This is a genomic window from Psychrobacter sp. UBA2769 (genome assembly GCF_002352555.1).
In the GTDB taxonomy this organism is placed as follows: Bacteria; Pseudomonadota; Gammaproteobacteria; order Pseudomonadales; family Moraxellaceae; genus Psychrobacter; species Psychrobacter maritimus.
The window spans coordinates 57,672-110,851 of sequence record NZ_DEIR01000019.1; the positions used below are offsets into that span (position 1 = coordinate 57,672).

Annotated in this window: 49 protein-coding genes, 1 pseudogene and 1 CRISPR repeat array (1 of these 51 only partly in view); of the genes and pseudogenes, 38 read left to right on the plus strand and 12 right to left on the minus strand. The window is 41.9% G+C overall.

Features of this window, described 5'->3' with window-relative positions; translation table 11 throughout:
- The 4 genes from B3Q63_RS08905 to B3Q63_RS08920 form a co-directional block, all read left to right on the plus strand.
- A protein-coding gene (locus B3Q63_RS08905) for a hypothetical protein (RefSeq protein WP_011959964.1) crosses the window boundary here: on the plus strand, positions 1 to 97 show its end. The gene continues 119 nt to the left of window position 1, outside the view; 97 of the gene's 216 nt are visible here — the last part of the coding sequence; the start codon falls outside the window, past its left edge; the stop codon is at positions 95 to 97.
- An 11-nt stretch (positions 98 to 108) separates the two neighbouring features.
- Complete coding sequence (locus B3Q63_RS08910; RefSeq protein WP_041773283.1) at positions 109 to 1,299, plus strand: Arm DNA-binding domain-containing protein; 1,191 nt, start codon at positions 109 to 111, stop codon at positions 1,297 to 1,299.
- A 2-nt stretch (positions 1,300 to 1,301) separates the two neighbouring features.
- Positions 1,302 to 1,592, plus strand: a complete 291-nt coding sequence (locus B3Q63_RS08915; protein WP_011959966.1) for a hypothetical protein — start codon at positions 1,302 to 1,304, stop codon at positions 1,590 to 1,592.
- Positions 1,593 to 2,034: 442 nt separating this feature from the next.
- A CRISPR array of direct repeats spans positions 2,035 to 2,362; the repeat unit is 28 nt; unit sequence TTTCTAAGTCACCTATGCGGTGATGAAG.
- Between the two features lie 23 nt (positions 2,363 to 2,385).
- Positions 2,386 to 2,580, plus strand: coding sequence for a heavy-metal-associated domain-containing protein (locus tag B3Q63_RS08920; RefSeq protein WP_025646094.1), 195 nt, complete (start codon positions 2,386 to 2,388; stop codon positions 2,578 to 2,580).
- 192 nt (positions 2,581 to 2,772) lie between these two features.
- Here B3Q63_RS08920 and cadR read toward each other — a convergent pair whose 3' ends face one another.
- Positions 2,773 to 3,183 carry a Cd(II)/Pb(II)-responsive transcriptional regulator gene (gene cadR, locus B3Q63_RS08925; protein WP_068406859.1) on the minus strand — a complete coding sequence of 137 codons (411 nt, stop codon included), beginning with the start codon at positions 3,181 to 3,183 and terminating at the stop codon, positions 2,773 to 2,775.
- Between the two features lie 151 nt (positions 3,184 to 3,334).
- Here cadR and B3Q63_RS08930 point away from each other — a divergent pair, with 151 nt between their 5' ends.
- A complete protein-coding gene (locus B3Q63_RS08930) occupies positions 3,335 to 5,488 on the plus strand; it encodes a heavy metal translocating P-type ATPase (protein ID WP_068406856.1) in 2,154 nt (717 codons plus the stop codon).
- Positions 5,489 to 5,602: 114 nt separating this feature from the next.
- Here the strand turns inward: B3Q63_RS08930 and B3Q63_RS08935 are convergent, their stop codons facing one another.
- On the minus strand, positions 5,603 to 6,583 hold the full coding sequence (locus B3Q63_RS08935) for a GlxA family transcriptional regulator (protein ID WP_159768146.1): 981 nt from the start codon (positions 6,581 to 6,583) through the stop codon (positions 5,603 to 5,605).
- 106 nt (positions 6,584 to 6,689) lie between these two features.
- Here B3Q63_RS08935 and B3Q63_RS08940 point away from each other — a divergent pair, with 106 nt between their 5' ends.
- The 3 genes from B3Q63_RS08940 to B3Q63_RS08950 all read left to right on the plus strand — a co-directional run bounded on the left by B3Q63_RS08940 (position 6,690) and on the right by B3Q63_RS08950 (position 8,580).
- Entirely contained in the window at positions 6,690 to 7,238 is a 549-nt protein-coding gene (locus tag B3Q63_RS08940; RefSeq protein WP_144297046.1) for a cysteine hydrolase family protein, read from the plus strand.
- 64 nt (positions 7,239 to 7,302) lie between these two features.
- Positions 7,303 to 8,217 carry an MBL fold metallo-hydrolase gene (locus B3Q63_RS08945; RefSeq protein ID WP_192993341.1) on the plus strand — a complete coding sequence of 305 codons (915 nt, stop codon included), beginning with the start codon at positions 7,303 to 7,305 and terminating at the stop codon, positions 8,215 to 8,217.
- Between the two features lie 93 nt (positions 8,218 to 8,310).
- Complete coding sequence (locus B3Q63_RS08950) at positions 8,311 to 8,580, plus strand: universal stress protein (RefSeq protein ID WP_144297048.1); 270 nt, start codon at positions 8,311 to 8,313, stop codon at positions 8,578 to 8,580.
- A 172-nt stretch (positions 8,581 to 8,752) separates the two neighbouring features.
- On the opposite strand, the gene arsJ is transcribed toward B3Q63_RS08950, so the two are convergent.
- The 3 genes from arsJ to B3Q63_RS08965 all read right to left on the minus strand — a co-directional run bounded on the left by arsJ (position 8,753) and on the right by B3Q63_RS08965 (position 11,888).
- Complete coding sequence (arsJ, locus tag B3Q63_RS08955; RefSeq protein WP_144297049.1) at positions 8,753 to 9,985, minus strand: organoarsenical effux MFS transporter ArsJ; 1,233 nt, start codon at positions 9,983 to 9,985, stop codon at positions 8,753 to 8,755.
- A gap of 2 nt (positions 9,986 to 9,987) precedes the next feature.
- Positions 9,988 to 10,998: an ArsJ-associated glyceraldehyde-3-phosphate dehydrogenase gene (locus B3Q63_RS08960; RefSeq protein WP_289047811.1), complete on the minus strand. Its 1,011-nt coding sequence runs from the start codon at positions 10,996 to 10,998 to the stop codon at positions 9,988 to 9,990.
- A gap of 80 nt (positions 10,999 to 11,078) precedes the next feature.
- Entirely contained in the window at positions 11,079 to 11,888 is an 810-nt protein-coding gene (locus B3Q63_RS08965) for a metalloregulator ArsR/SmtB family transcription factor (protein ID WP_289047812.1), read from the minus strand.
- Between the two features lie 243 nt (positions 11,889 to 12,131).
- Between B3Q63_RS08965 and B3Q63_RS08970 the strand changes: the two genes are divergently transcribed.
- Positions 12,132 to 13,193, plus strand: coding sequence for an ArsO family NAD(P)H-dependent flavin-containing monooxygenase (locus B3Q63_RS08970; protein ID WP_296175864.1), 1,062 nt, complete (start codon positions 12,132 to 12,134; stop codon positions 13,191 to 13,193).
- A gap of 12 nt (positions 13,194 to 13,205) precedes the next feature.
- On the opposite strand, the gene B3Q63_RS08975 is transcribed toward B3Q63_RS08970, so the two are convergent.
- Positions 13,206 to 13,538 (minus strand): YnfA family protein, encoded by a 333-nt coding sequence (locus tag B3Q63_RS08975; protein ID WP_201564455.1) that lies wholly within the window; start codon positions 13,536 to 13,538, stop codon positions 13,206 to 13,208.
- A gap of 235 nt (positions 13,539 to 13,773) precedes the next feature.
- On the opposite strand from B3Q63_RS08975, the gene B3Q63_RS08980 reads away from it, so the two are divergent.
- Positions 13,774 to 14,475: an IS1-like element ISPssp2 family transposase gene (locus B3Q63_RS08980; protein ID WP_296175937.1), complete on the plus strand. Its 702-nt coding sequence runs from the start codon at positions 13,774 to 13,776 to the stop codon at positions 14,473 to 14,475.
- A 157-nt stretch (positions 14,476 to 14,632) separates the two neighbouring features.
- Here the strand turns inward: B3Q63_RS08980 and B3Q63_RS08985 are convergent, their stop codons facing one another.
- Entirely contained in the window at positions 14,633 to 15,604 is a 972-nt protein-coding gene (locus tag B3Q63_RS08985; protein WP_068406836.1) for a calcium/sodium antiporter, read from the minus strand.
- A gap of 172 nt (positions 15,605 to 15,776) precedes the next feature.
- Between B3Q63_RS08985 and B3Q63_RS08990 the strand changes: the two genes are divergently transcribed.
- The 5 genes from B3Q63_RS08990 (at position 15,777) to B3Q63_RS09010 (ending at position 23,532) form a co-directional block, all read left to right on the plus strand.
- The gene (locus B3Q63_RS08990; protein WP_227514060.1) at positions 15,777 to 15,872 is read left to right on the plus strand and encodes a hypothetical protein; all 96 of its coding nucleotides are present in this window, start codon (positions 15,777 to 15,779) and stop codon (positions 15,870 to 15,872) included.
- Positions 15,866 to 16,390 carry a TIGR00645 family protein gene (locus tag B3Q63_RS08995; protein WP_068037376.1) on the plus strand — a complete coding sequence of 175 codons (525 nt, stop codon included), beginning with the start codon at positions 15,866 to 15,868 and terminating at the stop codon, positions 16,388 to 16,390. Before B3Q63_RS08990 ends, B3Q63_RS08995 begins: the two co-directional genes overlap by 7 nt.
- Before the next feature lie 950 nt (positions 16,391 to 17,340).
- Positions 17,341 to 17,865, plus strand: coding sequence for a hypothetical protein (locus B3Q63_RS09000; RefSeq protein WP_068037374.1), 525 nt, complete (start codon positions 17,341 to 17,343; stop codon positions 17,863 to 17,865).
- Entirely contained in the window at positions 17,852 to 20,215 is a 2,364-nt protein-coding gene (locus tag B3Q63_RS09005; RefSeq protein WP_201564459.1) for a hypothetical protein, read from the plus strand. The genes B3Q63_RS09000 and B3Q63_RS09005 overlap by 14 nt, the downstream gene beginning before the upstream one ends.
- On the plus strand, positions 20,206 to 23,532 hold the full coding sequence (locus tag B3Q63_RS09010; RefSeq protein ID WP_158511270.1) for a site-specific integrase: 3,327 nt from the start codon (positions 20,206 to 20,208) through the stop codon (positions 23,530 to 23,532). The genes B3Q63_RS09005 and B3Q63_RS09010 overlap by 10 nt, the downstream gene beginning before the upstream one ends.
- 122 nt (positions 23,533 to 23,654) lie before the next feature.
- On the opposite strand, the gene B3Q63_RS09015 is transcribed toward B3Q63_RS09010, so the two are convergent.
- From B3Q63_RS09015 to B3Q63_RS09030, 4 genes are all read right to left on the minus strand, one after another.
- Entirely contained in the window at positions 23,655 to 24,524 is an 870-nt protein-coding gene (locus B3Q63_RS09015; protein WP_296175876.1) for an IS982 family transposase, read from the minus strand.
- 182 nt (positions 24,525 to 24,706) lie between these two features.
- Positions 24,707 to 25,591, minus strand: coding sequence for a prolipoprotein diacylglyceryl transferase (gene lgt, locus B3Q63_RS09020; protein ID WP_011959981.1), 885 nt, complete (start codon positions 25,589 to 25,591; stop codon positions 24,707 to 24,709).
- A 183-nt stretch (positions 25,592 to 25,774) separates the two neighbouring features.
- Entirely contained in the window at positions 25,775 to 27,247 is a 1,473-nt protein-coding gene (locus tag B3Q63_RS09025) for an ATP-binding protein (RefSeq protein ID WP_060492334.1), read from the minus strand.
- Positions 27,237 to 27,983 carry a heavy metal response regulator transcription factor gene (locus tag B3Q63_RS09030; RefSeq protein ID WP_296175882.1) on the minus strand — a complete coding sequence of 249 codons (747 nt, stop codon included), beginning with the start codon at positions 27,981 to 27,983 and terminating at the stop codon, positions 27,237 to 27,239. Before B3Q63_RS09030 ends, B3Q63_RS09025 begins: the two co-directional genes overlap by 11 nt.
- Positions 27,984 to 28,308: 325 nt before the next feature.
- Between B3Q63_RS09030 and B3Q63_RS09035 the strand changes: the two genes are divergently transcribed.
- The 12 genes from B3Q63_RS09035 to tatC all read left to right on the plus strand — a co-directional run bounded on the left by B3Q63_RS09035 (position 28,309) and on the right by tatC (position 38,625).
- Complete coding sequence (locus tag B3Q63_RS09035) at positions 28,309 to 28,635, plus strand: hypothetical protein (protein WP_045448097.1); 327 nt, start codon at positions 28,309 to 28,311, stop codon at positions 28,633 to 28,635.
- Positions 28,636 to 28,768: 133 nt separating this feature from the next.
- Positions 28,769 to 29,041: a hypothetical protein gene (locus tag B3Q63_RS09040; RefSeq protein ID WP_011959985.1), complete on the plus strand. Its 273-nt coding sequence runs from the start codon at positions 28,769 to 28,771 to the stop codon at positions 29,039 to 29,041.
- A gap of 61 nt (positions 29,042 to 29,102) precedes the next feature.
- Entirely contained in the window at positions 29,103 to 29,726 is a 624-nt protein-coding gene (locus B3Q63_RS09045) for a c-type cytochrome (protein WP_045448094.1), read from the plus strand.
- 165 nt (positions 29,727 to 29,891) lie between these two features.
- Positions 29,892 to 30,530: a DUF411 domain-containing protein gene (locus B3Q63_RS09050; protein ID WP_011959987.1), complete on the plus strand. Its 639-nt coding sequence runs from the start codon at positions 29,892 to 29,894 to the stop codon at positions 30,528 to 30,530.
- A 94-nt stretch (positions 30,531 to 30,624) separates the two neighbouring features.
- Positions 30,625 to 32,331, plus strand: a complete 1,707-nt coding sequence (locus B3Q63_RS09055) for a copper resistance system multicopper oxidase (protein WP_238050473.1) — start codon at positions 30,625 to 30,627, stop codon at positions 32,329 to 32,331.
- 25 nt (positions 32,332 to 32,356) lie between these two features.
- Complete coding sequence (locus tag B3Q63_RS09060) at positions 32,357 to 33,364, plus strand: copper resistance protein B (protein ID WP_296175897.1); 1,008 nt, start codon at positions 32,357 to 32,359, stop codon at positions 33,362 to 33,364.
- 95 nt (positions 33,365 to 33,459) lie between these two features.
- On the plus strand, positions 33,460 to 33,936 hold the full coding sequence (locus B3Q63_RS09065; protein WP_037059145.1) for a DUF305 domain-containing protein: 477 nt from the start codon (positions 33,460 to 33,462) through the stop codon (positions 33,934 to 33,936).
- Between the two features lie 129 nt (positions 33,937 to 34,065).
- The gene (locus B3Q63_RS09070; protein WP_296175904.1) at positions 34,066 to 34,218 is read left to right on the plus strand and encodes a hypothetical protein; all 153 of its coding nucleotides are present in this window, start codon (positions 34,066 to 34,068) and stop codon (positions 34,216 to 34,218) included.
- A gap of 115 nt (positions 34,219 to 34,333) precedes the next feature.
- Positions 34,334 to 36,952 (plus strand): copper-transporting P-type ATPase, encoded by a 2,619-nt coding sequence (locus tag B3Q63_RS09075; RefSeq protein ID WP_296175906.1) that lies wholly within the window; start codon positions 34,334 to 34,336, stop codon positions 36,950 to 36,952.
- A gap of 80 nt (positions 36,953 to 37,032) precedes the next feature.
- Positions 37,033 to 37,317 carry a Sec-independent protein translocase subunit TatA gene (gene tatA, locus B3Q63_RS09080; protein WP_011959992.1) on the plus strand — a complete coding sequence of 95 codons (285 nt, stop codon included), beginning with the start codon at positions 37,033 to 37,035 and terminating at the stop codon, positions 37,315 to 37,317.
- A gap of 55 nt (positions 37,318 to 37,372) precedes the next feature.
- Complete coding sequence (gene tatB, locus B3Q63_RS09085) at positions 37,373 to 37,759, plus strand: Sec-independent protein translocase protein TatB (protein ID WP_036599454.1); 387 nt, start codon at positions 37,373 to 37,375, stop codon at positions 37,757 to 37,759.
- Positions 37,756 to 38,625, plus strand: coding sequence for a twin-arginine translocase subunit TatC (gene tatC, locus B3Q63_RS09090; RefSeq protein WP_296175916.1), 870 nt, complete (start codon positions 37,756 to 37,758; stop codon positions 38,623 to 38,625). Before tatB ends, tatC begins: the two co-directional genes overlap by 4 nt.
- A gap of 278 nt (positions 38,626 to 38,903) precedes the next feature.
- Here tatC and B3Q63_RS09095 read toward each other — a convergent pair whose 3' ends face one another.
- On the minus strand, positions 38,904 to 39,329 hold the full coding sequence (locus tag B3Q63_RS09095; protein ID WP_201547023.1) for a hypothetical protein: 426 nt from the start codon (positions 39,327 to 39,329) through the stop codon (positions 38,904 to 38,906).
- Between the two features lie 527 nt (positions 39,330 to 39,856).
- On the opposite strand from B3Q63_RS09095, the gene B3Q63_RS09100 reads away from it, so the two are divergent.
- The 11 genes and pseudogenes from B3Q63_RS09100 to B3Q63_RS09150 form a co-directional block, all read left to right on the plus strand.
- The gene (locus tag B3Q63_RS09100; RefSeq protein WP_201547022.1) at positions 39,857 to 41,920 is read left to right on the plus strand and encodes a heme lyase CcmF/NrfE family subunit; all 2,064 of its coding nucleotides are present in this window, start codon (positions 39,857 to 39,859) and stop codon (positions 41,918 to 41,920) included.
- A gap of 4 nt (positions 41,921 to 41,924) precedes the next feature.
- A complete protein-coding gene (locus B3Q63_RS09105; protein WP_089553938.1) occupies positions 41,925 to 42,515 on the plus strand; it encodes a DsbE family thiol:disulfide interchange protein in 591 nt (196 codons plus the stop codon).
- A complete protein-coding gene (locus tag B3Q63_RS09110; protein WP_296175923.1) occupies positions 42,512 to 43,165 on the plus strand; it encodes a cytochrome c-type biogenesis protein in 654 nt (217 codons plus the stop codon). Before B3Q63_RS09105 ends, B3Q63_RS09110 begins: the two co-directional genes overlap by 4 nt.
- Positions 43,162 to 44,442 carry a c-type cytochrome biogenesis protein CcmI gene (gene ccmI, locus B3Q63_RS09115; protein ID WP_201541823.1) on the plus strand — a complete coding sequence of 427 codons (1,281 nt, stop codon included), beginning with the start codon at positions 43,162 to 43,164 and terminating at the stop codon, positions 44,440 to 44,442. The genes B3Q63_RS09110 and ccmI overlap by 4 nt, the downstream gene beginning before the upstream one ends.
- 461 nt (positions 44,443 to 44,903) lie before the next feature.
- Complete coding sequence (locus B3Q63_RS09120) at positions 44,904 to 45,074, plus strand: periplasmic nitrate reductase, NapE protein (protein WP_201541825.1); 171 nt, start codon at positions 44,904 to 44,906, stop codon at positions 45,072 to 45,074.
- A gap of 136 nt (positions 45,075 to 45,210) precedes the next feature.
- Complete coding sequence (torC, locus tag B3Q63_RS09125; RefSeq protein ID WP_238048934.1) at positions 45,211 to 46,458, plus strand: pentaheme c-type cytochrome TorC; 1,248 nt, start codon at positions 45,211 to 45,213, stop codon at positions 46,456 to 46,458.
- A 28-nt stretch (positions 46,459 to 46,486) separates the two neighbouring features.
- On the plus strand, positions 46,487 to 49,009 hold the full coding sequence (gene torA / locus B3Q63_RS09130) for a trimethylamine-N-oxide reductase TorA (protein ID WP_201541826.1): 2,523 nt from the start codon (positions 46,487 to 46,489) through the stop codon (positions 49,007 to 49,009).
- A gap of 236 nt (positions 49,010 to 49,245) precedes the next feature.
- The gene (gene torD, locus B3Q63_RS09135) at positions 49,246 to 49,932 is read left to right on the plus strand and encodes a molecular chaperone TorD (protein ID WP_227678705.1); all 687 of its coding nucleotides are present in this window, start codon (positions 49,246 to 49,248) and stop codon (positions 49,930 to 49,932) included.
- A 106-nt stretch (positions 49,933 to 50,038) separates the two neighbouring features.
- On the plus strand, positions 50,039 to 51,328 hold the full coding sequence (gene glp / locus B3Q63_RS09140; protein ID WP_238060752.1) for a gephyrin-like molybdotransferase Glp: 1,290 nt from the start codon (positions 50,039 to 50,041) through the stop codon (positions 51,326 to 51,328).
- A gap of 291 nt (positions 51,329 to 51,619) precedes the next feature.
- A complete protein-coding gene (gene moaA, locus B3Q63_RS09145) occupies positions 51,620 to 52,744 on the plus strand; it encodes a GTP 3',8-cyclase MoaA (RefSeq protein ID WP_296175932.1) in 1,125 nt (374 codons plus the stop codon).
- Between the two features lie 98 nt (positions 52,745 to 52,842).
- Positions 52,843 to 53,180: pseudogene (locus B3Q63_RS09150) on the plus strand (IS5 family transposase); the annotation flags it as partial.

The following is a 53,180-nucleotide window of genomic DNA, read 5'->3' on the forward strand; positions in this document are numbered from 1 at the left end:
TTTTGGTGGTCGCAAGATTTTATACGTTTGGGAAGAAATTGAAAAAGACATGCGTACTGGTATCACCGGTAGCATCAACGCCATGGCATTGCAATAAGGAGAAATATGATGGCTAGCATTAGAAGCAGAAATAAGAGGCTTATAGTCGATTTTTATTATATGGGCAAACGCTGTCGGGAGACGACAAACCTGATAGATACTCCGGCAAATCGTAAAAAGCTTGAAAGTATTATTTTGAATATGGAAGCCGAAATTAGGTTAGGTATTTTTAATTATGCTAAATACTTTCCGAAAAGTGATAAGGCTGCAGAAATGGTGGCTTTGAACGATCGTAAGGAATGTATTAATACCAACGTTCCTTCCTTCAAGCAGTTCGCAACACTGTGGTTTTCTGAAAAAGAAATTGAGTGGCGCGATACTTACAAGCGCAAAATACAGGAGATTATTGATATGTATTTGCTTCCTGAGTTTGGTACTAAACCCATTCATCTCATAAAAAAGACAGATGTATTAGCCTTCCGTTCATCGCTCGGCAAAGTAACGTACGGAAAAGCTAACAAACATCTGTCAGCGGCACGCATCAATTCTATAATGGTACCTTTAGGTATGATACTAAAAGAAGCCGCTAAACGCTATAAGTTTGATAACCCTTATTATGATATCAAGGCACTCAAACAGCCTAAAACTGATATTCAGCCTCTCACACTGGAGGAGGTTTGGACGTTTATTAATGGCGTGAGGGAGGATTATCGCCATTATTATCTGGTGCGATTTTTTACAGGTATGCGTACTAGTGAGATTGATGGGCTGACATGGGATAACGTTGATTTTAATCGTCGTGAAATTGTCATTAAGCAGGCGTTAGTCAAAGGCAAGATTGTTCCTCCTAAAACACAGGAGTCTTATCGTGCTATTCAGATGTCTCCATGGGTCTATGATGCGCTGAAAGAGCAAAAAGAAATCTCCTATAGGCGTTCGGATTATGTGTTTTGCTCACATACGGGTGAGCCATTGGATTATAACAATGTGAATAAGCGTATTTGGCATCCCACACTTAAAGTTTTACGGTTGAAGAAGCGTAACGCCTATCAAACACGCCATACGGCAGCGACTTTGTGGTTGGCGGCAGGTGAGAGTCCTGAGTGGATAGCCAGTCAAATGGGGCACTCAACGACTAAGATGTTATTTAACACTTATAGTCGCTATGTACCAAATATGACACGGCAGGATGGTAGCGCTTTTGAGGCGCTCGTAAATCGAAGCCAGATGGCTCAATTATCTACTGACAAGGAGACGTAAAAATGAAAATTATTGATTACGATAAGCTATTTGCCGAGTTTAAGCCTAATGGCTATGTCAGTGAGGATGCCCATACTATCGCTAATATGTTGATTTATGATTTGTGTATTCAACCTGGTTATAATCTAGCACGCTTTTTAGAAATCAAGCCTTGCTTTGATAACCATATGGCAATACGTATATGGGTACAGAAGCGCTTGGATGCGAGTCTTGGATATTTGGTTGATGATATGTATGTTCAACTACAAAGCGAGATTTACGAGCTACTACCGCCGTCTGGTTATGGCTACTAACGAGGAGAATATCATGAGTGTTAACTTTGTGTTCGACTCAAGCCTAGATGATGTAGCAAAGCGTTTGTGCTATCAGTATTGGTCATACGTATCACCCAATGACTATATCGCTCATCTAAAGATACTTTGCTACGATTACAATATAAGGTCTGATGAGTTGTTTGCTACGCTTGCAAAATGCCAGGTTTATTTGGGTGATATACATTGCGAGTATTGCGGTCGTCCTTATCAACTCGATGTGCCAGCAGATATCCCCCATGCAAGACAACATAAATCTTGGTTTTGTGATGGATGCATCAGTTTTTCTGGGGGACAGCTTACGGTTAGTAGGTAGGTATTTGATAATACTTGATAACCAGATGGCCTAGGCTGTCTGGTTTTTTATTGTTTGTTATTTTTTTCTATGTCAAAAGCTTAGCGTTTAATCAGTCTTTTTGCGAGACTTCTAAGTCACCTATGCGGTGATGAAGTGGGAATGTCTGTTACTGGCGGCGAGGACAAATTTCTAAGTCACCTATGCGGTGATGAAGTATTAGTAAGTGACTTAACTATATCAATACAATTTCTAAGTCACCTATGCGGTGATGAAGCTGTTTGCATAGCTCGCTTTCTTGTTCAGCATTTTCTAAGTCACCTATGCGGTGATGAAGTATCATTAGCATAGGGTTGTAAGTCTGCTAATTTTCTAAGTCACCTATGCGGTGATGAAGAACAAGACTTTGATTATATAAACGACATTGATTTTCTAAGTCACCTATGCGGTGATGAAATAAAACTTATTTGGAGAAAGGGTATGAAACTATTGATTGCAAATATGAACTGTGGCGGTTGTGCCCGTGGTGTGACAGCAGCTATTCAGAATATCGACTCAAAGGCCAAGGTTAAGATTGATTTAGCAGCCAAAGTGGTCAGTATCGAAACCATCGCCAGTATTGAGCAGATGACAGCTGCTTTAGCAAAAGGCGGTTTCCCTGCACAAGCGCAATGAATCAGCCTTATAAACGCGCAGCCTATCTGTTTGACAGAAAGGACGATGGGCTGAATCACATCTGAAAATATTGACCAGTTGAAAAAAATCTGACATGGGCAACTGCATCTTAGTGATGCGTTTGCCCCGCGCCTTTGGTTATAGGTCTACTTTTAATGATAAAAAGTGGACAGTGTTATCAAAATGAATACTTTATCTATGACACGAGTTATCGGCAAGCGCATGCAATATTCCGCAGGATTCAGCTAGCGCTTCACTTGCGCATTTTTGCCGCAACGCTAGTAGATGTTGCTTTAATTGTATCAGCTCTTCCATACGTGTCTCTACCGCATCGATATGCTCATCCAATAGCACATTGACCTCACCGCAGTTTTCATCAGGTTTATCTCTATATTGAAGCAGGGTTCGTACTTCATCCAAAGTCATATCGAGCGTACGGCAGTGCAGGATAAATTGTAGACGCTCAAAATGCGCTTCATTATACAAACGATAGTTGCCTTGGCTACGCGCAGGTTTTGGTAATAACCTCTCTTTCTCATAATAGCGAATGGTTTCGACCGTCGCACCGGTGCGCGTGGCAAGCTCACCAATTTTGATTAGCATGTGTATCTCCTTAAATAGTATTTTCTATTATCTAAACAATAAAGTAACTATAAGGTTTGCTGATAAAAAATCAAACCTCTTTATCGTTAAAAGTCTTGACCCTAAAGTTACTATAGGGTTCATACTGCCTTTAACAAGAGGAGAAGTGATTATGCAATATCATATTGAAGGTATGGACTGTGCCAGTTGTGTTGGTAAAATCGAGCGGGCGTTAATGCGAATACCTGGTGTCTCTGAGGTTCAGTTAAACTTTGCGACTCAAAAGCTAGAGCTAACCTTGGCGCCTGATACGAATACTGGCGTTAAAGATATCGAGAAAACCATTAAAAGCCTAGGGTTTGGTGTGTCAGCGTTAACGGGTCAACAAAATGAGAGGGGCAATGATGGTAATCAATCAGCGGTGGACAATCAGCGCTGGTGGCAAACCATAAAAGGCAAACAGGTCATTGGTACGGGGCTTTTGATGGGTGCCGCATATGTATTGTCTTTAATTTTCCCTGAATATGGCGCATGGGCTTTTATTGCCGCTGTGGCTATCGGTGTCCTACCATTTGCTCGCAAAGCTTCTGCACTGGCGTTAGCAGGATCGCCTTTTTCAATTGAAATGCTCATGTCTGTTGCGGCTATTGGCGCGCTTATCATAGGTGAAGCTGAAGAAGCGGCTGCCGTGGTCTTTTTATTCTCGGTTGGGGAGCTATTAGAGAGTGTCGCAGCTAATCGTGCGCGCGCAGGAATCAGAGCATTATCGTCGCTTGTGCCAAAGACAGCTATTTTACTGGACGCGCAAGGACAACAACGTCAGGTGGCAGCGACTTCACTACAAGTGAATGATAAGGTGCTTGTGCGTCCTGGTGATAGAGTCTCTGCTGATGGCGTGATTGTTCAAGGTACGTCTAGCCTTGATGAGTCACCTGTGACGGGAGAGTCTGTTCCTGTTGCCAAAACCATAGGCGATGAGGTCTTTGCTGGATCTATCAACGTTGATGGGGTACTACAAATACGCGTAGAAAAAACAGCGGCAGATAATACAATTGCTCGTATTATTGAGCTTGTGGAGCGGGCACAAGCGTCCAAAGCACCGACTGCACGCTTTATTGAAGCCTTTAGCCGCTACTATACGCCTATCGTTATGGCGATTGCGGCTTTAGTGATTATTATCCCACCTCTACTGATGGGAGCAGAATGGGGAGTATGGCTATACCGTGGTTTAGCGCTATTACTGATCGCCTGTCCTTGTGCTCTTGTGCTGTCAACACCTGCCGCTATTGCCTCAGGTTTGGCTGTCGGCACGCGCCATGGACTGCTTATCAAAGGAGGTAATGTCATGGAGTTGGTGGGTCAGGTCAACACTGTCGCTTTTGATAAAACGGGTACTTTGACCGAGGGCAAACCTCGAGTAACCGATATCATTGATTTTAAAACAGTACATGGCGATGCTGAGGGTCGCGATAAACTACTGTCACTGTTTGCAAGTGTCGATGCTACCTCCAGTCATCCGCTTGCTATCGCTATTGTGGATCATGCCAAAGCCGCTAAGGTAGTCATACCTGGATCCTCCAACGCCTTTGCGACCGCAGGTAAAGCGGTTCATGCAACGGTTGCTGGACGCTCTTTGGCCATCGGCTCACCAGTCTACGTCGCTGAGAAAGTGATGTTGCCAGCTGAGCAGCAGATTCAAATTGAGATGCTACAAAATGATGGTAAAACGGTTTCTATTTTGTTTGATGAGCAAACGAGGGAGGCGCTCGGATTGGTCGCTCTACGTGATGAGTTACGAGAGGATGCAAAGCAGGCCATTGCCCAGCTTAACAAGATGAACGTGCGCTCCGTCATGCTCACAGGTGACAACAGTCGTACGGCAAAAGCGCTTGCCAGTCAGTTAGATATAGAGTGGAAAGCTGAGCTGTTACCTGAAGACAAGCTACGTCTACTCAGTGAGATGCAAAGCAATAGTAAAATAGCGATGATTGGTGATGGTATCAATGATGCACCCGCTTTGGCAGCGGCAGACATTGGCATTGCGATGGGCAGTGGCACGGATGTGGCTATCGAAACGGCTGATATTGCCCTATTAAAAAGCCGCGTGATAGACGTTGCTAACCTTATTGCCTTATCCCGCGCCACCATGAGAAATATCCATCAAAATGTCATATTTGCACTTGGGTTAAAGGGCATATTTCTGATAACCACTGTGCTCGGCGTGACAGGGCTTTGGATTGCTGTGCTAGCGGATACTGGTGCTACAGTACTGGTGACGCTGAATGCATTGCGTTTACTGCGTTTTAAAACAAGATCTTCCGATTAATTATCATTAAAGGATAAGGCGGTCGCAACTACATTGGGACCGTTTTATTAAACCTATCTCCTGCCTACAAGCAGTCAATGCACCTACCTTTAATCCAGAAATCGCCTAAACCTATCACTCTTCATCCAGAGTAAATCTGCGCCGATATTCGCTAGGGGTCAAACCAACAATGCGCTTAAATATTTTACGAAATGCACTAACATCACTATAACCCACCTTCCACGCTATTTGCTCAACAGGCATTAAAGAGAACTGTAGAAAGTCTTTTGCACTACCAATGCGTAATCGCTGACAGTATTCTGTTGATGTCATGCCCGTCGCCTTATGGAAACGGCGCAGAAAAGTGCGCTCCTCTAACTGCGCACAACTGGCTAGGGTGGATAAATCAATAACCCGTGCTTCTGTTTTTTGTAGCCAATGCTGCACCTTTAGTATGGCGGCATCACCATGAGTGAGGTTGGGAGAAAACGCACTGTAATAGCATTGTTCACGCCTTGAGGGGTCAATTAACAATGCACGAGCGGCCTCATTCATGACCTGTGAGCCAAGAAAGCGGTCAACCATCCTAAGCCCCAAGTCCGTCCAAGCCATCGCGCCACCAGCGGTCACAATATCACCGTCTTCGATAATAATGCGATCGACATCCAGATCGACATCAGGGAAGCGCTGTTCAAACTCTTCTACATAACCCCAATGCGTCGTTGCTTTGCGTTTGGATAGGAGTCCCGTCTCGCCCAGTAAAAAAGCACCGGCGCAGACGGATGACAGTATCACACCTGTGGAATGCTGATCTCTTAGCCATTCCAGCCATGGTGCCGCTGCTTGCTTTGCAATTGGCGTCTCTAACGTGGGTGGAATGATGATAGCTGCTAACCTTCCTGAGCCATCAGGATTGCTCGAAAAATTGCAGGTAGGACGCAGATTAGAACCCTTAATTTCCCAGTGACTGACCTGTAAAGGCAGATCCGTTGTATCTTGATGTTTGGCAGCGATTTTACTGGCCACCATCAGTAAGTCAGTCAGCCCAAGGATGGCCGCCATTTGTGCTTTCTCATAGACAATCAAGCCTATTTCAATAGCATGTTTTTGATTCATATGTCGTTATTAACCTCTTATGTGTCGATGTAGCCACTCGTTAGTGTAGCACAGAGCTTGTAAAATAGACGCCTATACAGTCACTTTGATAAAAAAAGGAATCATCATGAGCACAAAAGCACTGATCGTTGTCGATATTCAAAATGAGTATTTTCCGCAAGGTAAATTATCACTCGTTGGTATTAATGAAGCCGCTGATAATGCAGCTTTGGTGATTGAGTCTGCTAGAGAAAAAGGCCATACCGTCATTCATGTTCGTCATGAAATGCCTTCTGCTGACGCACCAATCTTTACGCCTGGTACTGATGGTGTAGAAATCAATGAGAAAGTAAAGCCTATAGAAGGTGAAGCCGTTGTTGTGAAGCATTACCCCAATTCGTTTCGTGAGACCTCTCTTAAAGATCTGCTTGATAAAGAAGACATCAAAGACGTTACCGTGATTGGCGCCATGAGCCACATGTGTATTGATGCAACCGTTCGTGCTGCGGTTGACTTTGGCTATACAACGACCACCATCCATGATGCCTGTGCCACGCTTGATCTTGAATTTAATGGCACGACCGTACCCGCAGCTCATGCTCATGCCACCATTATGGCAGCGATTGAGTTTCTATATGGCGAAGTGATTGACACCCAAACTTGGATTGCGCGTTAGTTATAAGTTTTTAAGCAAACCATTATTAACTCATAATATAGACTCATCAATAAGGCATCAAATTATGAAAATATCGAAATCTCTGACCGGCACCACACTATTAAGTGGTGTCATGTTGTTAACCGCATGTACCACCTTTGCCAGTCCAGCGTCCAATTCTAACGCGGTAAAACAGACGGCGACCAATACCGTTCAATTTCAGCAAATCCGTAATGCCACGATTAAGCTTGATTATGACGGTACCACGTTTTTAGTGGATCCTATGCTCGCGGCTAAAAACGCTTATCCAGGGTTTGCAGATACGTTAAATAGCCAAATACGCTATCCAATGGTAGATTTGCCGGTATCTGTTGCAGAGGTGCTAAAGGCTGACGCCATTATTTTAACCCATCTACATGCGGATCATTGGGACGATGCTGCACGCAACCTGGTCCCTCGTAATATGCCAATTTTTACCCAAAATGAAGCCGATGCGGCAATCGTGCGTAAAGATGGCTTTACCGATGTCAGAGTGTTGACAGAGCAAGGTGTGGTGTTTAAAGGCACTAGAATCAATAAAACCATCGGACAGCATGGCACTGATGAGATGTACAAAGTTCCAGCGCTTGCTCAGGCACTTGGTAAAACGATGGGTATTGTGTTCCAAAAGCCAAACTACAAGACCGTCTATGTAGTAGGGGATACCATTTGGAATAAAGACGTAGAGAATGCGCTGACTCGCTACAAGCCTGATGCGGTCATCCTTAATACAGGCTATGCAAAGCTGTCTACCTTTGTCGATGACTCTATTATTATGGGTAAAGACGATGTATACCGTGCGTATCAATTCTCACCTAATGCTCAGATAATTAATGTGCACATGGATACGGTCAATCATGGCGCACTGTCGAAGGCAGAGCTGCGCCGTTTTATCGAAGAAAAACACTTAGACAAACAGCGTGCGCTTGTTCCTAATGATGGTCAAACCTATAAATTCTAGTTCTTTAGAAGTCAATTTTTAGAAGCTTCCCTGTGTGGCAATGCTCAAAGTGTGTTGCCACATATAATAAACACTGCATAACTGAGACAGTTTATGAATATGCCAGGTAATGAGGATGCGACCTCCAAAAAAAGCCTATCACTAGCAACTGAGCAGCTAACAGCAGCAGGCTTTACAGTAGACGCACATCATGTGTCTGCCTCCGATGCTGTTGATGGATTATTGGCTTTTCAAAAGCAAAATGCGGTCGATATTATTGTCATTGGCGCTTACGGACATTCTAAATTCCAACAGTTATTTGTTGGCAGTACTACGACAAAAATCATTGCTAAGACGCTATCACCAGTAATTTTGGTTCGCTAACTTCTTAGTGTAGCCAATTCATTAGAAAACGAATACAGTAGGGCTAGGATAAAAACTTTACCACTGCTGCATATACCAGCGCAGCAAGTGGCAAGAGTTTTATCCCAGCTCTATATCATCATAAGTGTGTTTTGATTTTAAATAGACAACAGATTCATTGATAAAAATATAATTAGTATACCGCCGCTTTGTACGTATTAGGCAGTTTTAGTGATAGTAACGCGGCGATTGCCACAAACGCACTCGATATCCAAAGACACGCCTCTAAACCAAATTCTTGGTAGACCCAACCTGACAGCACCGTACCAATCAATCTGCCCATCGCGTTTGCCATATAGTAAAACCCCACATCCAATGACACGCCATCACTATCAGCATAGCTGACGATCAGATAGCTGTGTAACGAGGAATTGACGGCGAAAACCACGCCAAATATCAGCAAGCCAAGAATAACCGATGCTTGAATATAAAAATCAAAGTATAAGGCCAGCGCGATGGCAGCAGGAATAAACGTCAGATAGCTTGCCCACAAAAAGGCTGCGCGACCCGTTGGTAACACGCCTTTTTTCTTACCTGTAAAGTAAGGTGCAACCGACTGGACGATGCCATAACCGATGACCCAGCTGGCCATAAAACTGCCGACCCACCAGTGACTCCAGTCAAAAGTCGCTGCCAAAAACACCGGGAGGGCCACCACAAACCATACGTCTCTTGCCCCAAACAAAAACAGCCGAGCCGCAGAGAGGATATTGATAGCAGGACTTTTAGAAAAAATGTCTTTAAATTTGGGTTTGTTGGTGGCTTTGCCGATGTCTTCTTTTAAGACTATTAAACTAAACACCCAGACGATGGCCAAAAGTGATGCCATCAGTATCATAGCGCCTTTGAATCCAATCAAGGTCAGTAGCAAACCACCGATAAAAAAGCCAACACCTTTTAGTGCGTTTTTAGATCCTGTGAGGATCGCTACCCATTGATACAGCTTACTCTCAGCATTTTTGGGCACCAGCAGTTTGATTGCGCTTTTGGCACTCATTTTATTCAAGTCTTTGGCGATACCTGATAAGGCTTGGGCGATCATCACATAAACCACGGTGAGCATATCAGCAGGTACAGCGAGCATGGCAAGGGCGACAATTTGTATGGCCAATCCAATATTCATGGTTTTGTTGAGCCCAAGACTGGTGCCAAGCCAACCACCAACCAGATTGGTGATAACCCCAAAAATCTCATAAAACAAAAATAGCATCGCAATGCTTAGTGGACTATAGCCTAACTGATAAAAATGCAGCACAACGAGCATTCGCAATGCGCCATCCGTTAAGGTAAATGCCCAATAGTTGCCAGTGATGACTAAGTATTGCTTCACTTGCGACGATAAATCCGTAACGGATAGCAGTCCCATGATTAACCCTTATCTGCTAGACCAACCATTTGGACCAATTCAGCCGTTCTATTGGCGTAACCCCACTCATTGTCGTACCAAACGTAGAGCTTTACTTGGGTATCGTTGACGACCATCGTCGATAGCGCATCAACGATACTTGAACGTGGATCGGTTTTATAATCAATCGATACCAGTGGACGTGTCTCAAAGCCCAATATGTCTTTTAGCTCAGTTTCAGATGCTTGTTTAAGTAGTTCATTGACTTCCTCAACCGTGGTGCCACGCGCCATTTCAAACACACAGTCGGTCAGCGAAGCATTAGCCAAAGGCACACGAATGGCATGACCGTTTAGCTTACCTTTTAATTCAGGGAAGATATGCGTAATGGCAGTCGCAGAGCCTGTCGTGGTTGGGATAAGGCTCATACCGCAAGCACGTGCCCGGCGTAAGTCTTTATGCGGTGCATCTAGTATCGTTTGGGTATTGGTAATGTCATGAATGGTGGTCATCGAGCCATGCTTGATGCCTATTTTCTCGTGCATCACTTTAACCACAGGCGCTAGGCAGTTGGTGGTACAAGAGGCAGCAGTCACAATGGGATAGATGTCTTTATCATATAAATGCTCGTTTACACCCATGACGATATTTAACACACCTTCTTCTTTGACGGGGGCTGTGACAACGACACGTTTGACCCCTTGATCTAGATAGGCTTGTAGTAAAGCCTTGGTTTTTATCTTGCCTGAGGCTTCGATGACCACATCGCACAGTGACCAGTCGGTGTCTTTGGTCGCTTTGTTTTGCGTACAAGGAATGGCTTTGCCATTGATAATCATGGACGTGCCTTCGTAGGTAGCGTCGTGATGCCAGCGACCATGCACAGAATCAAACGTCATTAAATGCGCGAGCGTCTTAGCGTCACCCGCCGGATCATTGATGTGGACAATCTCGATGTCGTCCCAATCAAATGCCGCGCGCATGGTCAAACGTCCCATACGTCCAAAACCATTGATACCTACTTTGATTGTCATAAAATTGTCCTTAGTACTGTTTAAAATCATCAGAAGAAATGGTGTAAAACGTTCAGTGTTATTTAAGTATGGATGATGGATTATTTACAAAAACTGGCTCTGTCGGGGCGGTTTTGCATCGCATCCAAGCGCCCAATCTCATGCTCAATTAAGTGAGTATTGTTTTCTGTGGTTTTTGCAACCACAGTCTTTGCCCATACAGGCAACTCAGGATTGATACGATAAAATACCCACTGACCGTTTTTTCGATCAGTGATGACGTTTGCCTTTTTTAACACAGCAAGATTGCGTGAGATTTTGGGCTGACTGTCCTCTTCCAAGGCTTCCATCAATTCGCACACACACAGCTCACCATGATATTCGATCAGCATCAACGCTTTGAGTCGAACGTCATCCGTCAAGCTTTTGTAAAAGGTAATCGGATCAAAGTCAGATGATGCCGTGTCTTCTTTATTGACGGCAGTCTTTGTGAGGTTATGTTTTTCTACAGACAGAAACATCGTTAAGCGACTGTTTAATTCACTTAAGGTAGTAGTAAAGGGATGACTGCCAGCACGTGTTTTTGGGTCAGGGATATCCCATGCCAGTTGCTTGGCCGTATTGGGGTAGCTTCGGCATTCGGTACTGGCCTTTTCGCACAGAGTAATGACGTAGTCAAAAAACTGACCTTCAAATTCGTCGACGTGCTTGGATCTTAAGCCACTGGCGTCGAAGTCAAACCTTTCTAGGGCTTGGATGGTTCGTTCATCTACTTCGCCTTTCTCTATGCCTGCGCTATAAACATCATAGATATCACCGGCTTTATACTTTAATAATATCTCAGCCATTTGTGATCTGGCTGAATTACTGGTACAGAGAAACAATACCTTTTTCTTATTTGAATGTTCCATAACCTAACCCTATTAAAAGACTATACATATGAANNTTCATATGTATAGTCTTTTAATAGTTATTATTGGCTTTAGTTAGTGAAATGATATTTTGGAGCGATGCAAGATTATTTGCATGATAAGCTGAATCAAGATGTCGATAAAAATTTCGTCAAAACATGTATTCAATTAAGATCTGAAGAGTAAAAAGCAAGCCTCAGTATGAGCAATTGATTTTTCTGGTAGCAGACACTAAGGAGCATTATGTCAATTAAAGTATTCGACACCATCATTATCGGCGGTGGTCAAGCCGGTTTAGCCGTTGGCTACTATCTGAGACGTGCGAAACTTGACTTCATCATTCTTGACAATCAAGACCAAAGTGGCGGCGCGTGGCAGCATACTTGGCCATCGTTACGCCTATTTTCTCCTGCTCTTATGAGCTCCTTGCCAGGTCGCTTGATGCCAAAAGCAAAAGATGGAGAGTATCCCCATAGAGACGAGGTCATCCATTACCTTGCTGACTACGAAGAACATTATAAGTTACCAATCTACCGACCTTATCAAGTCCAAAGCGTACAGCGTGATGATGAAAACAATTGCTTACGGGTGACTGATGGAAGTTTTACATGGTTGGCAAAAACCGTCGTGAGCGCAACGGGAACCTGGAGCAATCCTATAATTCCTTCTATCAAAGGTCAGCAAGCGTATCTTGGGGAGCAATGCCACTCCGCGCATTATGAAGGCCCAGACGCCTACAGAAATAAGCGCGTATTGGTAGTAGGTGGTGGTAATTCAGGTGCACAAATCTATGCGGAGCTGGCTGAAGTGGCTAACGCCAGCTGGGTAACACGTGAGCCCCCATTGTTTTTAGCCGATGATGTCGATGGACGTGTCCTGTTTGAAAGAGCAACAGCACGTATTACTGGCAGCAATAATGGTGATCCTGAGGGCGGTATCGGTGATATCGTCATGGTGCCTCCCGTCAAGGCGGCACGTGACAAAGGGGTTTTACATTCAGTACCTATGTTTAACCAATTTACTGAACAAGGCGTCATTTGGGCTGATGGTAGTGAAGAAACGATAGATGCCGTTATTTGGTGTACTGGGTTTGAACCAAATCTTGACCATCTAGCACCTTTAAATGTCTTAGAAGCTGATGGAGAAGTGCAAGTTAAAGATGGGCAAGCGGTCAAGGAGCCTCGGTTATGGTTATTTGGTTATGGTGACTGGGCAAGCCCAGGTTCTGCCACTCTGATTGGTGCTGGACGCAGTGCTAGAGAGAATGTTCCCACTCTATTGGAGTTTTTAGCACGTGATGGTTAAAACAACCGTATCCTATGTATTGCGCGGTGCAAACATAATAATAGCCATACCTAGAAGTGCCACTGCTGTACCTAATATGTCCCATGTCGTTGGTCGAATACCATCAACAGCCCATAACCATAGAATTGCCATTGTTACATACACTCCACCGTAGGCGGCATAAACTCTGCCAACGGCGGTTGGATGTAAAGTCAGCAACCATACAAAAGCGACCAAACTAAGCGCACTAGGGACAAGTAGCCATATTGACTTACCTTCTCTCAGCCATAAGTATGGCAAATAGCAACCTACAATCTCTGCTAATGCCGTAATGGCAAAAAGCCCAACTGTTTTTAATTCAGACAAAAAACTTACCCCTTTAGTCATTCATAATCTAGCGCTAAAGTTTATCATCACACCGTAAAAAAACATCCTCAAAAAATACACTGTTATGTATACCCCAAAGGAACCAGCTATTTCACCCTTTAAACCTATTAACAGACTACTCAAAATAGACTGTTAATATGGAACTATCTATAACAGGCTTTTGAATTATGGGACTGGTCGCCGCGCTTTTGCCCTATCATTAGCCTATAGTGTGATGTGCATTTCACTATACATCAAATGCCCAGCCTGTCTAAGTGACAATATAAAGAAAAATGGCTTCAAAAGCTATGGTAAACAAAACTATAAATGCAAAGACTGCAAACGGCAGTTTATTGGAGACCATGCCTTAACGTACCAAGGATGTCACTCCCAAAAAGATAGCAAAATACGATATCTTATGGTTCGAGGCAGTGGCATAAAAGACATCGCTTGCGTTGAGAGAATCAGCAAAGGCAAAGTACTAGCCACCCTAAAAAAGTGTCACTACCCAATAACCCCCAAGCAAAGGCAATACGACTGTCTTGAAATTGATGAGCTTTGGACATTCGTAGGTAAAAAAACCAACAAACAATGGCTAATTTATGCCTATCACCGTGACACAGGTGAAATTGTTGCCTATGTGTGGGGAAAACGAGACCTTAACACTGTCAAAAAGCTTAAAGCTAAGCTGAAAGCCCTAGGCGTAAGTTGTGCTAGAATCGCTAGTGATACCTGGGATAGCTTTGTTACTGGTTTTAAGGGCTTTACCCAAGTCATTGGCAAGTTTTTCACGGTCGGCATTGAAGGTAATAATTGCACTATCAGACATCGAGTAAGGCGAGCATTTAGGCGAAGTTGTAACTTTTCTAAAAAACTGGAAAATCACTTTAAAGCCTTTGATTTAGCTTTCTTTTACATCAATCATGGGTATGTTTAATTTAGCCTACTTTTTGAACCACCACCAAGTAAATCAGCCTCCGATAAAGTCGGGGCGGTTCAATTTGAAGATGCCTAGGTAATTACATGAAAGTCTATGACGAATTATTAGAAACTGTAAACTGTCGAATCAAACGTATGTGATTATTAGTAACTTGCTACATACTGACCGTCTGAATTAACCAGACAGTATAGCCGACGAAAAATAGTACTAAGGTGGTGCCAGAAGTACGACCGAATGCACGCTTGGTTTTAAATGCAAATAGGCACATCGCAAACAGTAGTAAGGTTAAGAGACCCATCGCTAATATATCACGCGACAGAATAATGCTACTCGGAGTAATAGGCGCAATGAGTGCTGCTACACCTACGACTCCTAAAGTATTAAAAACGTTAGAGCCTATAATATTACCCAAAGCCATATCATGCTCGCCTTTACGTGCGGCCGACAAGCTCGCAACTAATTCAGGCAGTGACGTACCGATAGCGACGATAGTGAGACCAATGATAAGCTCACTCAAGCCCCATAAAGTAGCAAGTTCGATAGCGCCCCAAACGATAGCGCGCGAGCTTAGTATTAATACGAGCAAACCAAGAAACAACCTACCTAAACCTTGCGCCATACTGTGTTCAGCTTTTGCAGTTTCTTCTACAGTATCGCCTTCATGTTCGTGGTTGCCTTCACGCAGGCTCAAGATGATTTGTATGCCTAAGACAACGACTAGAAGTACTATTAATACTATACCGTCGGTATTACTTAAGACGCCATCGCTTAATTGCCAAGCAGCTACTGCCGTCACCAACAGTAGTAAGGGCATATCACGATTGATAATACTTTTTCGGATAATAATTGGACTTATCAATACCGTTGCGCCTAATACTAAGGCGATATTAACAATGTTAGAACCATAAGCATTACCCAATGCTAGCTCAGGGCTACCTTCTAAAGCAGCTAACATGGACACTATCATCTCTGGTGCTGAAGTACCTAAACCTAGAATGATGACACCAATCAAAAAACTGGGTACATTCAACTTATTAGCTAAAGCGACGGCACCATCAATAAAAACATCAGCACTCCATACCAAAATTGCTAGTCCTACGACTACTGCAAGTATTGCCAACCACATCAGTGTCTTTCCTTATAAAAGTTAGAGTAATCGTTAAGAAAAATGGGCATAAAAAATTGAGCAATAGAAGGCTCAGTTTTATAGTAGCATAAGCAACCAGCGCAATTATGAGGAAAGGTATTATTATTTTCTATATTTTGAAGTCCTTAACCTCCCATTCAGCCTTGAAAGCATGATTAATGCATTTGCGATTACCAATAATGTGATTGTCATCATATTAAGCCTTGTAATTAATACCATCGAAAACCTTAAGAGATCCCTATGCTAAAGAAAACTGAGCAAAGATTAGAGAAAATCATATTTAATAGCCGTTGGCTACTAGCCCCATTTTATTTGGGATTAGTACTCGGTATTATTTTATTATTTATCAAATTTTTCCAAGAAATGTGGCATATGATCACCCATGTGCTCAGTGCGTCTGAAGCCGATGTGATCGTTGGTGCGTTAGCTCTTATCGACATGTCATTGGTCGCAAGTTTGTTACTCATCATTATATTCAGTGGTTATGAAATCTTTGTCTCAAAAATTGATACAGGGGATCATGAGGATCGTCCTGAATGGATGGGAAAAATTAATTTCTCTGGCCTAAAACTTAAAGTCATCGGTGCTATTGTTGCCATTTCTGCTATCGATCTTCTTAAATCATTTATGGATATACCCAAAGAGATGAGCGAGAGTGATGCTGATAGGTTGATGTGGAAAGTGATTATTCATATGACGTTTGTACTTTCAGGCCTGTTGTTTGCCTTGATGGACAAGATTGTTGGTGATACTAAAAAACATTAAAAAAAGTTCAATAGAAATCTATTTATTAATTTACGCGAATATGCGCTAAGGATCTTAGATGGCATGAGCCAGTTTATTGACCTTATTCGATGACATCAGTGTGATAAGTGATTTGTGCATTAAAATCCTGATGGTAATCTAATCAAGATCTATGAACGTCTAACAGAAATAGAGCTTTTAACAAAACTTAAAAATAAGCAGCCAACCTTTTTAGTAGCAGGCACTGAGGGCCCCCTGTGGTCAGGGATATCTGACTAACTTAGAATTCTCGAGTATATTGATTTTTCTTTGGTCATACTGTTTTTTTACGATAGAGAGTAAGCTTTATAAGACTAGCTCATAACTCGTACTGCGCCCTTAAGCAGTAGACTTCTCTAATATGCTTTTTTCTACCAAATCCTTAATAGCTTTCAATTCAGTATTCGCCGAACACTTCGTCATTATCCCCCCCCTTTTTTTTTGATCATGAGTTTGCCTTAAACACTAATCAACAGTACATTGACCATATTTACTTGCCTTGGATTCAATAGTTGCTGACGGTGGGTCTGCCAAAAGCTGGCTTTACTGATGATTTTATCCGTGGTTTTCTGTGCGCATAATAGTGTTTACTCTAAAGCTTGTAAAAACCAAATCAACCATTCAGTAACATCTGCATTCCCTTTTTGAGTACGCTCTAATATTTTGTAGTAATCATTACGATGTTTAAGTATTTGAGCCGACACGCTATAAAAACGTTGCATGCTAACATCACTTTACGCTACCAGCCCTGTTCCTCGTGAGTAAGGGGATTAACTAGAATACAAGTCATTCTCATCCACTTTAGCATCAAAATCAGAATTAATTATATGCGACACCAATTGACGCTTATCTCTCAGAGCAGCTTTTTTAATATCCTTTAAGGTTGTAAGGTATTTAACAAGGGTAGAGGTCAAATTATAGAGGAATATAAAATGGATAATGTCACTATTGCTAAGTTACAAAAGACTTCAGTCGTGATTGTTAATGACATCGTCAAATTGTTTGAAATCTATAATCAGTTCATTCGTCCGCAAATTAAATCTTCGAACACATTTATAGCTTATCAAAATCTGACGCTAGCCAAGCCTATACTATTTATAAAAACCGGCGAAGTAATACAATTAGTGAATAACTTTGAAGTTTTTTATCTGTTAAAAACTGTAGATCTTAACCAAGAGTTGTGCGCAGAGAAAGTATCCATAGTAAAAATTAATGAAGCGCAATTCGAGGTTAAATATGCATTTTATGAATTGATTGACATTATATGTAGATATCAAAAATATTTAGATATCAGGTTAATTTATATTCATTTAAATAGATTTCTCACTGCTGATATAAACCAGCAGCTTTTTAGCTCAAAAAAATTCTCTATCGGTACTTTTTGTAATCTTATTAACATTCATGAGCAGACTTATTATAAACGTTATAAAAAGGACAAAAATAATGTCAACTATTAAGTCTCACTACCATCTTCGCGATGTACCGAGTCTCGACGTTATCAAACAGACCATCAACCACCAAGGCGATCATGACGATTTTAAGAATAGAGAAAGGGCAGTAGCAGCTATTGGTGATATCGTAGCAGTGGTTCAGGAAGGTTATTGCAATGCTGATCACCAAGAGCAACTGATTAATAAAGTGATAAAAATATTGCATGAGAGACCGGTTGCCGAGCGTGATATGCACATTGGCAGATCTGAGCTCAGTGAAAAGCCGCTTATAATGCAAGTCTTAATTTTGATGCAAAATATCATGTATAAGCGTCGTCAAACCGTTCGTCTTCGGCAGAAGCTGTATTGGCTTGCAATTGCGTTACACACTGCGGTTTTGCTTATATATCATGGCAAAAAGACGCATATGCACAATATTTTGATGCAATTTAAACTGGCTCAATTCTCAAAGGCAGCAACACGAACCTGGATTTGGCGTGAGCTTCCTGAGATACCAGAGCAAAAAGTAGATAATATCTTGATATCACTACAAGATGTGTCAAAGCGTTTAGCGATTAAGTATGGTGATCGTACACAAAAAGAGTTTTTAAAGCTTCCTGATGTCAGACAAATTAATAAGATCATAGCGTCTTATCAAGATGCTCACTATGTGAAAAAACGTCTAAAAATAGAACCCAATAACCAGATAAAGCCTATTAGCCTAGCCAATCAACCTGTATTGTTAGCAGTCAATAATGTTCAAAATGACCTAGGGTCGAATGATGAACATTTTGAAGATTTCGTATTAGAGTCGCAATCGCAGTTTTATACGGCGATGACTGAGAGTTATGAGGGCTTAACCACCACATATGAAGAAAGTATTGATCATTATGACCCGCCCTTTATAAGTTATGAAGTCACTACTGACTTGCCAAAAGGGCTGTCTTTTCCGCTCCAAACGATAGACTTATCGCTGCAACAAAACCACATTTCTCAACAAGAACTCGCGCTCAATTCAAACGTTCGGGTACTACCAAAGTCCAGCTATCAGCGGATATTTTCAGCGCTTTGCCAAGATACTCAGTTTTCAACCAACACTTCCAATCGGGACTGTGCTTACATTTTGTTGCTGTCTATGATTACAGCGTTGCCCATTAAATCTTTAACTATTGCAGGATACATTGGTCATCCGAGTATTTTTAAAATTGGTTTGAATCGAAGCTACATTCATCATTCGCTTGGTATTACCAAACGGCAAGAAGCGTTTAATGGTAGTAAGTATGAAAATCAGCTTGACATCATTAAAATTCCTGTCCCGCAATGGCTTATCGATGAAATATTAACAGGTGAGCTACCATCAGATAATGGTATTCAAGAATATCTTACCTATCTACGCGCTAAAATAAGTTTGCCGTACTTATCAACGAATCGTATTGAGACTGCACTGCATGTGGTGCTTTCTCGCTACACGCCAAACAGCAATGCTCACATCGCTGACCTGATTTGCAGAACGCCTGCCTCTCAAGCTCCAGCCATGTATTACAGCAGTCATCTTAGCGAAGAGATTTTGTCTCACTATAAATTAGCGCTGAGTATATTTAATCAAGACAATCACTTTGATATGTCATATATCACCCCTTGGCACAAGTACACGTTAGGTTCTGGATTTGCATTTACGCCAAATTATGTTCGTGAGATTATCACTGAGCTGCAAGCATGGGCGGACAGCAGTACTGATGCCAATACACATTTTAATCGTATCAGCATTTTCGTATGGTTTGTACTTTGTTTATTAACGGGTGTACGACCAAATAACGGTATCGGACTGATGAGCGATATCGATCTTGAGGCTGGCTGGCTAATGATTGATGACAAACCCAATCGAAAATCAAAGAGTCATAGACTCATACCTTTATGTTCGACACTCATACGCTTACTAAGCGATTACCGGAGCTATTTAATTGGTTATCAGCTTAATAATTTATTGAAACAGGAAATTAGCGAATGTATTGATGAGATACGTCTAGGTAATGAGATCGCATTATTGCGACTGCTATCAGAGAACTTCAGTACACTTGATGTCATCAAACGAGGCGACGCTTATCATATGACCAAAGATATTATTGACACTGACCCTTATTGGACCCGTCATTTTGTACGGACTCAACTTGAAAGACTAGGCGTTGATATGGTGCTCATCAATGCAGTTGTTGGTCATGAAAAAGCGCGCCAACATGCATTAGGACGTTTCTCATCACTTAGTAAGCATCAGATTAAACAAGTGGGTGATCAGTTTGAACAGCTGGCAGAGACATTGGGTTTAAAAGAAATTAATATCAAAAACAATCATGATGAATGGAGCATGTCGTGCTCGTAAATGAAATCAAGCCGCCTAAAATTATAGATACACTGGCAAAATTTGATGGAAGAAAAAAGGCTTATATCCCTGACCCTCAAATACTAGAAGAGGTAGGGAAGGCCAAGCAGCTTGAAATTGGATTGCTTGCTAAGTTTCAAACCAAATGGGAGCAACTACGTCAAGCGTATCCTGATAATATCAAGATACTAAAAGATACTAAAAAATACTCTCGTAAAGCTTGTGCTTATCATAGCCATACTTTTTTAGTAGAGAAGCATAGATGTCGCATTATATATTTTGATAAGCGCTGGTGGCGTTGGGATTTGCTGTTGCAACAGTTCAATATTGTTTTAAATCAACAAATCAGGCCCATAGATGCAGAAGGGTTTTTAGAGTTTCAAAGCTATGCTCATCAAACCATCACGCAGACATGCCAAACAGAGAAAAGAGTTAAACAAGCCTATAAAGTGGTAAATCGTTTTATTGACTATCAAAACAAGCATTTTATGCTTAATGATTATCGCTATCCTAATATCAAGACTGTATTGCCCACAAAATTTAATCCGCTCCTCATTAATAATGATTGGATCACTAAAGGTAAGCAAATTAATGAGATGGTACGAGCGGTAAGTCACCACTGGACACAAACGAGTGAGTATAGCTTAGAAGAAATATTAGGATGGCTGGTTTACTCTGGCATCATGTATGGTGGCATTAATAGTAAAGCCATACTTGAAAGTTGGCTTGAGGCTCTAATAAATGAAAAATACCAGCCATTTATCAATAAGCGATTACTAATATCAGTCCGGTTTCTACAAGCGTATTATGGCAATGAGCGTAGTAACACGCAAAATCAGCTTTACAACACTCAGCAAATTGTTCTAGATATGGTCAGCCAATGCTGGTTGCTACGATATCGCCAAGCAAAAAATAAACTGGCTATCAATGATGAGGCTGAAAAAAGTTTAAAAAAAAGTGCTGAGAGTTACTTGATAAACGCTTTAAAACCAGTGCTTAACAATGGGGGTTTGACGATTTTAACTTTTCCGCAGATGCTGTCTTACGCAAGTTACCATTGGGAGATGCTTGATGGTGCTGATATTGATCAAGCTTCCGTAGCGGTACTGAGTAGCAAGCAAAATACAGCAGGGCTGACCAAAGAGAAGTTTAAAGAATTTTTAGAAGGACAATATAAGAAATCGGTAAAAAATTACGACTTAGACGATATTCTAAAGTTGTCAATAAAAGGATCAGAAAATATATTAGATAAAAGCACGACTCCAAGCCTACATGGTAGAAAAGTACGGCGCTCAGAGCTGATTACGGATATCGCTAGTGATTTTAAAATTGTAGGAAGTCTAAAAAGTAAGAGATTAGGCTATAAACCGCTTACTTTGATCCAAAGGATAGAAAAAAGGTATGAGCAATACACTGCAGTTAATGAGAGGGTGTTTTTAGATTGGATACTGGCTCTTTTAAAAGATGAGTTGGACAATTCTATTAAAAGTACTTCCGTGTTGCAATACATTAGAAGCATTGGCTATGAATGGCTGTATTTTTCAATGAATCAGCCTATTGATGGTTGGGATGAAGAGGACTTTGAGGTGCTCTATGAGGATATTTTGGAGTACAAAACCACAGTTCGCCGTCACATAAATATTTCTTATTATGCAAAGCTGTTACAACGCCTTCATAACTTTGCTCATGAAAATTACGATCTACCACAAGTAACGATTGCCTATGAAAAAGAGGGTCGACGCGTTCGTGCTGAGTTGATTTCCCTTCATATGTATCACGCGATTATTACACAGATTTTGCATAGCGTGGATATTCTAGAGCGAGAGATGTTTGCTTTGATGTTTATGCTGGTCTATCGAACAGGAATGCGTAAAAAGGAGCTGTTAGGATTACGGTACATTGATATAGAAGGCCTAAATTCACCGTCTCCGTCACTTGTTGTTCGTAGTAATCCTTATCGTGATTTAAAAACAGCTGGCAGCAATCGTAGAATCCCTATTTATGCTTTGTTGCAGCCAGACGAGTTGGCATTATTTATAAGATACACACAAAGTACTGTCGGTCTTAATCCTAGAAGCTTTATATTCACACTATCTTCTGAAAAGACGCCAATTGATGATCACGTACCGCTACAACTGCTAAGACGTATCTTACAGGACATCCCAAAAAAGCCAGGTAATAAGCCGGAGCAAACCTTTCATGCGTTTCGACATACGGCGGTTACTAATTTATCACTTGTACTATGTGGTGATACTGAGCTTGTTAAAGCTTTGACTGATTATAACGAAGAAGACATTAAACGGATCAAATATGGCGTTCTTGGTGAGCATCTTAATGCGCAAGATCGCTGGTACGCTCTATCTGGAATCATGGGTCATTTATCACCGCAGCGCAGTTTTGAGTATTACAACCATATCGCTGTTTTAATGGCAACTTATGCGCTGAGCGGCGCTAATATTAAGCTACCAGTTGTTGCCATTAACAACGTCACTGGCATCAATAGAAAAAGGCTTAAAGAGAATGATGCCATTATCGACCATAACGACGTCAGCCTAACTAGCGTCCGAAAGTTGTTGTTTCGAAGTCTTAGTCAGCGCAAATATGAAGCGCCTCGCTTATGTATTAAAAACACGACCCTTTTAGTCGATTCACAAAGTAGGACAGAAACGTTATTTATGCGCTATGGCATGAATAGCATTTGGTTCTTATTACAGCAAAATGCTTTAGGCATAGCTTTAAAGCAGGCTGCAATAATGGTTAATATTGATTTACACGACGCAGATATCATTATAAATCGAGCGCGAAAAGTAGCCAATGTGACCTCGAGCCATGATAACCCTAGATTCATTGGAACAAATGGCCTTCCAAAAAGTATTCAGTACAAAAGTGATTATAGATTACTGTCTTCACTGCAAAGCAGTGCTCAAAAACTACGAGATAACTCATTAGATGATTGGCAGTGGTTTATAGCTCTATGCCAAGAGCATCTATCTTACAGTAAGGCGTTTGTTCCTTTTTCAATCAAAGAAAAGAAAGCGTTACGACGTTTTATCAAAATTGCCAAACAATTACTGCCAGCGAAAAATTGGCTAGTTGCTCATCCTGCGGCATCACAAGTCCATCTTAATTTAGCTGATATGAAGGGATTGCGTAGCATCAGTAAAGATAGTATGGGTACGTTCAACATTGGAATCGCTTTGATTGATAACAGATCCTCTGTAAATGATAAATGGCAATTTTCTCCGTTGCTGCGATTTTTTGTTTATATGGTATTGATTACGGATGAAGAGTTAGTGATTTTAGATAATGCGTCATAAGTTATTTAAGTTTGCTTCGGTGTTCGACAGCGACGCCTAGAATTTAAAAATCAGTGAATCTACTATCAATAATGGGGTAACCCCAGTTCGGGATAAGCCACATTGTAACTCATTGATACTATTTACAATGTCGCTACCTGTCTCTGCTGAGGCATATTTTTGATGGTGGGTTTATAGGGAAACCAGCAATAAGCAATCAAACCTGACAGCAAGTTTGTAATAAAACCCGTGACACTACGATGGCGTGAATGCTCAATCTGACACAAGTTTTTAAGCTCCCCAAACACCGTTTCAACCAAAGAGCGATGATTGAGTAGTGCCTCATCCATAGGCTTGAGTAATTGGGGTTTCATATGACGCCGAAGTTTAGTGATCAACGTAGTATCACTGTGTTTTGTGAGCCACGCGTTTAGGGCTTTACTGATATAGCCTCTATCCCCAAACACAGGTGTTGCCATATCCTTAACAGGCACTCTGTCATCCGTATTACCCGCAGTGACTTTAACAGATACAAGCTCGCCCTTATGATTGATAATGGCGTGTAGCTTAAAGCCATAGAACCAGCCTATGCTGCTTTTGCCTCGGGTTGCAAGTCCCTTAAAGACTTTATGACGGTAGATACGCTTGTTATGACAAACTGCTATCTTGGTTGAATCAATATAGCTGATACCCGTACAGTCGCCCATCATGCTTTGCAAGTAGGCACACAGTGGCATGATACTGCGCGGCACAAGCTCTATAAATCGCGAGTAGCTCGGCAGATTTGGAAACTCCCGTTTCATCATGCCAAGCATGTGATGGTAGTAAAACGCCTTAAACTGTCGATACCGCAGTTGATGAAACAGTACCAAGATGGTCATCATCTCTGCTACACTTATCTGGCATGCTCTTAGCCGTTGACGGCCCGTTGCGATTAAATGAGCGTCAAACTCAGGTTTGAATTGCTGATAAAAGTCGTCAATATGGCAGTATAGTTCGGTTAGGTTGTCCATGTAAGAAGTCCTTTTTGCTTAAGTGGTCTTGGTAAACTTACTTTAGCAACTTTGGACTTCTTTTTTTATCTTTTTTTTGAGCGCTTATCCCGAACTGGGGTTAGGTATTAATTCTGCAAATGGAATGTATCTTGTTAGAACTGCATTTATATTTATTTGTTCATGCACCTCGACACTTATTTCTAATATGCAGACTGCTTACCCCAATCATAAATACCGCGTTTGTAAGCATAAATCAGCATGATTAAGCCGGCGATAATCATCGGCGCGCTTAAGATTTGCCCTTTGGTCATCCAACCTAATAATATGAATCCTTGGTCAGCATCTGGCTGGCGGAAGAATTCAATGATAAAGCGGCTGATGCCATAGCCTAGTAAGAATACAGCGGAGGCGGCCATACGTGGACGTGGTTTTGATGAATACCACCATAAGAATATAAATAGCAGCAGACCTTCGGCAAAGGCTTCATATAGCTGTGATGGATGACGAGGCAATATGTATTGACCATTGACTTCAATCATCAATTCTTGCAATTGTGGATTGCTCTGTAATTGCTCCATATCAAACGCCGCGGCTTGCGGAAAGTAGGTCAGCCAGTTATAGCCACCGTCTGAGACGCGACCCCATAATTCGCCATTGATATAGTTGCCGATACGCCCAAACAGTAAGCCGGTTGGTACACAAGGAACGATAAAATCGAATACTTGAAAGGTAGTCTTTTTATATTTACGGGCAAAGAACCACATACCTAGCATGACGCCGATAAAGCCGCCGTGGAAAGACATACCGCCTTCCCAGACTTTTAATATATAGGCAGGGTTTTGGAGTAATTCACCGAACTGATAAAACAGCACATAGCCAATACGACCGCCTAAGATGACACCAAGCGCGCCATAAAAGACTAAGTCAGAGACCATGTCGGTGGTCCAATTGTCGCGTTTGGTACTGCGATACCAAGCCAAACCGTAAGCGGCAGCAAAGGCTAGCAAATACATTAGCCCATACCAGTGCACTTCCAATGGACCCAAGGAAAGCGCTACGGGATCATACTGAGGATGAATCATCATAAAGGCATCATAATTATTGGTAATAGAATGTATGAAATAGGCTTATATAAGAAATTTTTTGTCCAACAATTGAAAAGTACAACTATCGCAAGTCAGAATCTCATCTTATGGATAGAGAGACCTTCCAAGTAAACTCGCCTTCGATCTAATCTGAGCGGTTCATAGACAGTATGAAGGTATTTACTACCTGGCAATCAACAACTTTACAGCAACCTCAAAAAGACACTCATCTTTGATAGTAATACTAACTTTGCCATTATGAGCATTGGCGATAGCTTGCACAATAGATAAGCCTAAGCCTGTTCCTGAATGCATCGTATTCGTTTTATCATGACGATAGAATCGCTCAAACAGTTTATCGGCTTCAATCTGATTTAATGGTTTGTCTAGACGGTTGGTCATAGTTATTCTTAACCAGAGCTGCTCTGGGGATTGAATATCGTCTTTTGGCGCATTAAGCGAGGTGCTTGAAGTGAGGACAGTAGCGGATATCATAATAGTGCTATTACTAGCCGCATAATAAATCGCATTTGACATCAGGTTGGCAAACAGCCGTTGCAATAAGCCTTTATCACCTAGTACTGTTTTAAAATCACCCGATTTTTCAAAGATTATCTCACGATCCTCAGCAATCATCTCATAATAATCTATAAGCTTTGTGATCAAGCTCTCTATATCGACATGACTGATTTGCGAATCACTCAGCTCTTTTTGAGTTTTTGCCAGTAATAACATATCGTTAATCATGGCGGATAACTGCTTTAACGTATCATGCTGATGATGCAATTGCTCAATGTATTCGTCGCTTTCTCTTGGCTTAGTTAACATGACTTGCGTTTGCGTACTCAGCGTCGCTATTGGCGTACGTAGCTCATGGGCGATATTGTCTGAAAACCGTGATAATGATTCAAAGTTACTTTCAAGCTTGACCATCATAGAATTATAAGACTCCGTTAGTGGACGTAATTCTAACGGCATATCGCCAACCACAATTCTTTCATCTAACCTTTGAAGATTAATGCCTTTCATCTTTTGTACGATAGTAGCTAGGGGAGCAAAACCCCAGTGTACACTTAGTGCTGCTACTGAAACCAATAATAAGGTAATGGCGATAAGTATCAAGCTCAGCTGGCGATTAAACTGGATAAGATATTGATTATGCACATCGATAGGTAGAGCAATAAATGCCAAAACCTCTTGATGTGTAATGATAATGGCTCGGTAATGCCTATTATTTATCTTGATCATAAACTGCTGATCGCGATAGTCCTGCAATAGTTGTAACAAGCTAAAATCTGCCGGTAGATCATTGATGAAATTACTGGGATCGCTGGATAATAATTTGCCATTTTTATCTGATACTAAGGTTTTTAAATCATAATCCAGCCAAGAAGAATGTAGATGATTGGCATCAATTAGCGCTTGCGACTTTGATACTGTGAATGGTTCTATGTGATCTTCCAAACTAACCATACGTTTGCGCAGGTTAAAAGCTGCATGAGTAAGGATTTCTGAGTCCATTTGCTCAAAGTGTCCACTCACAGAGCGCTGAACCCATGCGTAGATAATAACCTGAGAGATAATAACGAACAATGTCAGTAAAAAAATAGTTCGCCATAACAGTGACCAACGCCGATTCTTAGATTTATGTCTCATTTGATGTCAGACTGTCTTTATTAATACTATCGTCGCCCATGCCACTATCCACGTCGACATTCAGTGGCTCTAACTTGTAGCCCATTCCGCGTACCGTATGAATCAGCTTTATATCAAATCCATCATCAATTTTTATCCGCAAGCGCCTTATAGCCACGTCAATGACATTCGTATCACTCTCAAAGTTTATATCCCATACTTGCGAGGCGATCACAGTGCGCGGCAGTACCTCACCTTGACGTTCTAAGAAAAGTTGTAATAAAGCAAACTCTTTAGCAGTCAATTTTATATTAGTGTTGCCTCTATGAACGGTGCGTTTGGCAATATCCATTTTCAGATCAGCTATGTGTATGACCGAGCTTTTATAATCAGATTGATTGGCACGGCGCAATAGGCTTTTTATTCTAACAATCAGTTCAGCAAAAGCAAAAGGCTTGGTCAGATAATCATCGCCACCAATTTCAATACCTTTGATCCGATCGCTTAAATCATCTTTAGCCGTTAAAAATAAAACTGGCGTATGCTTTCCAGCAGCTCGGTAGCGCTGTACCAACTCAAAGCCACTGACGTCAGGTAGCATGACATCCATCAAAACCACACTAAAATCTTCAGTCATTAACGCATGATAGCCATCTAAACCTGTCATGTGATGATCCACGATGAAACCGGCCTCAGTTAAGCCTTTCTTAATATATTCTCCAAGGTTTTTCTCATCTTCTACTAACAGTACTTTCATCGTTGCTTACCTTTATATCATTATAGTTGTCAACAGCGTATCACTAACATTGTTAGCTTATCAGCCATATATTTATCAGGAACCCTTGTTATAACAGTGTTCTTTGGATAGAGACAGATGCTGGTATTTGGTTTTAATGACAAGAAGATGACAATATTATGCTGTTCCTAACGAACATGTAATATCCGTGTCATCTAGCTGTCAGCCACCATTTAGTATTCTAAATCAACGCCGCATATTGGCTTGTCTCTGATACAGACTGCCTCTACGAGTAAAGCAATTATCCTACTTAAACAGTTTGTTATTTATCTTTAAAGGGTCTTATATGAAAAATTATAGTTCATTAAAAAAAGCAGCTTTGCTTTCAGTATCGATGTTAGTGGGCATGTCAGCGGCCAATGCGCATACCACAAACTTAGATGCTTCTGTTCTCGGTAATTGTGATGCGCTCACTAGTTTTGCAAAGAACGCAGATCATAACGATGCACAGATTTCTAGCGCGCAAATGAAAGGCTATGTTGATGCGAGAGTCGCGTGTCAGGTACAGCATCAAGATCAACACTTGCAGTCTGAAAAGTATTTTGTGAAAAAATATGGTAGCGATCGTGATAGAAATGCTGAAGCCATATTAAATGAATATATCGCGCATTAAAATCTAAAGCGGTGAGAATGACAGCATTGTAATCTTAACGTCATCTACCAGTCAGAATGATTAATGTATCATTTAGGCTGGTTTAACAGCTATTGAACTCAATAGCCTTTAATCCAAACAATAGGAATTAATCATGTCACAATTTAAATTACTGTCTAAATCAATCGCAATGACGGCCATCGCTCTTGTCGTATCGACCTCAGCTATGGCGCATGACCCTAAAATGCATGCTGAAAAAGATCAAATGAACTGTGAAAAAATGCAAAAGCATATGGATATGATGGGAAAAATGGATCATAGCAAGATGGACATGAGCGATCCTGCCATGAAAGCGATGATGGCTAACATGGGTAAAATGAAGCAAATGTACCAAAAACACTGCGTTACTAACGACAGTAAATCTTAAAAATTTTAGCTCTGTTAAATAGCAGTCAACACTTAACGGAAATAAATTTTTAGGAAAACATATGAAATTTTTATTGGGTGCGCTCTTTACCGTATTTGTGGCAATCGTTAGCGTGTTTGCGGTTGTTACTAGTGGCGTTGTCAATGTGGGAGCTGACCAAGAGCATAGCCCAATGATGTTTAGCTTTTTAGAAACTGCTCGCAATCGTTCCATAGAAAATGCCAGTAAAGATATTGTGGTACCAGATTTAGAGAAGGTTGAGCTAATCAGTTCTGGTGGCGCGGACTATAAGGATATGTGTGCAGGCTGTCACTTGTCTCCGGGAGTGGCACAAACTGACTTTAGTGAGAGCTTATATCCAAAGCCGCCCAACTTTACCAAGGCTGATATTGTCAAACGTTATCAAACAGAAGACGGTGCAAAGCAAAGCTTTTGGGCAATCAAGCACGGTATTATGGCATCTGGAATGCCTGCGTGGGGCGCGTCCCATGATGACGGTAGAATGTGGGCAATGGTAGCCTTCATTAGATCGTTACCTGAATTAGATGAAAGCCAATACACGATGCTAACCACTAGGATAGATGGCGATATGATGGACATGTCATTTGACGGTGATATGAATATGTCAGATGGTGGTGATATGGGTATGAATATGTCGGATGATGGATCTGGAATGCAGCATTAATACTTTCTAGATATGAAAGCCTCCTAACTCACGGTTGTCGCTATTAATAATGCAGTACTGAACAGTGCTGCATTTAATGTTTTTAGTTAAGTACATAAGAATTCAAATATAGGGTGTAAGTTTTTAGAATATCGAGCATAACAATAGACGTTTAGGAGTAATTTAATGAGACATTACACACATGTGCTTTCTAATGGACATAGCTGGTTATCCGGTCGTGTCCTTTTATTGGTGGTGACATCGTCACTCTCGTTAACGCTAGCCGCTTGCAGCCAATCTAATACCAGTGGCTCTGATTCTCAACCAGTAAAGGTTGAACAGTCTGCTACCCAGAATGCACAAGTACAAAATGAAAGTTCTGCTCCTACAAATGCTCCCGTTAACAGCTCGTCATCATTACTCAAAAACGTCTCAGCCACGGTTTATAAAGATGCCAACTGCGGCTGCTGTAAAGAATGGGTAGGCTATGCAAAAAACAATGGATTAAGTGCAACCACGCACGATGTGGAAGATCTATCCTTATTTAAGGAGCGTTATGGCGTACCACAGCAAATGCGCTCTTGTCATACCACCGTTACCACCGACGGTTTTGTCTTTGAAGGGCATGTCCCTGCTAAACACATGGCTGAATTCTTAGCAAATCCTCCTGCACAAGCTATTGGACTTGCCGTACCGAGTATGCCGGTTGGTAGCCCCGGTATGGAGTATGAAGGTAAATTCATGCCTTATAAGGTAATGCAGCTTAATAAAGACGGCACCACAGAAGTCTATGCTGCTATTGAGTCTCCTCAGCAGCAGCTGTAGTGTTGGCTTAGATGTGAATAGATTCTGTTAAATATCGAAAATATTATAACTATAAGCTTAACCACCATCTCTCAAATTAAATTAGGTCATCATTATGAATAAACAGAACATACTGAACCGCCGACGTTTTTTAACCGGATCCTCTGCTGTCCTTGGTGCTTCATTGATGCCGACTATTGCTAGTAGCGCATTGGGACAATCGAGTCGCTCAGGCAGTCAGGGCGCTACTATTAACAGTGATAAACCCGATCATAAAGTACCCATACTGACAGGCAAAGAGTTTGATCTTTATGTCAGCAAAAAACCCATCATTGTTGATGGCAAGTCAAGCACGGCGACGCTCATTAATGACTCATTACCAGCGCCAACGCTAAAAATGCGCGAGGGCGATACGGTAGTGATACGCGTCCATAACCAAATGAATGAGTCGACCTCTATTCATTGGCATGGTCTACTAGTACCGTTTGAGATGGATGGCGTGCCCGGCATTAGTTTTGATGGTATACCAGCAAATAGCACCTTTACGTATAAATTTACGCTGAAACAATCTGGCACTTATTGGTATCACTCGCACACTGGATTCCAAGAACAAACCGGTATGCGCGGGGCCATCGTCATTGAGCCGAAAGGGCGCGAACGTCATCCTATCGAGGAAGACCATGTCATTTTGCTCAGTGATTGGACGCACCGTGACCCGCACAACTTGGTTAAACTATTAAAGCAACGCGCAGACTTTGATAATTATCATTTACCAGATTTTAAAAAGCTACTGTCCGATATTGCCGCAACAGATCTAAAAGCTGCTTTTGATAAGCGCAAAATGTGGAATCAGATGCGCATGATGCCGACAGACTTTACTGATCTGTCTGGTGAAAAAACCTTTACCTATCTGATGAATGGTAAAACCACAGCGGCTAACTGGACGCAACTTGTCAAGGCTGGACAGCCTGTCAAACTACGTTTTATTAATGGTTCAGCGCAGACGATATTTGATGTACGCATCCCCGGCCTAAAAATGAAAGTCGTCGCGACGGATGGGATTGATGTCAGTCCCGTCGATATCGATGATTTCCGTATTGGGGTGGCCGAGACTTATGATGTCATCGTGACGCCCACTAAAGACGCGCATACCATATTTGCTCAAAACATAGATCGGTCAGGCTATGTTGCGACAACGCTTGCTACCAAAAAAGGTGCTCGTCCTGCGATACCTGCTATGGACAAAATCGAATGGCTGACGATGGCCGACATGATGGGCGCCATGGGATCGAATGGCTATAACGCTAAACATGCCAAAACAGAATATGACTTTAAGTCCGATATGCGCGTTGATAGTCCGCGTATGAACCTTGATGACCCTGGTATTAATCTACGTAACATTGATAGAAAGGTTTTGAATTATAGTCAGTTGCGCTCTGTCGGCGATGAGATAATGGCAGAGCAGCGCAAACCCACCAGAGAGATTGAAATACATCTGACGGGAAACATGGAGCGCTATATTTGGGCTCTAGACGGGGTTATGTTCAAAGATGCCGCACCGGTCAATATTAAGCCCAACGAGCGCGTACGTATTACCTTAGTCAATGACACCATGATGAATCATCCCATGCATTTGCATGGTATGTGGAGCGATCTGCGGATGCCTTCAGGTGAGTTTCAAGTACGTAAGCATACGATAATGGTACAGCCTGCACAAAAGATAAGCTTTGATGTCACCGGAGAAGCTGGCAGATGGGCATGGCATTGCCACTTGCTCTATCACATGGAAGCAGGGATGTTTAGAGAAGTTGCCGTTGTTTAATAAACCTTCGAATATGAGCCTTATTATGAAAATATATAAAGTAGGTCTACCGTTTATTGGCATGTCATCTTTGATGCTACTAATGTCACCTTTAGCAAACGCTGCTGAGATGTCGAACATGGATCATGGCAGTATGGACATGTCTGGTATGGATATGTCAGATATGGATCACAGCAGCATGGATATGTCTGGTATGGACATGTCGGATATGGATCATAGCAAAATGGATATGTCTGGTATGGACATGTCGGATATGGATCACAGTGGCATGGATATGTCAGGCATGGACCATGGCAGTATGGATATGTCAGGTATGCAAGGTGGTAAAGCTCCAGCTGATGCTCGCAGTCCTGACTATTCAAACGGTGTTCCCTATGGTCGCTTTGGTAAGCCTGTGATGATGGGTAGCTTACCGTTATGGGGCGTATCAGTAGACGATCTGGGCTATCAATTTGACGATGATCAAATCAATTATGAGTTTGATACGTGGTACGGTACAGACAGCAACCGCGTAACGCTACGTAGCGAAGGTAGTATCCAAACTAAAGATGATAAAGAAATTGATAGCTTAACCTCACTATCTTACTGGAAGCCACTTAGTATTTTTTGGAATGGGGAAGCCGGTGTTGCTTATGATACCGAAAATGATAAATCTGCCGTGATGGCTGGTATTGCAGGCACTGCACCTTACTTCATCGAAACCGATGCTAGAGCTTATTTATATACTGATGGGCAAGTTCGTCTAGATCTAGGTGCGGAGTATGAGTGGCGCTTAGATCAACATTGGGTAGTGATTCCAGAAGTAGAGCTGACGGCATTTAGCAAAGATGATACAGATAACCATATTACTAAAGGCTTTAATGAGTTTGGGGCTGACGTTAGGCTTACTTACGAGATGTTAAGTCGTCAGCTCGCGCCTTATGTGGGTATCAGCTATGAGACCGCTTTAGGCAACGCAAGAGATTTGCGACGTCAAGAAGACGAAGCTGTTGATTCTAGTAGCGTTACAGCTGGTGTGAAATTTTGGTTCTAGTGTTAACCATGTAAGTAACAACAGTTTATAACACTAGCTCTAAAAAAAGGCACCTCTTTATTTAGGTGCCTTTTTACTAAATTAAGGACAAGAATATGAATAACCATATGGATAATAAACAGAAGCAAATGAACCCTTATGTAAAGTTCACAATCATGATTTTAACATCGACAGTCGTGATGTTTATCATGATGTATTTTAATACTTATCAATGGGATCACGTTTATTTTAGCGAAACCAGAGCTTATATGGCGTTATATATGGGCGCTATGATGGCTATTATTATGCTCGCCTTTATGACCAATATGTATAAAAAGACTAAGGTCAATCTAATGGTTTATGGGATTAGTGTCGTGCTATTTGCCTTTGGTTTATGGGGCGTTAGATCACAACAAACGGTCGATCAAGTGGATTGGATGCAGGCGATGATACCGCATCACTCGATTGCTATTTTGACCAGTTCGCGTGCTGATATCGAAGATCCACGTGTACGTCAGCTTGCTGATGACATTATCGAAGCACAAAAGCGTGAAATCGGTGAGATGCAAGCGCTTATTGATGAGTTGGAATAGGCAGTCACAAATTTTGAGCACTTTGTATTAGGTGTTATTAAGTAAGCAGACTATTGAGAGGTGTACGTTCACACACTAGCACTATATCATTACTTATACTAAGGAAATAACAAATAAGGAGTCCTTGTAATGGTTATTATGATGCACGGCATGATGAATGGATCGATGCACGGTATGGGTTGGGGAGAATCTATTGTCTCCTTATTGTTTACAGTACTGGTTTTTGCGGTACTGATATTGACTATTATGGCCTTACTCAAATATTTGCGTAATAAAGATTAAGTTCCAATTGAAACTTAATTTTCGAGATATCTAGATTAGTAATTAGATGAATAGCAATTAAAGGTTGATGATTGTGCTTTAAAAGCTTTATTTATTGTCTTCAAGGAGTGATTTTATGAAACATATTGCCGATGAAAAATCTATCAAAGGTGGTCAGTACGATAAAGTGCCAGAAAACTATAGTGGTACGGTTTATATCTGCCCGATGCATCCTGAGGTTAGAGATACTGAGAAGAGCGATTGTCCGATATGCGGCATGTTTCTCAAACCTGAAGACGAGGTTGCTGAATCCAACAGTAATGAGGGCAGTCATGCGCATTGTCATAAAGCGGATGCTAATAATAGTACTGAGTTAAAGTCTGTCGAAGGCAATAAGTACGACAAGATACCAGAAAATTATAACGGCACGATTTATATTTGTCCTATGCATCCAGAAGTAAGAGATGTTGAAAAAAGTGACTGCCCAATATGTGGCATGTTTCTTAAACCTGAAGACGAAGTTGCTAAAGATGATAGTCACGCCAGTTGTCATGGAAAGGATACTGATAGTAGCGGAGTAAAATCTGTTAAAGGCGGTAAATACGATAAAGTACCTGCTGATTACGATGGCACGGTATATACCTGTCCTATGCATCCTGAAGTGAGAGACGTTAGAAATAGCGGTTGTCCGATATGTGGTATGGCGCTTGAGCCCGAAACGCTTACTATCGGTGAAGAGGACACCTCAGAGCTTGACGACATGACTCGTCGTTTTTGGATATGTACCGTGTTGACTGTACCGCTATTAATATATGTGATGAGCGGTATGTTTGACTTAAACGTAGTTAATTTTAGTCAGTATGGTATCTCCTCAAAGATCTTACAATGGGCTGAGTTAGTGCTCGCGACCCCTGTAGTGCTTTGGGGCGCCGCCCCGTTTTTCGTCCGTGGCTGGCAGTCTATAAAAAGCCGCAATCTAAATATGTTTACCTTGATTGCGATAGGCGTAGGCGCTGCTTATATTTTTAGTATTGTCGCGACCTTTTTTCCCGATATTTTCCCAGACAGTTTCAGAGATGCCTCTGGTCAAGTCGGAGTCTACTATGAAGCGGCAGCGGTCATTGTGACCTTGGTGCTACTGGGTCAAGTATTAGAGCTCAAAGCTAGAAGTCAAACTTCAGGTGCGATTAGAGCTTTGCTTGAGCTCGCACCACCAACCGCAAGACGTGTCGATGAAAACGGTGAAGAAGTCGAAGTCTCGCTTGATGAGGTCGTCACTGGCGATAAGCTACGGGTTAAACCAGGTGAGAAACTACCCGTAGATGGTACAGTGATCGATGGTAATAGTAATGTTGATGAATCAATGGTGACGGGTGAGCCAATCCCTGTATCAAAAGTAGCAGGAGATACAGTGACTGGTGGTACGGTAAATGGCACCGGAACGCTATTAGTCGAAGCGGTCAATGTTGGAGCAGATTCAGTATTATCTAAAATTGTACAAATGGTTGCTGAAGCCCAGCGTAGCCGCGCACCTATACAGAAATTGGTAGATAAGGTAGCTGGGTGGTTCGTACCGATCGTGCTTATTTGCTCCGTCATTACCTTTATTGTCTGGGCGATATTCGGCCCTGAGCCCGCTATGGCCTATGCCTTGGTTAACGCGATTGCGGTACTGATTATTGCTTGTCCTTGTGCCCTTGGTCTAGCGACGCCGATGTCCATTATGGTTGGTACCGGCAAAGGCGCGCAAAACGGCGTCCTCATCAAAAATGCTGAAGCGTTAGAGAGTATGGAAAAAGTCGATACCATTGTCGTCGACAAGACCGGAACACTGACCGCTGGTAAGCCCGAGCTTACCGCAATTGATGCGCAGGTAGGTCAAGATGAAGACGAGTTCCTCGCATTGGTAGCCTCAGTAGAAAGCGCTAGCGAGCATCCTTTAGCAGAAGCTATCGTTAGAGCAGCTCAAGAAAGATCACTCATTATTCCTAAAGCTACTGACTTTAATTCGACTACTGGCGAAGGCGTACAAGCCGTGGTCGATGGTAAGAAAGTCGCTATTGGTAACTCTAAGCTTATGGAAAGCCTAAATAGTTTTGATAATGAGCTGTCCACTAAAGCTGATGTCCGTAGAAAAGACGGTGAAACGGTAATGTTTGTGGCTATAGACGGTAAAGCTGCTGGTATTATTTCAGTTGCTGACCCTATTAAACCAAGCACTAAAGAGGCTATTTCACTGCTTCATGACGCAGGTTTAAAAGTTGTGATGCTAACCGGTGACAACGAAAAAACCGCGCAGGCAGTCGCCAATAAACTAGGTATTGATGAAGTTCATGCGGATGTCTCACCAGAGGATAAAAACCGTATCGTCAAAGAAATGCAAGACAGCGGTAAATTGGTCGCTATGGCGGGTGATGGTATCAACGACGCACCAGCGCTAGCGCAAGCTAATGTTGGTATCGCTATGGGAACCGGTACCGATGTGGCGATGGAGAGTGCGGGCATTACCCTGCTAAAAGGTGATTTAATGGGCATTGCCAAAGCTTATAAGCTTAGCCACGCCACCATGCGCAATATCAGACAGAATCTGTTTTTTGCCTTTATCTACAATGCACTTGGTGTTCCTATTGCCGCAGGTGTGCTCTATCCCACATTTGGGCTTCTGCTCAGTCCGATGATAGCAGCGGCAGCGATGAGCTTGTCGTCATTCTCGGTGATTGCTAACGCGCTGCGATTGCGCCGTTTGAAACTATAATTCTGGTACGGTAAAAAGTGTTCTAAAGCACACTGACACATACTGGTCTAAACAAGATCACAAAATATAAGGATACCGTTATGGGCAGCTTTTCTATTACACATTGGCTGATTTTATTGGTCGTAGTGGTGGTCGTATTTGGTACTGCCAAGCTTAAAAATGCAGGTAAAGATTTAGGCGGTGCGGTGAAGGGTTTTAAAGAAGCGGTCAAAGATGAAGAACCCGAGAATGCTCGCAAAAATCATGTGCTTAGCCATGAAAATAGTACGCCAGCTGCAAGTAATGATTTAAATACGCGTGTAGGTAATCAGGCTGATGATATGGAAATCAGCCCTATTTCCACTGATGACCAGCCTAAAGTATGAAGCGCGCCGCTTATAAATAGCGGCACTAAGTAGTCTATTAATATATGTGACTGTTATGTTTGATATTGGGTTTTCCGAATTACTCTTGTTTGGCGTCATTGCTTTAATCGTATTGGGCCCAGAAAAACTGCCGCAAGCCGCACGTACCGCTGGGCAATGGTATGCCAAACTGCGCCGTACAGTATCCACTCTACAATCTGAAATAGAAGCTGAGCTTGATCTAGCTGAAACACGTCAACAAATGCAAAATGAACTTGCGAAAATCCGTCAGACCGAGTCGGATATGAAGCGCGAATTAGCAGAAATGCGTGGCAGTATGCAAAAGTTTGAGCAGTCACAGAACCAAAGCCTAGACGCTTCACATCAGTCAATCACCCCTTATGATAAAGACCATCAACAGAATACTACCTCCTCGTTCATTAAACAGGAGGCGGATCAGTGAGCCTATTTAAACGGCAAAAAAGTCGACAAGAAAAAATAACAGATATAGAGTTTGAGGCGCCAACAGATACAACACAGAATAGTGAGTCTGGAGATACGTTAGGTACGCTTGGCGATATGCCTATTACCGGACATTTAATCGAGCTGCGTACGCACTTAATAAGAATATGCGTGGTCGTCTTAATTATATTCTTAGTATTGGTGGGATTTTCACGCGAGCTTTATAATCTTTTATCAGACCCATTAGTGGCGCAGTTACCCATCAATTCGACCATGATTGCCACTGATATAACGTCAAACTTTATGGCACCCATTCGCTTAACGATATTCGTCGCCGCATTTTTAGCAATGCCTTATATCCTGTATCAAATTTGGTCATTTGTAGCTTCCGGCTTATATAAAAAAGAGAAGAAAATTGCCATTCCTGTACTGCTATCTTCGATATTTCTATTTTATGCTGGTGTTGCTTTTTCCTACTTTGTCGTACTCAAAGGGGTATTGAAATTTTTTATTATGTTCGCTCCGCAGAACGTTATACCAATGACCGATATTGACAGTTATCTGAGCTTTGCCCTCAAGCTATTTATGGTGTTTGGACTGACTTTTGAGATTCCAGTGGTTACCTTATTGCTGATAATGGCCGGAATCGTTTCTACTCAAATTTTAGAAGATAAGCGTCGTTATATCATAGTCGGCTGTTTTGGGATTGCCGCGGTAGTGACACCGCCTGATGGCGTATCAATGCTGTTACTAGCGATTCCTATGTGGCTACTGTTTGAGCTGGGTTTACTCTTAGCAAAAATATTAATTAAAAGTGAACGAAATAACGATTTAGTCTCAGGGAATGAAACATTAGAAAGTACCTAGCAATAGAAAGTACCTAGCAATAGAAAGTAGCCAGCAATACCTTAAACACGCCAAGTACCTCTCTTTGATAGCTGACTCACTGGCTAAGATAAGCAAATCAAATGGACGACACCAAACTTACTATTCTTTAGATGCTTACTCTAGACTTTCAGTAGATTATGCAAGTTTACTAAAAAAACTTGTTTAATGGACACTCGCTGGTAGTGGGGCTTAGATTTTATTATCTAGTTCTCTGATTCAAATAGATTGGTCTCTGATATCTCCCGAGAACTTCAATATTAATAAGTCGAGACGGGTTCTTCTGTTTCACCACTATTTAACACTTCAGAATCATTACTACGGTTAATACCTACATCGTCATTTGACATATCTTCGCTGACTATCGCACCATCCTCGGAAACTGCCCCAGTATTCTCAGGCATATCATTACTTGGCAGAATAGCACTTTCCTCTCGGTTACTATGCATGGGCTCACTGGAAATAGCTATCTCAGCTGCTGCTTCTTGCTCTGATGTTTGTGAGTCAACCTCTAGAGCTGAACCTTCCATCGTTGATTCGTCTTTTTTATCACAAGCACTTAATGTTAATGCCGATGTTGCTAGTATGACAAATAGCCATTTTCTACGGGTGGTGTTTGATTTCTTATTGTCAGGGGATAGTTGGATTATGGTAGCAGTTTTTAGAGTTTTATTTATCATATTCATAATGCTCTCAGCTCTCTAGCCTAATTAGTTGGTAATAACCTTTAAAGTTATGCCGTTAGATAAAATGCTAATCAGTAAGGTTTAATTAATATCATAGGACTATACTAACAATTAAGGGTAGCTACCTTATCAGTTACAGCACAATTATGTTAAAAATTCGTAACTACCTGTCAATGAGTCATGTCTTATGGTTGGCTGAATATAAGTAAGCGCTGATTACCTAAAATAAATAAAGTAATAGAGCAAATGATAATTTATTGAGTAGGCTTCCGCACTTAACGCACTCTGAGGTCTTAATCTACTGCTTCATAAGAAAATGCTTACATGCAAAAATTCCGCATAAATGCTGGCTTGAAGCCATTATTAGTCTCGATAAATCGGCATAAATTTGGCTAAGACTTGAGACGTAAATATCAAAAAAAAATCATTAATGTTAGAATGGTTTTAAGCTCTACTTCAGTCAGTTTACTTTAAATTTCTAGGTCACTCTTAATGATGACTTAAGCCGATCAAATAAGGTCAGATATATGCTAATCACAGAGCTGGGATATTTTGCTTTGCTGGTAGCCTTTGTGCTCGCCATATTGCAAGTGATATTACCTACATGGGGTGTATTAAATAACAATGTTGCTATGCAACGTTTAGCGCCTAGTCTAGCTTGGGCACAATTCTCTATGATGATGCTGTCATTCGTAGGATTGATGGCAGGGTTTTATTACAATGACTTTAGTCTGGAATATGTGACCCAACACTCTAATAGCTTACTACCTTGGTATTACCGAGTATCAGCGACTTGGGGTGGCCACGAAGGCTCGTTATTGTTATGGATGACTATTCTGGCGACTTGGGCAGCATTAGTCTCTTTATTTAGCCGCGGTTTACCATTATCTATGCGTGCGCGGGTGTTGGTTATTATGGCTGGCGTGCAGACGATGATGTTATCGATGCTTATTTTCACCTCATCGCCGTTTAATCGCACCTTGCCTTATCTAATGGTCGATGGTGTAGACCTAAATCCAGTACTACAAGATCCTGGATTAATCATTCACCCGCCAATGCTATATATGGGTTATGTTGGCATGGTCGTGCCTTTTGCTTTTTGTATGGCAGCATTGTGGGCAGGGAGGCTGGATGCAGTATGGGCACGCTGGTCGCGGCCTTGGACTCAGGCGGCTTGGGGTTTTTTAACGCTAGGCATCGCTCTGGGTTCTTGGTGGGCTTATTATGAGCTTGGCTGGGGTGGCTGGTGGTTTTGGGATCCAGTGGAGAATGCTTCTTTGATGCCATGGCTGGCGGGTACGGCATTATTGCATTCATTGGCTGTCACTGAAAAGCGTGGTGTCTTTAAGGCATGGACCATTATGCTGGCCATCTTTACCTTTGCGCTAAGTTTGCTAGGTACCTTCCTTGTGCGTTCTGGCGTCATTACCTCTGTGCATTCATTTGCAGCTGATCCAACCCGAGGCCTCGTTATTTTAGTTATTTTAGCGATAGTCATCGGCGGTGGATTAATTATGTTTGCGCTGCGTGGCTGGCAGTTGACTGTTGAAAGTCAATATCGCGCGATATCGCGTGAGTCTTTTTTAGTCATCAATAACGCCATTATCTTAATAGCGACTTTAGTCGTCCTACTTGGTACCTTGTATCCTATCATTGCTGATGCCTTTAATTTAGGCCAAGTCTCCGTTGGTGCGCCTTATTTTAATGCTTTATTTGTACCGCTAACGTGGTTATTAATGCTTGCGATGGGCATGGGCTCGAATATTCGTTGGAAGAAGGACAGTCGACCTTTACTTGGACCGGCACTGATTATCGGTATTAGCAGTGCTGTTTTGGGTGCAATTATCAGCTATTTCGTGTATCCAGTAGCAATGTTTAATATCGCGGTGACTGTCGCGTTGAGTCTATGGGTATTGGCATGGATGTTCATCGATATTAAAGATAAGACTAAAAACGCTAAAACTCGACTGGCTGGTATTAAACGTCTGAAAAGTAGTTATTGGGGCATGCAGACCGCCCACGTAGGCGTATTAATCGCCGCGATAGGTGTGGCATTTACCTCTAGTATGAGTATTGAAACCGATGTGGCGATGGGTATCGGCGACAGCGTTCATGTTCAAGGTTATGATTTTGAGATTAAAAGTTTTACAGAGGTCAAAGGCAGTAACTATGATGCGACCGAAGCCGAAGTCTTAGTCAGTAAAGAGGGTCAATCGGTTACGACATTGCGGCCACAAAAACGTACTTACGTGGTGAGTATGATGCCGATGACCGAAGCTGCAATTGATGACCGACTAAGCCGAGATCTATATGTCGCGTTAGGTGAACCTATCGCTGAAGACAGTAATCAGTGGGCCATCCGCATCTATGTCAAACCACTTATCCGTTGGATTTGGCTGGGTTCTATTATCATGGTACTCGGTGTAGTGATATCGATGTTAGATCCTCGTTATCGCATCAAACCTAGGAAGTATTCCAAAATTTTAGAAGATGATCTTGACTATGGTATCTATGAAGACAGGCCTATAGATATAAAGACTGGGGTAAAATTAGTTAATAGTTCAGTTACTCAGTCAGTAGAGGAGCGCTAAGGTTATGGAAAGTAAACAACTTAAACTGTGGTTTTTGATTCCGCTTATCGTGTTTATTGGTTTCATTATTATGCTTTTTTTTAGACTGGGTAAACCGACGGAAATCGTGACCAATACAGCACTCGAACGTCCAGTACCAACTTTTGAGTTGCCACTATTGTCTGATACCAGTCTCATGGTGACAGACTCACAAATGCCAACATCTCCTTATTTAATCAATATTTGGGGTTCATGGTGTCCGACTTGTGTGTATGAACATCCTTTCTTTTTAGAATTAAAGAAGCGTGGTGTCCATACGGTCGGTGTGAACTATAAAGACGAGATTGGTGATGCGCTTAATTACCTTAATGAGCTTGGCGATCCGTATTTGATGTCTGTGCAAGACTATTCTGGTCAGTTCGCCTTGGATTTAGGTTTGACTGGTGCCCCTGAGACTTTCGTTGTCGATAGCAAGGGCATTATTCGTCAGCATATCGTTGGTGAAGTAAACGAAGAAAATTGGCAAAGTCGGATTAACCCTTGTTTAAAACTTCTACAACAAGAGGCTACTGGTGAAAAAATAGCATCTACCCAAGTTGAAGAGGTTTGCCAATGAACGCTAACACCTCATTATTTTACAGACTAGTGTTAATCCCAGTTTTTGTGCTTTTTACCTTATTAATAGGAGCGACAAACCTGAGTCATGCGGCTATCGAAGTTTACGACTTTGATTCAAAACGGCAAGAAGCGCAGTACCGCGGCCTAATTGATGAGTTTCGTTGCCCGAAATGCCAAAATCAAAATCTGGCAGGTTCTGATGCACCTATCGCCCAGGATTTAAAGCAAAAAACTTATGATATGGTAAAAGATGGTCGCTCGGACGCTGAGATTCGTCAGTATATGCAAGAGCGGTATGGCGATTTTATTAGTTATAGTCCACCAGTACGTCCATCTACATGGATACTTTGGTTCTTTCCACCCCTGTTATTAATCTTAATACTGGGCGGCTGGTTTTGGCGCAATCATACTCGTGGTAAAGCTCCTAGTAAACGCCCTATTATGCCGAATACAGATATAAGTAGTTCACTAACAGTTAAAGAGCAAGCAGCGTTAGATAGGCTGTTAGCAAGTCGGGAAGAATCAGGTAAGACAACGACAGAGGCAACGATAGACGAAGCTAACCTAACTGAGACTAAGCCCTCTAATCTTAAAACGACGAAACCCAAACCTAATGGGCAAACACGCGATAAAGGAGATTCCTTATGACTGTGTTTTCTACTCTTGTCATATTTATTATTTTTAGCCTATTAGTTGCTCTATTAGCCGCATTGATAGTCATCGTACCGTGGTTGCGCTCAAGTAGAGAGGCGCCTGATCCTGTAGACAATCGGCTCATTGATCTAAATATCGATGTGTATAAGTCCAGATTGCGTGAGCTCGCTGCTGATAAGGCAATAGGTACTATAGATGATGTTCAATATATAGACCAAAAAACAGAACTTGAGCGCCAGTTATTAGATGCTGAACAAATCGCAACACCTATGCAATTGCCTAGTCTCAAAGGTCAGTTGGCACTGATAGTCTGTGTGCCAGTATTGGCGATATGTGCTTATGTGCTTTTCAGCGATCGTAGTGATGTGTTTGACTTATGGCGTGCGCAGGATAGGGTGGGTGAAGTATCAGAGGAGCTGCTTTCCGGCAAGATTGAAGTACTACCAGAGTGGGCTTTTGAAGATGGTGCAGGGCTGTTCACGACCATTCAGACCAATGTCCATCGTAATGCTGATGATTCTTACCGCTGGATGGTATTGTCGGAAATATTTTTATCTTTTGAAGAGCCTGAATCCGCTTTAGAAGCCCTGTCGAGAGCTTATAGGCTGTCCCCTGATGATAAAAATATTGCGGCAGAGTATGCGCAGTTAAGCTTTTTAGCAAATGGCGGTAGTCTTGATGTCGAGACCCGCCGAGTCTTGGAGGACATCTTGAAAGGCGATCCTGAGAACGAGGCAGCACAGATGTTGATGGCAAGGGGCGAGGCGAAAGCAGGTAACTATGAGCAGGCACAAGGCTGGATAGCTAAAATGCGTCAGCGTATGGAACAAAATCCAGGCGATGACATGCATGCGCTTACTGGCTTGGACGAGTTAACAGCCAATATTGTCAGGCAACAAGCGCAAGCTGCTGAAGGTGTCGATGTATCTGTCACTGTAAATGCTAAGTTACTACCTTTGATAACCGCTGATGATGTGTTGTTTGTCGCTATTCGCGCCGCTGCAGGTGGGCCGCCCTATGCGGCAAAACGAATACCGATTAGCAATTTAAAGCAAGGCAATATCAGTTTAAGCCTAAGTAATCTAGACGCGATGATGGCTGATAGAACTTTACAACCTGCTCGCGCATCAGGTGAGCAGCTGGTTGTGACTGCGCGCATTAGCCATTCTGGTAATGCTATTTCCGCATCTGGTGATTTATCCTCTAATCCAGTTTTGCTAAAAAGTGACCAGCAACAAGTAAATATTGAAATCAATCAGCAAGTACCTTAAGTTCTAAAGCTAACTGCTATTGTTAATTAGAAATTTTTTAATCTTTGAAAGCCCCGACAATCTCGGGGCTTTTCTGTATGTAAGATAGTATGAAAATTCAGGAAATAATAAAGCTTGGTATGCCTTATAACACCTGATTTGCTCTTATATTAAAAGGCTTATTGAAATTAAGAATTTGTTCTACAGTTTTAGGCTGAACTAAGCTTATTCCTTACTAAAAATAGGATTTTTATGTTATCATTATCTTTAGTGAGGATATAAACAACTTTCAGTTTTAGTTTATCTATATCAAGCAATAGCTAGGTTAAAAATTAATACACAGTACACCTATAAAAACAACTTATCACCCATTTTAAAATAAAAATAATGGCTGGTTTAGTCTTATAATTCTTATGAAAACTGCTTTGAATATTACTGTTTTACTACTTGTTAGCCAGCGTGAATATATTTAGAGGTGACCTATGCAACCTGAACAACCATTACAAACCCAACAGCAACCAGTTAGACGCGAGTGGCTCAGTGCTCTAATCATGGCTTTTGTTGCCTTGCCATTTATAGCCCTTTTATTCCTTTGCGCTTACGGTTTCATCATTTGGTTCGGTCAAATGCTGTTCTGGGGACCCCCTTCTTAAGTCTATTAACTAGCGTCCCGTCAGTAACTAATATTGTCCAATCGCTAATCTCTATTATTTTCACGCAAAAAGTGGACAAATAACCGCCCAAATTATATGAAATCTAAATGGCTATGAAATACAGTAAGGAATCATCATGAAAGCAATCATGAATGCAATCAAAAGCCTATTTAACTGGCTGCGTCGTCTTCTTTTTAAACCTTCTGCAAAAATCGGATTGGGTCTTCTCGTCATCATAGGCTTTGCGGGCGGAGTTTGGTTCTGGGCAGGGTTTAATGCTGGCATGCAAGCAACCAACACCGAAGAGTTCTGTACTTCTTGTCATACTATGGGTGATAACATGTTACCCGAGCTCAAGAAAACTGTGCATTTTAAAAACCGTACTGGCGTTAGGGCAGAGTGTTCAGATTGTCACGTACCCCATGACTTTACGGCTAAAGTTGCGCGTAAAATGCAAGCCTCACGTGAAGTACTGTCACAACTAATGGGTGACATTGGTACGCGAGAAAAATTTCTTGATCATCGTGTGGTATTAGCACAACGTGAGTGGGGCCGCTTCAAAGCTAACGATTCTAAAGAGTGTCGCACTTGCCATGATTACGACAGCATGGATTTTGATAAAATGCGTGTCACCTCACAAATGATTATGCGTAGTGCGGCTGAACGTGATGCCAGCTGTCTTGATTGTCACAAAGGGATTGCGCACGAGTTACCAAATACTGAAGGTATGCACAATCCAGCATTTGATTCGCTATTGTCTGAAGCAAGAAGTACCAAAATTAAAGATGGTCAAAACTATTACAACATTGTACCGCAAGATTTATATACCTCAGATGATAGAAAGACTAAAGCAGGTAGTATAGAAATTGCTGCACCCGTTAAAGTATTGGCGCACAAAGATGGTGGAGTACAAATTGAGCTGGATATGTGGCGCAAAAACAAAGGCTTTGGTCGCGTATGGTATACCAACTTTGGTCTAAATATTCCTGATGCCATTATCGAAAAAGACTTAGCTAGTGATGAGAGTTTAATTACAAAAGGCGAGCTGAAAGAAGATCCACTCACTGGTCTTGAATGGCAAAAAGTGAAGGCTCAGTTCTGGGTTGCCGAAGGAGGCCTCATGGAGAGTATCGAGCCAGCTTGGGACATTGCTAGCCAGACGTATAGTGATAGCTGTAGTACTTGCCACCGTCAACCAGATCCAAGTGGACACGATGCCAACCAATGGCCAGGCCTATTTAGTGGAATGGTAGGGTTTACTAACTTAGACAATGATAGTGCAGCTATGGTCTTAAAATATCTACAACTGCACTCATCAGACTTTAGAAAGAACCCTCAAGGTAGTGGTTCGCCTGAAAATACGTTCCAAGGTGCTAGACCGTAACTAGAGAAAACAATTAGAGAGACATATTATGAAAAACATCAATCGCAGACGCTTTCTCAAGTCACTAGCTGCTTTAACGGGTACCGCCTTGTTACCGACGTCACTACTTGCCGATAACAGTATCGTTACTGGTAAGACTGGGAAAAAGCCTGATTTGAGTGGCTGGAAAATGTCCGGTGCTCATTGGGGTGCTTTCCGTGCCAATGTTCAGGGTGACAAACTCGTTGAAGTGCAGCCCTTTGAGTTTGATCAGTTCCCGACCGATATTTTGCAGGGGGTACCTGGGATTATTTATAGCCCATCACGGGTACGTTATCCTATGGTTCGGGTTGACTGGTATAAAAACCGTCATAAAAGTGATACTACACAGCGCGGTGATAACCGTTTCGTACGCGTCGGTTGGGATGCTGCTTTAGACATGGTCTATGAAGAGCTTGAGCGTATTCAAAAGGACTATGGTCCTTGGGCGTTGCATACGGCTAACGTCGGCTGGCGGTCAGTAGGACAGATCCACAGTTGTGGTAACCATATGCTACGCGCTGTGGCGATGCACGGCCGTAGCGTAGGTACAGCAGGGGATTATTCAACGGGTGCCGGTCAAGTTATTATGCCTTACGTGTTAGGTTCGACTGAGGTGTATTCACAAGGTACATCATGGCCGCTGATTTTAGAAAATTCAAAAGTCATCGTTATGTGGGCGAATGACCCAGTCAAAAACTTACAAGTTGGCTGGAATACAGAAACTCATGAATCTTATGAGTACTTAGAAAAGTTACGTACTAAAGTTAGAAATAAAGAGATTGAGGTTATCTGTATTGACCCGGTCAAAAGTAAAACTCAGAACTATCTAGAGTGTGATCATCAATATGTTAACCCGCATACTGATGTGGCGTTTATGCTGGCTATTGCGCATACGCTATATACCGAAAAGCTTTATGATAAAAAATTCATTGATGTCTATACTCTCGGCTTCGAAGAGTTTATTCCTTATGTGATGGGGAAAACTGAAGATAAAATTGAGAGAACCCCAGAGTGGGCAGAAAAGATTTGTGGTATCAAAGCGGACCGTATCCGTGAGCTTACCCGCAAAATGGCAAAGAACCGTACCCAGCTTATTTTCGGATGGGCGATTCAGCGTCAACAACATGGTGAGCAACCTTATTGGATGGGAGCGATTATCGCTGCTATGCTTGGTCAGTTTGGTCAGCCGGGTGGGGGCATTAGTTATTCGCATCACTATAGCTCATCGGGTGTACCAGCTTCAGGTGCTTCTATGCCTGGTGCGTTCCCACTAAACCTTGATACGGGCCGTAAGCCTAAGCACGATAACGAAGACTTTAATGGGTATAGCTCTGTCATACCAGTCGCGCGTGCTATCGATTGCTTACTTGAGCCGGGTAAAGTGATTGATTTTAATGGTCACAAAGTTACCCTTCCGCCTTATAAAATGGGTATTTTTTCAGGCTGTAACCAATGGCATCGCCATCAGCAGCGCAATCGAATGAAGGAGGCGTACCGCAAAGTTGAGACAGTCGTTGCGGTCGACTATAACTGGACGGCTACCTGTCGTTTTGCTGACATTGTACTGCCCGCATGTACGCCTTATGAGCGTAATGATATTGATGCTTACGGCACCTATAGTAATCGTGGCGTTATTGCCATGCACAAGCTGATTGACCCGCTTTATCATTCTAAATCAGACTTTGATATTTGGTATGAATTAACTAAGCGCATGAATCGTGAAATCGAATATAGCCGTAATATGAATGAGATGCAGTGGATTGAGCAAATCTATGAAGAGTGCCGTGCTGATAACTTGAAAAAAGAGTTTTTTATGCCGGAATTTGCTGAATTTTGGAAAAAAGGCTACGTGCTATTCCCAGAGGGTGAAAACTGGACAAGACATGCTGATTTCCTTGAAGATCCTGAAGTCAATGCACTTGGTACACCATCAGGTTTTATTGAGATAAGTAGCCGAAAAATTGCCAGTTATGGTTATGATGACTGCAAAGGCCATCCTACTTGGATGGAGAAAATCGAGCGCTCACACGGTGGTCCTGGTTCAGATAAGCATCCACTATGGCTACAATCAGTGCACCCAGATACCCGTCTACATTCACAAACCTGTGAGTCTGAAGAGCGTCGTGCAACCTATACGGTGCAAGGTCGTGAACCTTGCTATATGGGACCTGAAGATGCAAAAGCTCGTGGTATCAAAGATGGTGACATTGTGCGCGTTTTTAATGATCGCGGTCAGTTGTTGGCAGGTGCGGTAATTTCTGATAACTTCCCACCTGGTATCATTCGTATACAAGAGGGTGCATGGTATGCACCTACTGGCCCTGAAATCGGTGCGCTAGATACCTATGGTGACCCTAATACGTTAACCATTGATATCGGTACCTCAAGTCTTGCACAAGCGCCTAGTGCCAATACTTGTATCGTCGAGATGGAGAAATTTGTTGGTAAAGCACCAGCAGTGACTGCTTTCGGTGGTCCAAAGTATGTCAATCCAGATGGTAGTATTGCTGCATTATCCCAAATGGGTTAGTTTAGTTTGGAATAGTAAGTGATAAAAAGTGCCTTTGTAAGCCGTATGCGATGTAAATAGCATATGTGATTTACAAAGGCATTTATTTATATAGACGATCTGTTCTAATGTGGTGCTCAATGCCACCATCTTATAAAAATAAAACTGCTATTTAATAAATGTGTTAATTAATAAATGTGTTAATTAATAAAAGCAGCCGCTAATAACACCTAAAAATATTTTAAATTGGATATAAAATGAACATAACTGAAGATAAAATGAACATCATTGAAGAATGGCAAGCTGCTAATCCGGCACGTTCTGCACTTTATCGTTGGTTTGCAGATATTTTCGCGCGTGAGCTTACCTCAGCGACCTTAGATGAGTGGCAACAGAATAAAGCTTACGATAGCATTCACAAGGTATTTGTTAGTCTCGGACTTGAGCAATACAGCAATCGCGTCAAAGCCGCCATTGATAACTTGCAGCAATTCCCTAAAGAGCATCGTGCCATTGAGCTTGCCGCAGATTTTGCGCAGATATTCTTACTCAGTGGTGATGATAGTGCACCGCCTTACGCTTCTTATTATCTGAGCAGCGATAAACATCTTTATGGCAAACCTGCTGCTCATATGATGCGTTTTCTTGATAGCCAGCAGCTAAGTTTACATCCTGAATTTCGTGAACCGAATGATCATTTAAGTGTCTATTTTATCGTTACGAGCTTATTGATTAATAAAACTATTGAGCAGCAGCTTGATATGCTCAACACGGCACAAGAACAAATCGATTTTCTTGATAGTGCTTTACTTAATTGGCTACCGCAGTTCACTGCATACTGTCAAAAGATTAACGTTAAAACAGATATTTATCCTGCACTTGCTGCTTTGGTAGAGCAGTTTGTTATAGAAGACAGAGCGGCATTAGAGAGCATAGTGAGTTAGTGATTGGCTAGTTTGTCATAATGGGTGTCTTAAATAAATACGTGAAAGTCTTAACCTGCGTAACATTAATTTTATATAGCATTAAGTATAAGTGAGTATAAAGCCAGTGATTACCCTTGAACAACTTCAGGAGTCTATAACCCAGCGTATTCAAAGCTATAATCAAGATGACTTTCCTATAGTAAAAAGAGCAACGCAAACGTGTGAGCTGCTAGACAGTCAAAATCATATACTTGCGCAAGAGATAGTATCGCCTTTTACGATTCCTAGAAACAACCTATCAGCGATGGATGGCTACAGTGTTGCTGCTGGTAGTGACCTTAGCAAAAATGGAATTATCGATATTATAGGTGAGTCGCAAGCAGGTAAACCGTTCACTGGCAATCTACAAGTTGGACAAGGTATACGTATCTTTACCGGTGCGGTAGTTCCTGACAGCTGTGATACGGTCATCATGCAAGAAAATACCAATTTTTTAGATATTAGAGAGTCACTTGATAAATCAAAGACCTATGCAATCACCTTATCTCAAACCGTTGTAGTCGATGAGCATATTCGCAAACAAGGTGAAGAGATTGAATCAGGCGAGGTGGTATTAACTGCAGGTAAACGTTTGAACCCTGCTGATATTAGCTTGCTTTCCAATTTGGGCGTTGATAAAGTCGACATCTATAAACCCTTAGTCGTTGGGTTATTGGCTACTGGTGATGAGTTGGTTGCTTTAGGTGAGCCAATCAATAACTTGGCACAGATTTATAATTCTAATACGCCAACACTTAAAAGTATGTTGTCTGGCTTGCCAGTGATTATTCATGACTATGGCATTATCCCTGATGATTTGGATAAGACGACTGCTGCCGTTACTGAAGCCATGCATGACTGCGATGTGCTGATTTCTACCGCTGGGGTTTCAGTAGGCGACTATGATTTTTTAACCACCGTCATTGAAAAATTAGGGCAAATAAACTACTATAAAGTAGCCATGAAACCAGGCAAGCCTTTTGTGTTTGGTGAGTTAAGTAAAGACCTTGATAAGCCCGTATTATATTTTGGCTTACCGGGTAATCCTTTATCTACTGTGGTTGGCACTTTACAGTTAGTTATTCCGGCGCTATGGCGTCTATCAGGCGTACGCACTAATGATTTACCGATGACCTTAAAGGTGCGAGCAACTCTACAAGGTAATATTAAGAAGTCAGTAGGTCGCAAAGATTTTCAACGCGGTGTCTTGTCGCAGGATGATAATGGTAACTTACAAGTGACCAGTTTTGCCAACCAGCAGTCTCATCGTATTAAACAGCTCAGTAATGCTAATAGTTTGATTGTGCTAGCCCAAGAATCCGGCAATGTCGTAGCAGGGGAAAAGGTAGAGGTGCAGTTATTTCCTTGGTCATAACTTTCCTTCTCTTCCTTGTCTATAGTATGTATAGCTTGTCAAATATGAAACTAGTAACGCAGTCAACTAGAGAAAGCAGTTAAATCAACTTTCCGCTGCTTATCCCTATAAGTCTTAATATCAACTGTTTTAGTGTTAGATATAAGACTTGTAGGGTTACTAGCTATCTAACGTTAGTTTGTTACAATGACTATTCATCATAACAAGTTTTAAATAATAAAAAATATTGATTCATAACCTGAGGCAACGCTTAAAAGTCCACAACATATTCAAAACTAACGGTAATACATTATGTCCTATCACGCCCCCACAATAGGGAATGCACAACTGTATTCACCTGTGGCAATATCTGTTATCCATGACGGTAAAAAACTTTCTATCATCGATGCCACTGTTGATAATCTGCCCCTTGATTCGTCCCTTCCTATTAATACTAGCCATCAACAACTGACAGATGGTTTTGCACGACGTCTGACTTACTTACGTCTATCCATTACTGATTTTTGTAATTTTCGCTGCGAGTATTGCCTGCCAGATGGCTATCAAGGCAAGCCCCCACAAAACGAGCTCAGTATCAACGAAATTGCCACCTTAATCCGCGGCTTTGCCCAAGTTGGCACCAAAAAAGTTAGGATTACCGGCGGTGAACCTTCTATACGCCGTGATGTGGTAGACATTATTAAAACCATCAAAAACACCGAAGGTATTGAAACGGTTGCTATGACCAGCAATGGCTATAAGCTTGGCAAGCATTTGGCTGCTTGGCAAGCGGCTGGACTGAATCAAATCAATATCAGTATGGACAGCTTTGACGCCGCAACCTTCCATAAGATGACAGGCTTTGATATGTTGCCGCAGCTCTTGGCTGATATGGATACCTTACTTGCGACCACAGATATTAAGCTAAAAATAAACAGTATTTTAATGGCTGAAACCGCCTTTGAAAATCTGATGAATGCAATCGACTATGTCAAAGACAGAGCGGTCACCTATCGCTTTATCGAATTTATGCAGACCAGTGACAACAGCGATTTGTTTTTTGCCCAGCACGCACAGTCTGACATCATCACCAATTATTTAATCAAGCACGGCTGGCAAACCCATGTGCGTGGCAGCAATGACGGTCCAGCGATAGAATATAGCCATCCAGATTATAAAGGCCGTATCGGTATGATTGCCCCTTATGCTGCCCACTTCTGTGACAGCTGCAATCGTCTGCGGGTTAGTAGCCAAGGTAAGGTGCATCTGTGTCTATTCGACCAAGGTAACTACGATATTCGTCCGTATCTCGAGCAAGACGATGTGGCCGGGCTTGTGAATACCTTGCACAGCTTTATGCCGATTAAACCTGAGCATCATCATCTTCACGAATCAAACAGCGGCATGATGAATAATTTGTCGATGATTGGCGGTTAGAATTATCAACCATATACTAGGGCATGTCTTCAATTGGATAAGCCATAAATAATAGTTACAATACCGCATCTATTGAGACGATGCGAGAAATACAAGTTATGGCAAGAACAGCACTAACAGATACGCTTTGGGATCAATTGCAATCAACAATGACACAGCATGGCTGCTATCAAACTCAAAACAGTCGAGAGATCATGGAAGCCATACTGTGGAAACTACGCACAGGGGCGCCTTGGCGTGACATACCTGAAGAATTGTGTTCGTGGAAAACAGCTTATAGTCGTTTCAACCGCTGGTCGAAAACTGGCTTATGGGAGAATTTTTTTTAGCCTACGAAAAGAAGTTGATACGGAATGGGTATTCACAGACGGAAGCTATGTTCGCTGTCACCAGCATGCAAGTGGAGCTCGGCGTGGTGAAGATCGAGCAATTGGAC

Bases quoted from the DNA above. Each gene is read 5' to 3' on its own strand.
- arsJ (WP_144297049.1), bottom strand. From the start codon at position 9,985: ATGGGACTGCTATCCGTTACGGATTTATCGTCGCAAGTGAAGCAATAC.
- tatA (WP_011959992.1), top strand. From the start codon at position 37,033: ATGGGCAGCTTTTCTATTACACATTGGCTGATTTTATTGGTCGTAGTG.
- B3Q63_RS08920 (WP_025646094.1), top strand. From the start codon at position 2,386: ATGAAACTATTGATTGCAAATATGAACTGTGGCGGTTGTGCCCGTGGT.
- B3Q63_RS08970 (WP_296175864.1), top strand. From the start codon at position 12,132: ATGTCAATTAAAGTATTCGACACCATCATTATCGGCGGTGGTCAAGCC.
- B3Q63_RS08960 (WP_289047811.1), bottom strand. From the start codon at position 10,998: ATGACAATCAAAGTAGGTATCAATGGTTTTGGACGTATGGGACGTTTG.
- torD (WP_227678705.1), top strand. From the start codon at position 49,246: ATGAACATAACTGAAGATAAAATGAACATCATTGAAGAATGGCAAGCT.
- B3Q63_RS08935 (WP_159768146.1), bottom strand. From the start codon at position 6,583: ATGAATCAAAAACATGCTATTGAAATAGGCTTGATTGTCTATGAGAAA.
- B3Q63_RS09005 (WP_201564459.1), top strand. From the start codon at position 17,852: ATGTCAACTATTAAGTCTCACTACCATCTTCGCGATGTACCGAGTCTC.
- B3Q63_RS08980 (WP_296175937.1), top strand. From the start codon at position 13,774: ATGTGCATTTCACTATACATCAAATGCCCAGCCTGTCTAAGTGACAAT.
- B3Q63_RS09030 (WP_296175882.1), bottom strand. From the start codon at position 27,983: ATGAAAGTACTGTTAGTAGAAGATGAGAAAAACCTTGGAGAATATATT.
- B3Q63_RS09025 (WP_060492334.1), bottom strand. From the start codon at position 27,247: ATGAGACATAAATCTAAGAATCGGCGTTGGTCACTGTTATGGCGAACT.
- B3Q63_RS08985 (WP_068406836.1), bottom strand. From the start codon at position 15,604: ATGTGGTTGGCAATACTTGCAGTAGTCGTAGGACTAGCAATTTTGGTA.
- cadR (WP_068406859.1), bottom strand. From the start codon at position 3,183: ATGCTAATCAAAATTGGTGAGCTTGCCACGCGCACCGGTGCGACGGTC.
- tatB (WP_036599454.1), top strand. From the start codon at position 37,373: ATGTTTGATATTGGGTTTTCCGAATTACTCTTGTTTGGCGTCATTGCT.
- B3Q63_RS09100 (WP_201547022.1), top strand. From the start codon at position 39,857: ATGCTAATCACAGAGCTGGGATATTTTGCTTTGCTGGTAGCCTTTGTG.
- B3Q63_RS09015 (WP_296175876.1), bottom strand. From the start codon at position 24,524: ATGGACAACCTAACCGAACTATACTGCCATATTGACGACTTTTATCAG.
- B3Q63_RS09045 (WP_045448094.1), top strand. From the start codon at position 29,103: ATGAAATTTTTATTGGGTGCGCTCTTTACCGTATTTGTGGCAATCGTT.
- ccmI (WP_201541823.1), top strand. From the start codon at position 43,162: ATGACTGTGTTTTCTACTCTTGTCATATTTATTATTTTTAGCCTATTA.
- B3Q63_RS09035 (WP_045448097.1), top strand. From the start codon at position 28,309: ATGAAAAATTATAGTTCATTAAAAAAAGCAGCTTTGCTTTCAGTATCG.
- B3Q63_RS08965 (WP_289047812.1), bottom strand. From the start codon at position 11,888: ATGGAACATTCAAATAAGAAAAAGGTATTGTTTCTCTGTACCAGTAAT.
- B3Q63_RS09110 (WP_296175923.1), top strand. From the start codon at position 42,512: ATGAACGCTAACACCTCATTATTTTACAGACTAGTGTTAATCCCAGTT.
- B3Q63_RS09040 (WP_011959985.1), top strand. From the start codon at position 28,769: ATGTCACAATTTAAATTACTGTCTAAATCAATCGCAATGACGGCCATC.
- B3Q63_RS08990 (WP_227514060.1), top strand. From the start codon at position 15,777: ATGATTAATGCATTTGCGATTACCAATAATGTGATTGTCATCATATTA.
- lgt (WP_011959981.1), bottom strand. From the start codon at position 25,591: ATGATGATTCATCCTCAGTATGATCCCGTAGCGCTTTCCTTGGGTCCA.
- B3Q63_RS09000 (WP_068037374.1), top strand. From the start codon at position 17,341: ATGGATAATGTCACTATTGCTAAGTTACAAAAGACTTCAGTCGTGATT.
- B3Q63_RS09075 (WP_296175906.1), top strand. From the start codon at position 34,334: ATGAAACATATTGCCGATGAAAAATCTATCAAAGGTGGTCAGTACGAT.
- B3Q63_RS09095 (WP_201547023.1), bottom strand. From the start codon at position 39,329: ATGAATATGATAAATAAAACTCTAAAAACTGCTACCATAATCCAACTA.
- torC (WP_238048934.1), top strand. From the start codon at position 45,211: ATGAAAGCAATCATGAATGCAATCAAAAGCCTATTTAACTGGCTGCGT.
- B3Q63_RS08910 (WP_041773283.1), top strand. From the start codon at position 109: ATGGCTAGCATTAGAAGCAGAAATAAGAGGCTTATAGTCGATTTTTAT.
- B3Q63_RS09070 (WP_296175904.1), top strand. From the start codon at position 34,066: ATGGTTATTATGATGCACGGCATGATGAATGGATCGATGCACGGTATG.
- B3Q63_RS08995 (WP_068037376.1), top strand. From the start codon at position 15,866: ATGCTAAAGAAAACTGAGCAAAGATTAGAGAAAATCATATTTAATAGC.
- B3Q63_RS09105 (WP_089553938.1), top strand. From the start codon at position 41,925: ATGGAAAGTAAACAACTTAAACTGTGGTTTTTGATTCCGCTTATCGTG.
- B3Q63_RS09065 (WP_037059145.1), top strand. From the start codon at position 33,460: ATGAATAACCATATGGATAATAAACAGAAGCAAATGAACCCTTATGTA.
- B3Q63_RS09055 (WP_238050473.1), top strand. From the start codon at position 30,625: ATGAATAAACAGAACATACTGAACCGCCGACGTTTTTTAACCGGATCC.
- B3Q63_RS09060 (WP_296175897.1), top strand. From the start codon at position 32,357: ATGAAAATATATAAAGTAGGTCTACCGTTTATTGGCATGTCATCTTTG.
- B3Q63_RS08940 (WP_144297046.1), top strand. From the start codon at position 6,690: ATGAGCACAAAAGCACTGATCGTTGTCGATATTCAAAATGAGTATTTT.
- B3Q63_RS09050 (WP_011959987.1), top strand. From the start codon at position 29,892: ATGAGACATTACACACATGTGCTTTCTAATGGACATAGCTGGTTATCC.
- moaA (WP_296175932.1), top strand. From the start codon at position 51,620: ATGTCCTATCACGCCCCCACAATAGGGAATGCACAACTGTATTCACCT.
- torA (WP_201541826.1), top strand. From the start codon at position 46,487: ATGAAAAACATCAATCGCAGACGCTTTCTCAAGTCACTAGCTGCTTTA.
- B3Q63_RS09120 (WP_201541825.1), top strand. From the start codon at position 44,904: ATGCAACCTGAACAACCATTACAAACCCAACAGCAACCAGTTAGACGC.
- B3Q63_RS08915 (WP_011959966.1), top strand. From the start codon at position 1,302: ATGAAAATTATTGATTACGATAAGCTATTTGCCGAGTTTAAGCCTAAT.
- B3Q63_RS08950 (WP_144297048.1), top strand. From the start codon at position 8,311: ATGAATATGCCAGGTAATGAGGATGCGACCTCCAAAAAAAGCCTATCA.
- B3Q63_RS08930 (WP_068406856.1), top strand. From the start codon at position 3,335: ATGCAATATCATATTGAAGGTATGGACTGTGCCAGTTGTGTTGGTAAA.
- B3Q63_RS08945 (WP_192993341.1), top strand. From the start codon at position 7,303: ATGAAAATATCGAAATCTCTGACCGGCACCACACTATTAAGTGGTGTC.